Annotated in this window: 50 protein-coding genes and 3 pseudogenes (1 of these 53 running past the window's edge); 27 read left to right on the top strand and 26 right to left on the bottom strand. The window is 41.7% G+C overall.

The genetic code is table 11. The features are described from left to right. Positions 1–501, top strand: partial view of an ATP-binding protein gene (locus tag H6G32_RS17925; RefSeq protein ID WP_190460710.1) — the end only. The gene continues 2,904 nt to the left of window position 1, outside the view; the window shows 501 of its 3,405 coding nt (coding positions 2,905–3,405); its start codon lies beyond the left edge, outside the window; it ends in the stop codon at positions 499–501. Here the strand turns inward: H6G32_RS17925 and H6G32_RS17920 are convergent. Beyond that, positions 452–2,395: an ArnT family glycosyltransferase gene (locus H6G32_RS17920; protein WP_190460709.1), complete on the bottom strand. Its 1,944-nt coding sequence runs from the start codon at positions 2,393–2,395 to the stop codon at positions 452–454. The two genes, H6G32_RS17925 and H6G32_RS17920, sit on opposite strands and share 50 nt — an antisense overlap. A gap of 183 nt (positions 2,396–2,578) precedes the next feature. Beyond that, a complete protein-coding gene (locus H6G32_RS17915; protein ID WP_190460708.1) occupies positions 2,579–3,199 on the bottom strand; it encodes a hypothetical protein in 621 nt (206 codons plus the stop codon). Positions 3,200–3,798: 599 nt separating this feature from the next. Between H6G32_RS17915 and H6G32_RS17910 the strand changes: the two genes are divergently transcribed. Genes H6G32_RS17910 through H6G32_RS17895 form a run of 4 tightly spaced genes read left to right on the top strand, consistent with a single transcriptional unit; the run spans position 3,799 to position 9,285 of the window. Further along, a complete protein-coding gene (locus tag H6G32_RS17910) occupies positions 3,799–4,131 on the top strand; it encodes a DUF565 domain-containing protein (RefSeq protein WP_190460707.1) in 333 nt (110 codons plus the stop codon). Positions 4,132–4,181: 50 nt separating this feature from the next. Then, entirely contained in the window at positions 4,182–5,213 is a 1,032-nt protein-coding gene (locus H6G32_RS17905; RefSeq protein WP_190460706.1) for a glycerate kinase, read from the top strand. A 53-nt stretch (positions 5,214–5,266) separates the two neighbouring features. Next, positions 5,267–8,269: a response regulator gene (locus H6G32_RS17900; RefSeq protein WP_190460705.1), complete on the top strand. Its 3,003-nt coding sequence runs from the start codon at positions 5,267–5,269 to the stop codon at positions 8,267–8,269. A gap of 2 nt (positions 8,270–8,271) precedes the next feature. Then, the gene (locus H6G32_RS17895) at positions 8,272–9,285 is read left to right on the top strand and encodes a diguanylate cyclase domain-containing protein (protein ID WP_190460704.1); all 1,014 of its coding nucleotides are present in this window, start codon (positions 8,272–8,274) and stop codon (positions 9,283–9,285) included. 82 nt (positions 9,286–9,367) lie between these two features. On the opposite strand, the gene H6G32_RS17890 is transcribed toward H6G32_RS17895, so the two are convergent. Then, positions 9,368–10,828, bottom strand: coding sequence for a protein adenylyltransferase SelO (locus H6G32_RS17890; protein ID WP_190460703.1), 1,461 nt, complete (start codon positions 10,826–10,828; stop codon positions 9,368–9,370). 215 nt (positions 10,829–11,043) lie between these two features. On the opposite strand from H6G32_RS17890, the gene H6G32_RS17885 reads away from it, so the two are divergent. After that, the gene (locus H6G32_RS17885; RefSeq protein ID WP_190460702.1) at positions 11,044–11,715 is read left to right on the top strand and encodes an SMI1/KNR4 family protein; all 672 of its coding nucleotides are present in this window, start codon (positions 11,044–11,046) and stop codon (positions 11,713–11,715) included. An 11-nt stretch (positions 11,716–11,726) separates the two neighbouring features. Here the strand turns inward: H6G32_RS17885 and H6G32_RS17880 are convergent, their stop codons facing one another. Continuing rightward, entirely contained in the window at positions 11,727–12,302 is a 576-nt protein-coding gene (locus H6G32_RS17880; protein ID WP_190460701.1) for a GNAT family N-acetyltransferase, read from the bottom strand. Positions 12,303–12,746: 444 nt separating this feature from the next. Here H6G32_RS17880 and bioB point away from each other — a divergent pair, with 444 nt between their 5' ends. Next, on the top strand, positions 12,747–13,754 hold the full coding sequence (bioB, locus tag H6G32_RS17875; protein ID WP_190460700.1) for a biotin synthase BioB: 1,008 nt from the start codon (positions 12,747–12,749) through the stop codon (positions 13,752–13,754). Between the two features lie 107 nt (positions 13,755–13,861). Here bioB and petL read toward each other — a convergent pair whose 3' ends face one another. Continuing rightward, on the bottom strand, positions 13,862–13,957 hold the full coding sequence (petL, locus tag H6G32_RS17870) for a cytochrome b6-f complex subunit PetL (RefSeq protein ID WP_190460699.1): 96 nt from the start codon (positions 13,955–13,957) through the stop codon (positions 13,862–13,864). 158 nt (positions 13,958–14,115) lie between these two features. On the opposite strand from petL, the gene aroB reads away from it, so the two are divergent. Together aroB and H6G32_RS17860 are read left to right on the top strand one after the other, a co-directional pair. Then, positions 14,116–15,210: a 3-dehydroquinate synthase gene (aroB, locus tag H6G32_RS17865; protein WP_190460698.1), complete on the top strand. Its 1,095-nt coding sequence runs from the start codon at positions 14,116–14,118 to the stop codon at positions 15,208–15,210. Between the two features lie 100 nt (positions 15,211–15,310). Next, entirely contained in the window at positions 15,311–15,895 is a 585-nt protein-coding gene (locus tag H6G32_RS17860) for a Uma2 family endonuclease (RefSeq protein WP_190460697.1), read from the top strand. Between the two features lie 608 nt (positions 15,896–16,503). On the opposite strand, the gene H6G32_RS17855 is transcribed toward H6G32_RS17860, so the two are convergent. Further along, on the bottom strand, positions 16,504–17,115 hold the full coding sequence (locus H6G32_RS17855; protein WP_190460696.1) for a PAP/fibrillin family protein: 612 nt from the start codon (positions 17,113–17,115) through the stop codon (positions 16,504–16,506). An 859-nt stretch (positions 17,116–17,974) separates the two neighbouring features. Here H6G32_RS17855 and H6G32_RS17850 point away from each other — a divergent pair. From H6G32_RS17850 to H6G32_RS17840, 3 genes are all read left to right on the top strand, one after another. Continuing rightward, positions 17,975–18,886: an RNA polymerase sigma factor gene (locus tag H6G32_RS17850; protein WP_190460695.1), complete on the top strand. Its 912-nt coding sequence runs from the start codon at positions 17,975–17,977 to the stop codon at positions 18,884–18,886. Further along, positions 18,826–20,445 (top strand): tetratricopeptide repeat protein, encoded by a 1,620-nt coding sequence (locus H6G32_RS17845; RefSeq protein WP_242046637.1) that lies wholly within the window; start codon positions 18,826–18,828, stop codon positions 20,443–20,445. Before H6G32_RS17850 ends, H6G32_RS17845 begins: the two co-directional genes overlap by 61 nt. Positions 20,446–21,270: 825 nt before the next feature. Beyond that, positions 21,271–22,191, top strand: a complete 921-nt coding sequence (locus tag H6G32_RS17840; protein ID WP_190460693.1) for a hypothetical protein — start codon at positions 21,271–21,273, stop codon at positions 22,189–22,191. A gap of 315 nt (positions 22,192–22,506) precedes the next feature. Here H6G32_RS17840 and H6G32_RS17835 read toward each other — a convergent pair whose 3' ends face one another. Further along, positions 22,507–22,809 (bottom strand): type II toxin-antitoxin system VapC family toxin, encoded by a 303-nt coding sequence (locus H6G32_RS17835; protein WP_375539804.1) that lies wholly within the window; start codon positions 22,807–22,809, stop codon positions 22,507–22,509. A gap of 82 nt (positions 22,810–22,891) precedes the next feature. Next, entirely contained in the window at positions 22,892–23,158 is a 267-nt protein-coding gene (locus tag H6G32_RS17830) for a hypothetical protein (protein ID WP_190460691.1), read from the bottom strand. A 328-nt stretch (positions 23,159–23,486) separates the two neighbouring features. On the opposite strand from H6G32_RS17830, the gene H6G32_RS17825 reads away from it, so the two are divergent. Then, complete coding sequence (locus H6G32_RS17825; protein WP_190460689.1) at positions 23,487–23,876, top strand: hypothetical protein; 390 nt, start codon at positions 23,487–23,489, stop codon at positions 23,874–23,876. Between the two features lie 361 nt (positions 23,877–24,237). Beyond that, positions 24,238–24,795: a hypothetical protein gene (locus H6G32_RS17820; RefSeq protein ID WP_190460687.1), complete on the top strand. Its 558-nt coding sequence runs from the start codon at positions 24,238–24,240 to the stop codon at positions 24,793–24,795. Between the two features lie 519 nt (positions 24,796–25,314). On the opposite strand, the gene H6G32_RS17815 is transcribed toward H6G32_RS17820, so the two are convergent. The 4 genes from H6G32_RS17815 to H6G32_RS17800 form a co-directional block, all read right to left on the bottom strand. Continuing rightward, entirely contained in the window at positions 25,315–25,920 is a 606-nt protein-coding gene (locus H6G32_RS17815) for an exopolysaccharide biosynthesis protein (RefSeq protein WP_190460685.1), read from the bottom strand. Positions 25,921–26,004: 84 nt separating this feature from the next. Beyond that, positions 26,005–26,880: a lipid kinase gene (locus H6G32_RS17810; protein WP_190460726.1), complete on the bottom strand. Its 876-nt coding sequence runs from the start codon at positions 26,878–26,880 to the stop codon at positions 26,005–26,007. 829 nt (positions 26,881–27,709) lie between these two features. After that, positions 27,710–30,583, bottom strand: a complete 2,874-nt coding sequence (locus H6G32_RS17805) for a glycerol-3-phosphate acyltransferase (protein ID WP_190460684.1) — start codon at positions 30,581–30,583, stop codon at positions 27,710–27,712. Positions 30,584–30,756: 173 nt separating this feature from the next. Beyond that, entirely contained in the window at positions 30,757–30,897 is a 141-nt protein-coding gene (locus H6G32_RS17800) for a hypothetical protein (protein WP_015206245.1), read from the bottom strand. A 260-nt stretch (positions 30,898–31,157) separates the two neighbouring features. Between H6G32_RS17800 and H6G32_RS17795 the strand changes: the two genes are divergently transcribed. From H6G32_RS17795 to H6G32_RS17780, 4 genes are all read left to right on the top strand, one after another. Beyond that, on the top strand, positions 31,158–32,105 hold the full coding sequence (locus tag H6G32_RS17795; RefSeq protein WP_375539803.1) for an SGNH/GDSL hydrolase family protein: 948 nt from the start codon (positions 31,158–31,160) through the stop codon (positions 32,103–32,105). A 7-nt stretch (positions 32,106–32,112) separates the two neighbouring features. Next, the gene (locus H6G32_RS17790; protein ID WP_199328150.1) at positions 32,113–32,520 is read left to right on the top strand and encodes a hypothetical protein; all 408 of its coding nucleotides are present in this window, start codon (positions 32,113–32,115) and stop codon (positions 32,518–32,520) included. 37 nt (positions 32,521–32,557) lie between these two features. Next, entirely contained in the window at positions 32,558–33,322 is a 765-nt protein-coding gene (locus tag H6G32_RS17785) for a pentapeptide repeat-containing protein (protein ID WP_190460682.1), read from the top strand. 303 nt (positions 33,323–33,625) lie between these two features. Then, the gene (locus tag H6G32_RS17780; RefSeq protein WP_190460679.1) at positions 33,626–34,174 is read left to right on the top strand and encodes a pentapeptide repeat-containing protein; all 549 of its coding nucleotides are present in this window, start codon (positions 33,626–33,628) and stop codon (positions 34,172–34,174) included. Between the two features lie 82 nt (positions 34,175–34,256). Here H6G32_RS17780 and H6G32_RS17775 read toward each other — a convergent pair whose 3' ends face one another. From H6G32_RS17775 to cobG, 5 genes are all read right to left on the bottom strand, one after another. Then, entirely contained in the window at positions 34,257–34,607 is a 351-nt protein-coding gene (locus H6G32_RS17775; protein ID WP_190460677.1) for a hypothetical protein, read from the bottom strand. Positions 34,608–36,362: 1,755 nt separating this feature from the next. Then, positions 36,363–38,141, bottom strand: coding sequence for a precorrin-3B C(17)-methyltransferase (gene cobJ / locus H6G32_RS17770; RefSeq protein ID WP_190460675.1), 1,779 nt, complete (start codon positions 38,139–38,141; stop codon positions 36,363–36,365). Beyond that, a complete protein-coding gene (locus H6G32_RS17765; protein ID WP_190460672.1) occupies positions 38,138–38,845 on the bottom strand; it encodes a precorrin-2 C(20)-methyltransferase in 708 nt (235 codons plus the stop codon). The genes cobJ and H6G32_RS17765 overlap by 4 nt, the downstream gene beginning before the upstream one ends. Further along, positions 38,845–39,471 carry a precorrin-8X methylmutase gene (locus tag H6G32_RS17760; protein WP_190460670.1) on the bottom strand — a complete coding sequence of 209 codons (627 nt, stop codon included), beginning with the start codon at positions 39,469–39,471 and terminating at the stop codon, positions 38,845–38,847. Before H6G32_RS17760 ends, H6G32_RS17765 begins: the two co-directional genes overlap by 1 nt. Positions 39,472–39,521: 50 nt before the next feature. Next, complete coding sequence (cobG, locus tag H6G32_RS17755) at positions 39,522–41,090, bottom strand: precorrin-3B synthase (RefSeq protein ID WP_190460668.1); 1,569 nt, start codon at positions 41,088–41,090, stop codon at positions 39,522–39,524. A 377-nt stretch (positions 41,091–41,467) separates the two neighbouring features. Here cobG and H6G32_RS17750 point away from each other — a divergent pair. Next, a pseudogene (locus H6G32_RS17750) lies at positions 41,468–41,581 on the top strand (TOBE domain-containing protein); the annotation flags it as partial. A 136-nt stretch (positions 41,582–41,717) separates the two neighbouring features. Here H6G32_RS17750 and H6G32_RS27435 read toward each other — a convergent pair. Further along, positions 41,718–41,783, bottom strand: coding sequence for a hypothetical protein (locus tag H6G32_RS27435; RefSeq protein ID WP_190460722.1), 66 nt, complete (start codon positions 41,781–41,783; stop codon positions 41,718–41,720). A gap of 6 nt (positions 41,784–41,789) precedes the next feature. After that, the gene (locus H6G32_RS17740) at positions 41,790–42,008 is read right to left on the bottom strand and encodes a hypothetical protein (protein ID WP_190460666.1); all 219 of its coding nucleotides are present in this window, start codon (positions 42,006–42,008) and stop codon (positions 41,790–41,792) included. Here H6G32_RS17740 and H6G32_RS17735 point away from each other — a divergent pair. Both H6G32_RS17735 and H6G32_RS17730 read left to right on the top strand, forming a co-directional pair. Then, positions 41,994–42,803 (top strand): annotated as a pseudogene (locus H6G32_RS17735) (substrate-binding domain-containing protein); the annotation flags it as partial. The gene H6G32_RS17740 and the pseudogene H6G32_RS17735 sit on opposite strands and share 15 nt — an antisense overlap. A gap of 466 nt (positions 42,804–43,269) precedes the next feature. Beyond that, a pseudogene (locus H6G32_RS17730) lies at positions 43,270–43,728 on the top strand (AAA family ATPase); the annotation flags it as partial. Positions 43,729–44,203: 475 nt separating this feature from the next. On the opposite strand, the gene uvrA reads toward H6G32_RS17730, so the two are convergent. Continuing rightward, on the bottom strand, positions 44,204–47,149 hold the full coding sequence (gene uvrA, locus H6G32_RS17725) for an excinuclease ABC subunit UvrA (protein ID WP_190460665.1): 2,946 nt from the start codon (positions 47,147–47,149) through the stop codon (positions 44,204–44,206). Positions 47,150–47,437: 288 nt separating this feature from the next. Between uvrA and H6G32_RS17720 the strand changes: the two genes are divergently transcribed. Then, positions 47,438–48,115, top strand: a complete 678-nt coding sequence (locus tag H6G32_RS17720; RefSeq protein WP_190460663.1) for a cadmium resistance transporter — start codon at positions 47,438–47,440, stop codon at positions 48,113–48,115. A 4-nt stretch (positions 48,116–48,119) separates the two neighbouring features. Here the strand turns inward: H6G32_RS17720 and H6G32_RS17715 are convergent, their stop codons facing one another. Beyond that, on the bottom strand, positions 48,120–49,055 hold the full coding sequence (locus H6G32_RS17715) for a LysR substrate-binding domain-containing protein (protein WP_190460662.1): 936 nt from the start codon (positions 49,053–49,055) through the stop codon (positions 48,120–48,122). 391 nt (positions 49,056–49,446) lie between these two features. Here H6G32_RS17715 and H6G32_RS17710 point away from each other — a divergent pair, with 391 nt between their 5' ends. From H6G32_RS17710 to H6G32_RS17700, 3 genes are all read left to right on the top strand, one after another. After that, positions 49,447–50,199: a cadmium resistance transporter gene (locus tag H6G32_RS17710; RefSeq protein ID WP_190460660.1), complete on the top strand. Its 753-nt coding sequence runs from the start codon at positions 49,447–49,449 to the stop codon at positions 50,197–50,199. Positions 50,200–50,316: 117 nt separating this feature from the next. Then, positions 50,317–50,910 (top strand): hypothetical protein, encoded by a 594-nt coding sequence (locus tag H6G32_RS17705; RefSeq protein ID WP_242046636.1) that lies wholly within the window; start codon positions 50,317–50,319, stop codon positions 50,908–50,910. Positions 50,911–51,344: 434 nt separating this feature from the next. Then, positions 51,345–51,770: a YidH family protein gene (locus H6G32_RS17700; protein WP_190460656.1), complete on the top strand. Its 426-nt coding sequence runs from the start codon at positions 51,345–51,347 to the stop codon at positions 51,768–51,770. Between the two features lie 15 nt (positions 51,771–51,785). Here H6G32_RS17700 and H6G32_RS17695 read toward each other — a convergent pair whose 3' ends face one another. From H6G32_RS17695 to H6G32_RS17685, 3 genes are read right to left on the bottom strand one after another with little or no spacing between them, the layout of a single operon-like run. After that, entirely contained in the window at positions 51,786–51,968 is a 183-nt protein-coding gene (locus H6G32_RS17695; protein WP_190460654.1) for a hypothetical protein, read from the bottom strand. 15 nt (positions 51,969–51,983) lie between these two features. After that, on the bottom strand, positions 51,984–52,610 hold the full coding sequence (locus H6G32_RS17690; protein ID WP_190460652.1) for an NIL domain-containing protein: 627 nt from the start codon (positions 52,608–52,610) through the stop codon (positions 51,984–51,986). 28 nt (positions 52,611–52,638) lie between these two features. Then, positions 52,639–52,905: an NIL domain-containing protein gene (locus H6G32_RS17685; protein WP_190460650.1), complete on the bottom strand. Its 267-nt coding sequence runs from the start codon at positions 52,903–52,905 to the stop codon at positions 52,639–52,641. Between the two features lie 777 nt (positions 52,906–53,682). On the opposite strand from H6G32_RS17685, the gene H6G32_RS17680 reads away from it, so the two are divergent. Together H6G32_RS17680 and H6G32_RS17675 are read left to right on the top strand one after the other, a co-directional pair. Then, positions 53,683–54,192: a pentapeptide repeat-containing protein gene (locus tag H6G32_RS17680; protein ID WP_190460648.1), complete on the top strand. Its 510-nt coding sequence runs from the start codon at positions 53,683–53,685 to the stop codon at positions 54,190–54,192. An 843-nt stretch (positions 54,193–55,035) separates the two neighbouring features. Next, positions 55,036–55,710, top strand: coding sequence for a cadmium resistance transporter (locus H6G32_RS17675; RefSeq protein WP_190460646.1), 675 nt, complete (start codon positions 55,036–55,038; stop codon positions 55,708–55,710). Between the two features lie 27 nt (positions 55,711–55,737). Here H6G32_RS17675 and H6G32_RS17670 read toward each other — a convergent pair whose 3' ends face one another. Both H6G32_RS17670 and H6G32_RS17665 read right to left on the bottom strand, forming a co-directional pair. Continuing rightward, the gene (locus tag H6G32_RS17670; protein ID WP_190460645.1) at positions 55,738–56,529 is read right to left on the bottom strand and encodes a sulfite exporter TauE/SafE family protein; all 792 of its coding nucleotides are present in this window, start codon (positions 56,527–56,529) and stop codon (positions 55,738–55,740) included. 816 nt (positions 56,530–57,345) lie between these two features. Next, the gene (locus tag H6G32_RS17665) at positions 57,346–57,546 is read right to left on the bottom strand and encodes a hypothetical protein (RefSeq protein ID WP_190460643.1); all 201 of its coding nucleotides are present in this window, start codon (positions 57,544–57,546) and stop codon (positions 57,346–57,348) included. Positions 57,547–57,671 lie beyond the last annotated feature (125 nt).

The following is a 57,671-nucleotide window of genomic DNA, read 5'->3' as shown; positions in this document are numbered from 1 at the left end:
CCACAGGTGAGACAGGTGCGGGGCGATGGGGCAGAAAAAAATTACTCTGAACGGGGATCTGAGTGGTTCCAAGCTTTAGTTCAGTATTTACAAACTGCTGGCTTCAAGGCGGCTATGGGTCGCTGCTGGGCAGAAGTGCTGCAACAGATTCGCCACCAAAGCGTTGACTTACTGCTGATTTATTTGGGAGAATCTGCCATTCCCAAAGAGGTAAAAAAAGCACTGAAAGCATTGGGAGATTTACCTTTCAATTTGCCACCAATTTTGGTACTCGACCAGCGATTAAATCAGGTTGCTCATCCGGAAATAGATTTGTCTAGAAAGAATGGGTTTGAGTCTATAGAAACTGCTGTGGGTGCGTTGGCGGAGCTTACCGGGGGTATCGCTACCCAGATATTACCCCGTTCTATATCAATGGAAGAGCTACTACACCATATTAGTCAAGCTTTAGCTATGAATGTTCAACTTGACTCTCCCCAGGAATCAAAGCGAGGGGATTGATGAACGAACTTGAGGAAGATATATCCATTTTTTCAGTCTTGGCTTTCTTCAAGGGAACGCGAATCAGCTGATAAGCGCCCTTGGTGCTTAAACTCTTGTAATCATCTGGAGGCAAGTCCATTTGTAGCAATCTTTTTTGCTCAGTCAAAATCAGCAGCGATGGCGGTTGTACTTTCTGAGCAGCCTGTTGTTGAATATGGGCTACTGCATCTCTAGAAAATTTCATGTAATTTACTTGACTACCTGTGTAAAAAACCACGCTAGGCTTTTTGAAACCAACCATGACCAATTCTTCATGGGGTTGTTTTGCAAGGGAGGCGATCGCAGATAATTCTTTTAAAGGTATCTGACGCTCCCGATCCATCAAAAAGACAGCAGGCATCAAAACAATCACCAAAAACGCCACAAACCCCAGCAAATTAATAGTGATGATCGGACGCCAGCGATGGTTCAGTAGAAAAACCGCAACCATGATGGCACATAGTAGCCAAATTCCACTGCCATAAGTTGTTAAACCCGACTGTTGAATCAGTTGCTCTAAGTTGGGTATGGCTGGATCACTGCCTAATATCTGGGGTAGGTGAAATAGTGCCACTGAGAGAACTGATAAAAAAGCTATATTTACCCAGCCAGTTACTCGGAAGAAGGATGGGGGGCTAGGGCGTTGGGGCAATGGGGCGTTGGGGGGGAAAGAATGATCCCCGTGTCTATGTGTTTCCCTGTCTGGGAAAAGGTCACTCCACAACAGCGCCACCAGAATAGCTGCGGCTGGCATTAAAGGCAACATATAGCTGGGGAGTTTGGTGACAGCAATGCTGAAAAAGCCAAACACAACGACAAACCAGAACCAGGCAAATAAACCTAATTGTTGAGAGCGTTCTTGGGTGCGCCAGTGCGATCGCTGCCAAAATTTTAGCCTCACCATTGCTGCTGGTAAGTAAACCGAATAGGGTGCAAAGCCCAGCAGTACCACCAAGAAGTAAAAATACCAGGGGCCTTTGTGACCATTAACGACTTCTGTAAAACGTTCCAGGTTGTGATAACCAAAAAAGGCATTAATATAATTCCAGCCATTGCGCCAGATCACTAATGCGTACCAGGGCAGTGATATGCCTAAAATAATCAGCATCCCCATCAGCAGGCGCATTTCCCGCAAGACTTCTCGCACCTTGCCCAAGTACACCAAAAACCCTGCAATAATTAGTCCAGGCAAGACGATTCCCACCGGGCCTTTGCTCAAAATTGCCCCAGCAGTTAGTACATAACTGGCTAAATACCATTGATTAGGGAATTTTGAATTTTGAATTTTGAATTTTGAATTATTTGCGTATCCCAGAAAGAAGCATAACAAAGCTGATGCCATGCATCCGTTGAGTAGCATATCTGAGACACCGGCTCTTCCCCAAATAATCATTTCGGGACTGAATGCCATCACAGCAGCTGTAACTAAAGCTGTTAAGTAGCGACGAGTTAGATTTGTAACTTGCTCTAATTCATCTTTTTGTGCCAAATGCCAGTATACAGTGTAAAAAGCAAAGCTAATCAGACCCATCGCCGTCAACGCTGAGGGGAGACGCACTGCCCATTCATTTACCCCAATCATTTTATAGGCGATCGCCTGACACCAGTAAATTAAAGCAGGTTTGTCGAAACGAGTTTCACCATTGAAATACGGGGTGATCCAATCACCCGTGACAAACATTTGCCGGGAAGCTTCAGCAAACAACGGCTCTGTTTCATCAATCAAGCTAATGCGGCCCAAATTCCACCCAAAAGCTACCCAGCTAATCAGCAGCAAGCACAGAATCGACACAGTCACAGCAAGGGCTGGACGCTTTCCTAAATTGTTGAACCACTGGTCAACAGCACGGAGAACACTCAATTTCAGCCTCATGAATCGATACTTAGAGACACGATTGATCGCGCCCTTCTCACAATAGTCAACAATCAACAGTCACTAGTCAATAGTCGTTTGTTCGCTCTATTTTGTTCTCAGGCTTTACCCACAGCTGGGTAATGGGTGATGGGTAAAAAATTAATTCTTTTCCGCTGCACCTTCCCTGGCGCTCAGTCCTAACTATGGATTCAGTACCAGTTGCCATTCATCGTTTTGGGGGTTCCTTGTTGGTGATGGAGTTTCCCCGACAACATAAGGCCCCCAATAGCGACGCGTTCCATCCTGAGCAAAGGCAACTAAAATATCTCCCTTTTCCAGCTTTAAATTACCTTGTGGTAATGAAAGAATCAGCCCCTTTTGACTGCCTTCTTGGGGAGCAAAATCCCAATGGGCTGGGACATCATAATGAGTTTTTTGAGAGGAGCGACCCTTGACTGTTGACTGTCGGGCCAATAGTGCCAGCCGCACAGGCTGATTTGTCTGATTGCTCATTCGCAAGGTTCCTCGTCCCTTGGTTTTATCAGTTGAGTCGAAACGATATGCCAACAAGGGAGGAGAATTATCTCTACTACTGGGTTCTACTTGGTTGGTGGGGGTGGATAGGTCAACTATTGCTTTTGCCGATGTAACAGATGAGTCGGTTTTATTCGGCAATTTGTGTGAGTCTGTAGGTATTGGTAAAGATTCATCTGGGTTGGTGGTCTCAAAGGATATGCTCATGCCTAAACATCCTGCAAGTAGTCCCAGCAGCCCCAATGAACAAGCGGTAACAGCAAAGTTACGAAACATGGAAGATTTCATAAGGTATAGATTTTAGAAATAATTATTTGTTTAGGCTTGACAAAATCCTGTCCTATTCTCCCAAAATGGTACGCAAAGAAAGTTCCCCATTTCAGACTCTCTGAAAATCAGTCGCAAAAATGTATCATAAATATCATTTTGAGGAGAAAAAAAATGTGGGAAATTATTTTCTTAATACTTGACTAAACAAAACAATAGACGCCTGTTTATTTTTTTTCTTAACCGTAGATTAAGACGAAAAAATAACAAGGCAATACTGAGGCGAAAAATTCATTTGTAGAATCACAACCAGGAATTTTGGTCAGCCAGGTATTACCGTCAACAAAGCACCCTTTTAGCAACCCCAAGTTAATCTACAAAACACAGTTAATCCTTAATGCTTTACCCTTCATCTTTAAGATAACTCTGCTACGCCCTGAGATACCACCCTAGGGAAGGAAATCTTTTGGGGATCTGTACTGACTTCAAGACGATATGTTGTATAAATTTTGATAACTACAGAAGATTTATCACATCGTCCAATAAGCTGATGCTAAAACCGATATCCTGAGTATGGGAATATTTCAACATATCTTGACTTTTTCCCAGAAGTCCCCAAAATGCAAAATACTCGTCTTAACAACCTGTTTGACACCATTGCTAGGCGATTGGGGCAATGGTTTATCAATCCTTGGCGGCGGTTCTCTCTGCTGTTAATTAGTTTTTTATTTGGTTTTTTTCTAGGAACAGCAGTGTCGACTATAGCTGGACAAAAAGGACAAGTGGATATTGTAGTAGCCGGGTTTTTAGTGCTACTCACGGAGGTTACTAGCAGGATATTTTATAGTCGCAGCTTTTTGGCTAGACGATCGCTTTGGGTCGAATCATTAAACTGGCTGAAAGTTGGTTTCATCTACAGCCTGTTTGTCGAAGCCTTTAAGCTAGGTTCGTGATTTCTCACCCTTGGGAAAAACCTGTCCAAAAATTGAAGACTCAAAATCATATGATTAACTTGACAACGGATGTAACAGATGAATCTTGGCAGATGTGGGCACGAGAGGCAGCACTGGGGGATACTTTCAGGGCCCAAGCTTTTGGCATAACACCGGAAAATGTGGCTGAGGTGATCGAAAAGCGATCGCACTTACTCGGCTTAGTTCTACCAGCATTTAGCCAATTTTGTGAAACTACCCTCAAGGTGGAACCCCAGGCATTGTTACAGCTGTTGTGGGATTTGTGGTTACCGTTGGGGATCAAACTAGCAACCCAGCGCCAAGATTTAGGCAGACCGCTAATTCAGGGGATTTTGGGCGGACAAGGTACCGGCAAAACCACCATGTCCCAGGTTCTCGGTTTAATTCTCTCAGCGTTGGGATACCGCAGTCTGAGTTTGTCTTTGGATGATTTATACAAAACTTATCGCGATCGCCTAATTTTAAAAGAGCAAGATCCCCGCTTGATTTGGCGTGGCCCACCAGGTACCCACGATATCGGCTTAGGCTTAAATGTGCTAGATGACATTCGACGGGGTGAGAATTCTGTGACTGTGCCTCGGTTTGATAAATCTGCATACTCAGGTACAGGCGATCGCACAACTCCCGAAATCATCACAGATATTGATATTGTCCTCTTTGAAGGTTGGTTTGTCGGTGTGCGACCAATTACACCAGAGGCATTTGCTACCGCACTGGCGCCCATTATCACCCCAGAGGATCGGCAATTTGCCAGGGACATGAATCATCAACTCAGGGATTATCTGCCCCTGTGGGAGCGCTTAGACAGCTTAATTTTACTTTACCCAACAGATTACCGCTGTTCTTTAGAGTGGCGCAAACAGGCTGAACGGCAGATGATTGCTGCTGGTAAATCGGGAATGACTGAATCGGAAGTAGAAGAATTTGTCTATTATTTTTGGCGATCGCTACACCCAGAACTATTCATCAACCCTTTAGCCAAATCTTCGACATTCGTTGATTTAGTCATTGAGATTCATCCTGATCATAGCTTTGGTGCAGTTTATAGCCATCACATCTGATAAATAGAAGAGTAGAATTAAACATAAAATTAAAAATCCCAAAATACTTCAATATGGAAAAGACAGAATTTACTATATCAGACCAAATTGATATTAGTAACTGTGACCAAGAGCCAATCCATATTCCTGGTCATATCCAGCCACATGGTGTACTCCTGATTTTACAGGAACCCCATCTCAAAATTTTGCAAGTTAGTGAAAACACCAATCATTTTTTGGGAATTCCCGCAAAGATTTTAATTGGTCAAGAGTTAAACTGCCTATTATCTGACGCAGAAATAGAGTTAATAACTGATGCCTTGACACAAAATAACTTGGCATTCGTCCACTTATTTAAAATAAAAACTGAGCCTGGTAAAAGCCATCATTTTTTTCTAGGGATGATTCATCGATCTAATGATGTTTTAATTCTGGAACTAGAACCTCAGTCAACCAGACAAATAGGTCTATCCCTGAGACATTATCATCTTTTAGAAGCAGCAATTTCTCACATAAACAATGCATCTAATTTGTCTGATATATCGCAAATTATCGCCCAACAAATTAGAAAAATAACCCAGTTTGATCGAGTGATGGTCTACAGGTTTGAAGCAGACTATAGTGGAGTCGTTATTGCTGAAGATCATCAAAATCATTTAGAAAGTTATTTAGGACTACATTATCCTGCCGCTGACATTCCGACTCAAGCCAGAAAATTTTACTATGAAAATTGGCTGCGACTTATTCCAGATGTTAATTATCAACCAGTAAAAATAATTCCCACAAACAATCCTCTAACAGATAAACCGATTGACTTAAGTAGTGCGGTATTGAGAAGTATATCACCATTGCATGTAGAGTACTTGCAGAACATGGGCGTTGCTGCTTCAATGTCCATTTCACTAATTAATGAAAATCGCCTTTGGGGTTTGATTGCTTGCCACCATTACACTCCCAAGTATATTGATTATGAGATTCGTAAAACTTGTGAGTTAATCGGTAAGTTTGCATCTCTTGAATTACTTCAGCAGCAGGAACGCTTGTTGAATTTTTATCGCCAACAAGTCAAAGCAATTCAGGAGCAGCTAAGTCAAAATTTAGGTAATAAATTAGACTACATTGGCAATGTATTCCAGCGTAATGAGTCCAGCGTCTTGAATTTAGTTCGATCTACTGGTGCTGCCATCTTATTAGAAGGACAACTAATCTTGATTGGTAATACACCTTCTGAAACCGATATTCAGGAGCTAGTAACCTGGCTACAAAACCAAAATCAACAAAAGATTTTTTACACAGATTGTCTTCCTCAACTTTACCCAAACGCCAGAAAAATCCAAGATATAGCCAGCGGCATTTTAGCAATTTCAATTATTCTCAATCAGCGGTCTTATCATATTATCTGGTTCCGACCAGAGCAAATTCAAATTGTTTATTGGGCAGGTAATCCCAATAAGTCGATATCTGTCACCTCAGACAATAGCCTGCGTCTATCTCCACGTAAATCATTTGAAATGTGGAAAGAGACTGTTCAAGAGAAATCATTTCCCTGGCAACCATTTGAGATTGAAGTTGCACAAGAAATGAGAAATAATCTCATGCTGGCAGCACTAGAGTTTTCTCAAATGGCACTACAGGAGGCAGCAGAACAGGCAGAAATTGCCAACCGCGCCAAAAGCAATTTTCTTGCCAAGATGAGTCATGAATTAAGAACTCCCCTGAATGCTATCTTGGGTTTCACTCAGCTTATAACCAGAAATGGCGCTTTATCTCCAGAAGACCAAGACAATTTAGACATCATTAATCGTAGTGGTGAGCATTTGCTGATTTTAATTAGTGATGTTTTGGAAATGTCCAAAATTGAGGCTGGTCAACTAACCCTAAATAAAAGCTATTTTGACTTGCACCGTCTAATTTATTCCATTCAGGAAATGTTAGCACTCAAAGCTTCAGATAAAGGACTGAGTTTAGTGACTGAAATTGGTGAAAATGTGAGCCAGTTTGTTTATGGTGATGAGGGCAAGTTACGACAAATACTCATTAATCTGATTGGGAATGCCGTCAAATTTACCGTTGTTGGTTATATAGCTCTCCGAGTATCTTATCCCAGTAATTCTGTATTTTTCGTACCTGACCAAACCAAGATAGTTGTCGAATTTGAAGTTGAAGATACCGGGCCTGGGATTGCTATTGAAGATTTGGGGTTAATTTTTGAAGCATTTGTACAGGCTAAAAGTGGCCGACAGTTTATGCAGGGTACAGGTCTTGGGCTAGCTATTAGCCGCCAATTTGCCAGACTCATGGGGGGTGACGTTACAGTTCGGAGTACTTTAGGTCATGGTTCAACCTTTACTTGTCAAGTTCAACTCACCCAAGTTGACACAGTTGATGTTCTTCATCCCACACAACCCACAAGACGAGTCATTGGGTTGGAACCTGGACAACCTAACTACCGAATTTTGGTTGTTGAGGATGTCCCAGAAAATCGGCAGTTAATCGTCAAATTGCTAAAGTCGGTTGGGTTTGAGGTGGGTGCTGCGGAAAATGGTTTAGAAGCAATTGATATTTGCCAAGAGTGGGAACCGCACCTCATTTGGATGGATATACAAATGCCCGTAATGGATGGACGTAATGCAACTAAGCGAATTCGAGCCATTACCCAAGGAAAAAACCTAACAATTATTGCTCTGACTGCAAGTGCTTTTCAGGAAGACCGAAAAGCTATCTTAGAAATCGGTTGTGATGATTTCGTTGCTAAACCTTTTGAAGAAGATGTTCTGTTTGACAAGATGGCGCAGTATCTAGGTTTGCGCTACATCTATGCAGAAAATAATCAACAAAACATACCTGAACCTAAAATTCAATATCAGCAATTGACTGTATCTGATTTGCAGGTTATGCCTCCTGCTTGGATTTCTCAAGTCCATGAAGCAGCGCTTATAATTGATGATATAAGACTCTACGAATTATTTAATCAAATCCCTGAACATGAGCATCAACTTGCTAAGTCTTTAAAAAATCTAGTTGATGATTTTCACATTGAAACAATTATTAACCTGACTGCTCCTCTGCAAAATTAAATATGTCTATACCAACATCCTGTAATAATGCTGGTATTGTCATGATTGTTGATGATACCCCAGATAATCTACGCTTGCTATCCAAGATATTAGAGTCACAAGGATTTAAAGTTAGAAAAACTGTTTCTGGAAAAATGGCAATCCAGGCGGCAAAGATAGAACCTCCTGACTTGATTTTGCTCGATATTAATATGCCTGATATCAATGGCTATGAAGTTTGTCGGCAACTGAAATCTCAAAAAGAGACAGTCAACATTCCCATAATTTTTATTAGTGCTCTAGATAAAACTACAGATAAAGTTATGGCATTTGAGATTGGTGGAGTAGACTATATCACAAAACCTTTTCAAGACTCAGAAGTATTGGCACGGGTGAAGAATCAATTCATTATTCGCCAGCAACAACAGCAACTCATCGTCCAAAACCAGCAGTTAAAGCAAGAAATAGGGGAACGCAAACGCGCTGAAGCAGCTTTAGTTTTAGCGAATCGCCAACTAAACCTCTTTGCTCATTTAGATGGATTGACAGGAGTCGCCAATCGGCGCAAATTTGACGAATATTTAAGTCTTGAATGGCAGCGACTTTTCCGGGAGCAATTACCCCTATCTTTATTATTATGCGATGTAGATTTTTTTAAAAAATATAACGATACCTATGGTCATGTAGCAGGAGATCATTGTTTACAGCAGGTTGCTAAAACAATTAGATTCTCGGTTAAGCGTCCGGCTGATTTAGTGGCTCGTTATGGGGGAGAAGAATTTGCGGTGATTCTCTCAAATACAAATTTTGGAGGGGCGATGTATGTAGGGGAGGTAATCAGAAAAGAAGTACATAACCTCAAGATTGTCCATGCTCAATCTAAGGTTGATGAATCTGTGACATTGAGCATAGGAGTTACAACTATTGTCCCCAATCTGGAGTTTAGCCCAGATACCTTAATTGCGATGGCTGACAAGGCGCTCTATGCTGCCAAAGCTCAAGGGAGAAACCGGATTGTAGCTGAAAACCTCAAGTGATTAGGTAGCCGATGGTATCTGCTATTGAATAACAAATTATTTCTTGTCTAGCAATAATTTGTTATTCAACTATTGATTTTGACTAGTGTTTTAACTGAAATTTCTCAACCAAATCATAGAAAGGTTGCCAATTATCTGATTCAGCAATTGATTCCCAAGTTGATTCAATTACAGGTCTTAATAATGCCGTTTTTGGATTATAGACAGCCAGAGTTTTGGCAATGTTTTCCATGTCGTCCGGGTCAAAATAATTCAAAATTTTATGATAGAGTACACACCAGTTATCAAAAATAGCTGCTGCTGCTCCTAATGCAGGGACAATATCTGAATCATTCATCACAGAAGCTGGTTCATCTCGCCATTTGTGGGAAAAAGTGCGAGCCATCTCGTAAAAGAATTGATGATAACCAACTTGGCTTTTTTGCAAAAAGGCGATCGCCAGATGTAAAAGCTCATCAGCTTCTGGATATGGCAACTGCTCAAATCCCAACTTTTTCAACATCAAACCCCGGTATTCAGCCTGATAATACTCCCCAAAGCTAGCTAATCCAGCATCTAAATCCCTCTGCTCAATCACCGCTTTTAATGGTTCTTGGAGCATTTCTAAGTTCAATTGGCAAATACTTGGTTGCTGGCTGTAACAATAGCGTCTATAATAGTCGAAATATGCAGCAGTAAAGTAGGGATCATAAGTAGGGATAAAAGCATAAGGCCCATAGTCAAAACTTTCCCCCGTAATTGACATATTGTCAGTATTGAGGACTGCATGACAAAAGCCAGCTGCCATCCATTGCGCTACTAGTTCCGCTACTCGTTTGACTAATTCTGCATAAAACAGGGCATATTTATCTTTCTCAGCAACTAAGTGTCGGTAATACTGCTCAATTACATGGTCTAACAGCTTTTTGGTTAAATCTGGACGCTGGAAAAAGTGCAGTCGCTCAAAAGTACCAAAGCGAATGTGGGAACTGCCCATCCGTACCATCACAGATGAACGGGTAGGTGAAGGTTCATCGCCTCGCCAGAGAGATAAACCTGTTTCAATCATCGTCAAACAACGGGAGGTACGCACCCCCAGGTAGTGCAGCGCTTCTGCTGCGAGAACTTCCCGCACTCCGCCTTTAAGTGTGAGCATACCGTCGCCACCACGGGAGTAAGGGGTTCTACCAGAACCTTTCGTGCCAAAGTCGTACAATTGTCCGTCACTGGCGCGTACTTGCCCATAAAGAAAGCCTCTCCCATCGCCCAACTGCGAGTTATATTCACCAAATTGATAGCCGTGGTAACGCAGTGCTAACAAGGGTTTGCGCCCCTGAAATTTACCAAAAGCTGTAATGAAATCTTCGTCTTTGACTATTTGGGGATTTAGTCCCAAACGGGGTAGCAGTGCATCATTGCGCCAACGTAAGATGTGTTGAGGAAATTCCGCCGCTGCAACTTCGTCATAGTAGTCATGGCCTAGAGATTCTAAGGCACTTTCGTAGTTGAGGGTGAGAAAAGGATTGCTAGAATTCGTGTTATTTGCAGTTTCAGCCAGAGTCATTACGAGCAAAGCTTAATTCATCATTTCCTTAATAGTAAACTGTTCCACATTTAATTTGCAGATATTCAGGGGATAGGAGACTCGTCAATACTGGTTTTTTCGATTTTGAATTTTGAATTTTAAATTGCTTACCTCTGGTATCAGCCTCAGCATAGACAAACAAAGCTTCCCCTAACTGGGAATAGCTGTGCTACTTTAAAATTGGAAGCGGGATCATGAAGAAAGTTTTGCAATTAAAGAAGAAGTTAACTCAATTAGCCATCTTAGATGCTACTTTTGAGGTTTTTGGCTCAGAATCACATCAATATCACCTCAACCCTTGTTTGCAAGACGCAGATATTCAAGTTTTTGAAGAAAAGCATCATATCAACCTCCCCAGTGAATATCGTCAATTTTTGTTAGAAGTTGGTAATGGTGGGGCTGGGCCAGGATACGGACTATACAGTATCCCTGGATTTGCATCTACCAATGAAATTGTCGCTACACCATATCAACTAAAGTACGACATTATTTCTCAACCATTTCTGCTGACAGAGGCGTGGAATGATTTGGATTTGCTCATAAAAAATACAGCAGGAATGGTAATTAATAATGATGCTTACTTAGATAATAAATTTATTCAGGGAACTCTCACTATGGCCAATTATGGCTGTGGAATGTATGCTTTGTTAGTGATTGCTGGAGAACAGCAGGGAAAAATTTGGATAGATGATCGTACCAATGATAGTGGTATATATCCTGCTTCTGGGAATTTTTGTCATTATTTCCATGACGCCGATCATGAGGAATTTCAGCCAGATAGCGACGAGGAGCAGCCTTTGAGTTTTTATGATTGGTATGAAGACTGGCTCAATCGCAGCTTATATCAAATTCGTCAGCCTGTTTAAACTTACTCTTGTTAAGATTTATTTGGTTGCCAGTGAGGATTGGTGAGACTTGTGAGGACATGATCTTCCCATTTTCCATTAATCATCAAATAGTCTCTAGCATATCCTTCAACCACAAAACCGAGCCTTTTGAGGACGTTACCACTGCGGCGATTGTGGGGCATATAATTTGCCATAATGCGGTGAAAATTTAATTCTTGAAATACATACTGAGTTGCTACCCCTAGTGCTTCTGTCATATAGCCTTGCTTTTGTGCAGATGAAGCCAAACCATATCCCACAGAGCAAAAATGGGCAGATCCTCGGATAAAGTTGCTAAAATTGATGGTGCCAATAATTTCTATGGGCTGGTTTTTGAGATAAATAAATAGCTTTAATGATTGGTCATTGACAAATTCGAGAAAATTGCTTTCTACTTGATATTCCCAATACTCTGCGGTGAAAAAAGCATCAGCCCACAGGGGGTAAAATGGGGTGAGATAGGTTTTGTTATCAATAAAGTATTTGAGAATTTGGGGTATATCTTCTGCGATCGCCACTCTTAATAACAGGCGATCGCTTGTAATTAGTGGCAGTTCTGATTTCATCGGAATATCTTTTTGACAAGTTCTGAGTATTTGCTCAATTATCTCATACCTGGGATACTGGGCTTAAATCTTTCTTTAGTGGTCGGTAACTTAATAAGTTTCTGCCGCTGTGTATGTATTGGTTTGGTGAAATTTATTAGCTAATATGTGCCACAGTTTACAGAAATATGGTGAGCATTGCCTACACTTGATCAATTGTCTACCAGTCCTTCTGATTAGATTACCATGCTGTCTTCAGAAATCACAGATGTATGAACATGAGATTATGCCAAAAACACGAGTTAAGGTGATGATTTTTGCTGCGAATCTGCCACTTAACCAAAATCTTGATAAGCTGATTTTTAATATCTACAGCGGCAGGGATCAAAGCCGGACGGTATAATTTATTTGCCTAAACGCTGTACTTGTTAGCTCTTATAAATCCAGTTTACAAGAAGGATAGTAATGTCGGGAATACGCTACGATTGGCAGGAATCAGAGATTCGGGCGATATATAATACTCCCTTGCTAGAGCTTATTTATCAAGCTGCTAGCGTGCATCGCCAATATCATGACGCCACAAAAATACAAGTCTGTAAGCTCATCTCTATTAAAACAGGAGGTTGCCCAGAAGATTGTAGCTACTGTGCCCAATCTTCTCGCTATAAAACAGAGGTAAAGGCGGAAGCACTCCTAGAAAAAGAAACGGTGGTTAGCATCGCCCAAAAAGCTAAAGCAACGGGTATTAGTCGCATCTGTATGGGTGCTGCTTGGCGTGAGGTGCGGGATAACTCCCAATTTGAGGATGTCCTGGACATGGTTAAGGACGTAACCGCGATGGGTTTAGAAGTATGTTGCACTTTGGGCATGCTAACAGCAGGACAGGCCCAGCGATTGGAAGATGCGGGACTGTACGCCTATAACCATAATTTGGATACCTCACGGGATTACTACAGCACTATCATTACTAGCAGGACTTACGACGATCGCTTAAATACCATTGAAAATGTGCGCCAAACTAATGTGACAGTATGTTCTGGCGGTATTCTGGGCTTGGGCGAAAGCGTCGATGATCGTGTGGGGATGTTGTACACTTTGGCAAACCTCAGCCCCCATCCAGAGTCTGTGCCGATTAATATTCTCTCCCAAGTACCGGGCACACCTTTGGCAGATCAACCCGATGTCCCGATTTGGGATGTGGTGCGGATGATTGCCACTGCGCGGATTTTAATGCCAGGTTCTGACGTGCGTCTGAGTGCAGGTAGGGCGAAACTTTCCCAAGTGGAACAAGCTTTTTGCTTTATGGCTGGGGCAAATTCTATTTTTTCCAGCGATGACAATAAGATGTTAACGGTGACAACTCCTTGTCCTGATTATGACACTGACCGGGAAATGCTGAATTTGCTAGGTTTATCGATGCGTCCAGCCCACCAAAAACAGCAGACAGTACCAACTCCGGCTGTTGTGGGTTAAAAATCTCTGATTGATCCCCCCTAGCTTAGGGGGGTTTTGCCTGTTGCTAACTGAGGGAGAGGCAAGATGCCTATCCCACAAAAGTTTTAGGCGGAATTATCTCTCGATTAAATGATCTTGGCAGCACGGAGACCGAACAGCAAACCGACAGCTAGACCCAAGAACACACCCAAGTAGACGACATAAGCGATCGCAGCAAACATTTATCTTTCTCCAAGTTACTCACTAAATCTATTGAATCATTAGTCATTAGTCATTAGTCAAACAGGTCATTGATCTGTCCAACTTCCCATCTCCCCATCTCCCCATTTTGTCAGATTGCGGTAGAATACGCGCACTGGTGCTTGTTTGGGGTTGGGTTATGACTTCTATTATCAATGTCAATCTAGGGGAAAAGTCTTATGAGATTGCGATCGCATCTGCTAGCTTAGATCAACTGGGTCAACAGATGAGCCAGTTGCAGCTGGGCAAGAAGGTGTTGCTAGTTTCTAACCCGATGATCTTTAAGCATTATGGAGAAAGAGCGATCGCATCCCTGAAAAATGCCGGCTTTGAAGTAGCTAGCTGCAACTTACCACCAGGGGAACGCTACAAAACCCTCAACTCCATCCAGAAACTCTATGATATCGCCCTAGAAAACCGCCTAGAACGTTCCTCCACCATGGTAGCCTTGGGGGGAGGCGTTGTTGGTGATATGACAGGCTTTGCTGCCGCCACATGGCTGCGGGGGATTAATGTTGTCCAAGTGCCTACCACACTCTTAGCAATGGTAGATTCAGCAATTGGCGGTAAAACTGGCGTCAATCATCCCCACGGCAAAAACTTAATTGGGGCATTCCATCAGCCGCGACGAGTATTAATTGACCCAGAAGTATTAAAAACACTACCGACGCGAGAATTTCGGGCAGGAATGGCAGAGGTGATCAAGTACGGCATCATTTGGGACGCCGATTTGTTTGCTCAGTTGGAAGCGAGTAAACATCTCGACCAACTCCGCTACGTAAAGACCGACCTGATAAACAACATATTAACCCATTCTTGTCAAGCCAAAGCCGATGTAGTGGGCAAAGATGAAAAAGAATCGGGATTACGGGCAATTCTCAACTATGGTCACACCATCGGCCATGCAGTAGAAAGCTTAACAGGTTATCGCCTACTCAAACACGGCGAAGCAGTAGGTATTGGCATGGTAGCAGCCGGACAAATTTCCCTAGAACTGGGACTTTGGCAAAAACAAGACACAGAAAGGCAAAATGCCCTAATTGAAAAAACAGGTTTACCAACTAAGCTACCTGCTGGGGTAGAAATTGAAGCAATTATTGATGCATTGCAACTAGATAAAAAAGTCAAATCCGGTCAAGTCAGGTTTGTTTTACCAACAAAAATTGGTGAAGTCACAATTACCGACCAAGTACCAACAGATACCATTCGCCAAGTATTGCAGGGAATGCAGTAATCTCACCTTGAACACCAGAATGTAGAGACATTGCATAGAACGTCTCTACAATTTTTTTTTAACTTTAGCTATGCTGGAAATTAATCAGCTAATCTAAATTATGGTACTTCAAACAGATAATCAACTGACCTTGCAAGAGTTCTTAACTCTTCCCGAAGGAGAGGGAGATATCACCTATGAACTAATTGATGGTCAAGCAATTCCTAAAATGCCACCAAAAAAATACCACTCAAAACTTACCCGCGCCCTCATAAATTTGATTGAAGAATTATGTGAGGGGAAAGGAGAAGTTTACCCAGAATTAGCTGTTGCATTAACCCGTCGAGGACGAGATTGGGCACCAACACCAGATTTGTTGTATATTTCCTATCAACGTTTACCTGCCGACTGGGAAGAAGAAGGAGCCTGTTCTGTTCCTCCTGATTTGGTAATTGAGATTATTTCACCAGGGCAAACATTTGGACAAATGGCAGCTAAAGCACAAGATTATTTAGCAGCTAAAGTGTTGCGGGTGTGGGTGGTAGATAGTCAAGCCAGAAGCATTAGTGTGTTTTATCCAGATGCACCACCACAAACTTATATGGGAGACGAATTAATCAAAGATTCTCTATTTCCAGAATTAGAATTTACCGTTGAGCAAGTTTTTCAAAAAGCGAAAATTCCCTTACAGAACTTTTCAAGTTAATGAACAACAGATTACCGTAGGTACACAGCAATGCTGAGTCCTGGAGCTTGTGGTCTAATTATTGAGGACTTACGCACTGTACAAATTTACCCTCTTTTCAAGCTTTTTCGATGGGTCTCTTTACACATCCTACACGTAGTGTGCGTTTCCTAACGCACAATTTATAGGAGTTTCAATGAATAAAATCGATGACCATATTCACCATTGTTTGTCAATGCGTAAGTTCTATTATTATAAAACCGCTCTAAATTAAAGATGCATTATTTTTAATCTCGTTTTATCTCGTTAAGAGTCTCCAACTGGGAATGCAATCAGTGCGGCTCTGCCGCTTATACGGAATGGGGTAAGAATTCCTAGCCAGAGGCTATTAACGAAATTAGGACTTAACGGACAGAAAATAGCAAATATGGGGTATGGTTTGTGTCGTTAAAAATCATGATTCGTGCTGGGCAGCACCCTACAGGTAGGATGGGTAAAGAGACCCATCAAAAAAACCTGAAAACATGGTAAATTTGTAAAGGAAAGTAAGTCCTAGAGATTTTAAAGTTGACTTAATTTAATGAGGAAAATAATCCCCTTGGGCGATTTGGGGGGATCTTTTTGTGATATTACTCATCTCGCAGCAGCACATATAAATTTTGCTGATTACCACGCATCAGGCGGAAATTTTCATCCAAATAGGTAATATCTGACCAGCCACTAAATGAGAGTGTCGCTTCCAGAGGTGAATCATTATCTACTCCTAAAGCCTCACGAAAAGCGGCATCACTCAAATCATTATTTGCACTTTTAACAGAAGTTTCCACAAACTCAATATTCAAGCGTTTCTCATCTTCTACAGTGTAGCGTCCCCTAACTAAACCAACACCTTGAACACCAGAAACTCCGGTAAATTCAATCAGGTTAATGTACTGCTGACCATCAAGATAAATTTCTTGAAATATTCCAGTTACATTAACTTTGACATCCGGCAGTTTACCAAAAGAAAGACGTTGCAGAGTGGTTTCTTGTTCTAAGTTAAATGTACTGTACAAAAGCCGCCATCTTCCTTGAATCAATTCGATATGATTCGTCGGTTCAGCGGTGGGATTTAGGGGTTCAAGAGATGCGGCTAATGTTTCGATTTGCTCCTTAGTTGCGGGAGTGATGTTAAAGCCAAGATTGGTAGATTGGGAAATAGAAATTAGTTCTTGTTTGAGGTTTGCTAATTCGGTAATCATGGTTTTTGGTTAAATGATTTATTTTGGTTTTGATAATTTTTTATTATATCAATATAGCAGTCCTAAATCATTTGTGAACACAAAGATACCCGACTTCTTAGAGAAGTCGGGTATCTGACTCACTTTATGTTCACAAATCAAATAGGATTGCTATAGTTGCTAGCTTCTATTACTTCTTGCTGATGCCAAGCTTTATAAAATTCTGGTTAAGTCATATTTTCACCGCTGTATAGCGTTTCCTAGTCTGCTGAGGTACAAATCTCTGCGTACCTCTGCGCTTTACTTTGCGTCCCTTTGCGTTTCAAAATATTATCTGTACCTCACGTAACTCTTAATCGCTATATCGCACAATTTGCCAGCAATAGTTCCTTACGAACTAGTCTTTTGAGATATTATATTCTGGTTTTATCAAAAAATATTTTAACTTCTCAACGATAACTACACATAAATTCCCTTTAAGAATTTTTTTCAATTAAAAAATAGCGATTAGAAATCGCGGCTACACAAACCTTCGCGTAGCGTCCCCTAGGGATAGTCCACCTTTCCTTCCAAACGCTACGCGAAGGTGGACTAAGGAAAAAGTATCTGTTTGAAACCCACGCAGGTGGGTTTTGTCTGTGTAGTTGCGGTTTCTAACCGCTTTCTGAGCTATAAGTATTAATTGTTACATACTCCTAGGTTATTGAATACCTGAATTTAACTGAATTTAACTGAATTTAACTCAATTGGCTGATTTTTAAAGTCCTAAATTTAACTGAACTATTGAATTGACAAGCTAGGTATCATTCAAAACAGATATTACATATATCCGCAATCTTCCAGTCTTTTGTACAGTGCATCATCCCTCATGTTTTAAATAATGAACAGGAATTCACATATACAAGTGAACCCAGAACAAGAACTCTTGTTCTGCTTATCAGGGCTGGAAATCAGGAATATCTTGCCAGAGCAAATCCAATTCAGAGCTTTATCTCAAAATAATTGTCAGGATTTTTGGCAATTATGGGAATCATCTCAAGATGATTTTTACAAATGTTGCCTACAGTGGATGGGAGGTAATTCTCATGATGCCGAAGATGCACTAAATCAGGCAATGCTCAAAGCTTGGAATGAATGGACAAAATCTGCAAATAAAATTATATATCCTAAAGCGTGGTTAGCTCGAATCATCCATAACTTCTGCATGGATGTGCATCGAAAACGCAAACAAGAAGCCACAATAATTGAAAACATTGACGATATTAAATTTGCCGAGCATCCAGCATTTGCTTCTAACGTAGGATTTCCTGAAGCCAATATTTTGAATTGGGAGATGCGAGCATATCTCCACCATAGAATTGAATCTTTACCTGACAGACTGCGTCATCCTTTTATTTTACGGTGCTGCCAAGAAAAATCCTATCAAGATGTCGCCAAACAACTGGCCCTCTCTGAAGAGAATATTCGCAAATGCATTCAAGAAGCGCGAAAGATTCTGCAAAAGCAGTTAAAGAAGTATCTTGCAGGGGAAGATAACACTTGTCTAGATTCTCTCTCACCATCCTTAAAAAAGGTAATTCCGATGGTGGAAGAGGTTCAATCTGATGAAACACTTCCCTCCGGGACGCTACGCGAACGACAAGCTCAGTGCGGTGCAGTGCTGTGTAATTGGGAATCGCCAATAACAACAAAAAGCCAGCACGAAGAAATTAACTATAAAGTAACCGTAATATGTCTGCAAACATTGCCACATCATTGGTACAGTTCACCCAATTCTCTGGGCTGGAGATGAATGCTCACTTGGTTGTAGAAGAAAAGCCAGCTAGACAACAGCAGAAACTCATCACCTTAAGTAAGTATGTCCAAAAATATCCCCAAGGATGGAAAAAAAGATTAGAACTGGCTGATTTGCATTACGAAATGGGCAACTGGCAACAAGCAGTTGCAGAATATCGTCAAGTGATTTCACGACAACCTCAATTAATTGATGTGCAGCTGCAACTGGCAAAAATCTTGCACCTGATGGGATTAGAAAAAGAGGCTCTAGAAATATATCAAAAATCCTTATTGTTATCTGAAAATGAAGGGACTCAGAATCATATAAATGGATTGATTGCAGTTTGCAGAGGTGAGAGTCAGAAGGCAATCATTGCATTTAATTTAGCAGCAGCTTTAGAACCTGACAAAGTAGTTCACTGGATGGCTTTGGCACAGGTGCATCAGTCGAGAGAAAATCCTCTTGGTAGTCTCAGCGCCTTGGAGCAGGTTTTGTCAATCAACCCAGATGATGTTGTGGCCTTGATTTACAGCTATGATGCGCTGATGGCGGTGGGGGATATTCAAACAGCTAGAGAGCGGTTGAGCAGGGTTATAGCCTTAGCTGGAGATGATTTCCGGGTACTGCAACGACAAATTGACCAGCGTTGCACCGCACTGAGCTTGCCGAAGTGTCAGATGAGATTGGTATCTGGTCAGGAGGGGAAGCTGACTAAAAAAATGATTATCTCTGCACTGCAACAGGCTCCTCATGGGGTTGAGGCTCACAATTCCCTGGCATATTATCACATTCTCCGTGGGGATTGGGCGCAAGGTGTGGAGGTGTTAGCAGAGTTTACCGCAGAACATCCCCAGCATCCTTATGGCTGGTATTACTACGGACGGTGCTTATTCCACACAGGGGAATATCAGAAAGCGGCACAGATGATGGGGAAAGCTTATCATCTATATCCCCATGATTGTGAAATCTTTCGGGCGTTGTGTGAAATTTTACCGCTGGCGACAAGGTTGGAGGAATTGCGTCCTTTGGTAGAGGAGATGTTGAAGCAGTTTCCTGAACGCTGGAGTATTTTTGCAACTGCGGGGCGGGTGTTGGTAGAACATTTTGAAGAGTTTGAACGAGGCTGTAGTGTTTCGGAACAGGGAACACAACTACAGCCCCAGTTAGCTGATGCTTGGTTGCGTCACGGGCGGGTGTTGGCTTTGGCTCTTAAACATCAGGAAGCAATAGAAGCTTTACAGAAAGGATGGGAGCTTTTACCACCAGGAGCTTATCTGCAATCTGTACCAGCTGCGGTGTGGCTAGGAGAAAACTACCAAGTGATAAAGGATGCCAAGGCTAGTAAGCGCTGGTGGGAAGCAGCTTGTGAAGGAAGTCAGAAATTAAAGGCGTTTAACCCAGCTACAGCTAATTACTGGTTAGGGAGAGCCTTACTAGGGTTAGGGGATAAGTCAGGAGCGATACAGGCTTATGAAACAGCTTTAAGTCAGCAGTTGTTGTATCCGGCTCGTGGGGAGGTTGAGAAGAATTTGCAACAGATGAAAAGTAAGCGGGGTAAGAGTTATAGAGGTTGAGAGTGATTTTTTGGGGAGAAAATTTGCTCGTAACTCGAAAAATTCACAAATGGGGGTGGGGAAACGTTTAAAAGATGTGGGAAAAAAAAACCACAATTCCGTCAGAGCAAAATTAGATGATTTCACCTGTGAGATATCTAGTTAAGCCTCAGTAAAACACAAAATAAACAGACACAAAAATTGAGGAACAAAATGAAGAACGTAATACGTGCAATGGTATGCTGCATTTTAGCCGTCACTGTAACATTATTTGGATTTGGTGGTATGAATAATGTTGCACACGCGCAAGGCTCTAGGCCAGTTTGTGGCCAACCTGGTAGTGTGATAGAAATCCAACCGAATTATCCATTATGGCTTTGTGCCAATGTTGAATACAGATTTAAGGGTACGGATCTACCAACCTCTATTGAATTTACAAACCAAAGTCAGGATTACAAGGCTAACATATTCTTTGCATGGCAGAATCTTTCCAAGGTAGTACAAGTACCAGCAAACACAGAAAGACAATACTTGGACGAAACGTTTGGTAGTACTAGGGTGGTAGTAAGAAACCGAAGTGAGAATGCACCAATAATTGCCAAATTTACAAGGGCTTAAGGCTAAGATGTTTTGACTATTTCCATATCTTAACCTCATAATTTAGTAGTTTGATAACCTATTTTTGTGGGCGTGTTACTTAGTTAACGCGCCTGTTTACTGCTGACAATATAATTCACTCAAATCAAGGAAATCAATGAATCGCTTATAATGAATCGCTTATTTCGTTTTTTAGCGTCTTGCATACTTTCAGTAATAGTTGCCTTGTGTAGTAATGAATCGCTTATAATGAATCGCTTATTTCGTTTTTTAGCGTCTTGCATACTTTCAGTAATAGTTGCCTTGTGTAGTATAGTAAGTCCTGCTTTAGCTCAATTACCAAAGCAGGTGCAGATGGTCAAAAATCTCCCTGCAATTCTTTCCAAGGATTACACATATTACATTGACCAAACCTCTGAAGGTCCAACTATTGTACAGTTTCAGAATCAGAGCGATGACTTTGAGGCAAAAGTCGCTTTTCTATTATCTAAAAAAGACGGCAACCAAAGCAAAGAAATTGTGATGCTACCTCCTAATTATATTAAAGGAGTAGAAAGGAATTATTCTGGTGGTGATAGAGCCACAGTACAAAATATTAGCGACTCAGATCCAAAAGTTACATTTTTAATTGTCTCTCAAGGCTTCTCAAACAGTCCGACAGCCGTAGGTGATAACTTTAACGTTGCTACTGATGCCAATACACCTGTAAACAAAATATTAGACCAATTAAAATACTCACAAAAATTTGTTATTCAGGTAGTAAATAAAACTCCGTATACTCTTTTCCGCGTAGGTGCTTACAATTACTGGGCAAACTGGCCTATTGACGGAATTGAGCCATTTAGCATAGCTGGTCGGCAATTTTCAGAAGGTGCCAAATTTCCTGGAAGTGGAATTATACAAAAGGAAGGTCTATTTTCCTTTGCTTCTAACTATGAAATTGGAAAGACTGGAAAATTTGTACAATTTTCAGCTTCATGGCCTCCTGGGGAAAGAAAGATTGATATCGGAGTAATAAGTCAATCTGGTCCTAATCCTGCAAAAAAAGCTTGGGACAAGATGTCTAACCATGATGATAAATTTGCCAAAAATGAGCCTTTTAGTGTTAGAGCTTTTATGGAACAATCTGGTAGCTCAATCATTTGGTCTTATGAATTGACGATGAATTGAAATCATAATGTAAATTAATTCAGATAGACATCATCGTTTGATGATAATTAAGTTTATACAATAGCTAGTGGGGGTAATCGTTCACGGGGGTAGAATATTCCTCTAAATGCCTAAAGTGCTTGTATAGCAAGGATTAGAAGTGATTTATGCTATGAGCTAATCGTGACCAAAATGCCAAAAAAACCATTTCACAGATCAGTATAGCAATTTTGCTTATTCAAAATAACTTTTAAAAAATCAAATCTCTACTGGTTATTGTATTGATTTCGTTGAATTTCATATATAGCAACTTTTTGCTCACCCCCTGAACGGTTACTACTTACTCCAATCTTGAATTTCTAAGTTTTCTATTTTTCCAAAATCTCTGATATTATTTGTGACAATAATCAAATCGTTGGCTATGGCAATTCCTGCTATCAGAATATCAATATCATCAATTGGCGTTCCTTTATTTCTTAAATTGGCATAAATATCAGCAGAAATTGTGGCAGAGCTTGTAGTTAGAGGTAAAACCGTATTGTATGAAACAAATTCTAAAAAAGATATAAGTTGTTTTTGCGCGTCACGATGTTTTAATCCACTGACAATTTCATAATAAGTGATGATGCTAATGTTAATTTTGTCATGCTCTTTCAGATAGGTCTGAAAACGCTCAACAACTAAACTATGATTTCGGAAGAAAAAGGATTAAATGTTTGTGTCAATCAAGGCTGGCTTCATCACTTCTTCTTCTTCCTAAAAATGCTTGCTGGCGGCGTGTGATTATTTCTTCATTGAAATTCGCAAATCCTTCATCTGACATATCATTCCAACAGCCAGCAAACTGCATATTTTTGTTAAGTGAAGGTTGAGATACTTCTATACCTAATCGAAAATAATGAATAAAGTTATATAATTCTTCTAATTTATCTGGTGGGACAAGATTTATTTCTGTAATAACTTTTTTGCGTAGGTTTAAAGAATCCATAGCAAGTTAATATAGACTGATTCAGTGACAAATTCATTATATCTCACATTCCATTTATTTACAGGATTGCGACGGTGAAATGACCGCTTTATAGCGATCGCCTTTTTTGTAGGGAGAAGGGCGATCAGCTATTGTATCCGGTTCGTGGAGAAGTCTATAAGAGTTTGCAGAGCCTGAAAGGTATGGTGAGGAAGGGTTATGGGTGTTGAGGGTGAATTTTTGGGGAGAAAATTTGCCTGTAACTCGAAAAATTCACAAATGGGGGTTGGGAAACGTTTAAAAAGTGTGGGAAGAAAAACCACTAAAAACTCATTAAGGATTTTTGAACATGAAACGTGCAATTAGCTTTTTGGCGACACTAATGTTGACCTTTGTTGTAGCTTTTGGTTTTGTAGTAAATACTGCGAGTGCAGAAATTTTCACCTGTAGGCTTTCTCAGACTCAGCCTTGTATACAAGTTCTTGACGCCCATGACGAATTAGACTTGTTTTTTAACTCTCTGTCGAATCTTGATGTTACTTTTCAGAGCCAGACCGCTAGACAAACAGTGCAGGTTACACCAACAATTGGATCTCAAGTACAACCACCGGTAAACATACAGCCCGGTGGAATTACTGCTCGGAATTATCCAACTATTGGCTCTACTGCCGCAGTTTTCGTCAATAATAGTGCTGTAACACCTTCTCCAGTAAGGTTAAGCATAGTTGGATCAATTTAGATACTATTTACGTTGAAGATGCTTAATTCAAGGTCACAAATGTTATTAGGCATCTACAAGAAATAAAATGCCCAGCCTGTGCTTTCGACCTTCGCGCGAAAGCGCCAAAATACTATGGTAATGCCAACAATATCATTGAAACGGCTGGGCATTTTATTTGGTTGGGTCTTCTTTAGCTCATCGCTAATTTGTTTTCAAAAGTGCAGAGGATTTTATTTTTCCAATCCTTTGAACGTATCGCGGATGCTAAAAATACGCTAGAGAATGTAGAAACCTCTAGCTGACTTCCCCTGAACTAGAGGTAGTTCATTAAGTCTGCGATGAGCATTTGTTAATTTAATCAAAATCAGAGTTGTTGAAGATGAAACGTGCAATTAGCTTTTTGACAACACTAATGTTTGCCTTTGTAGTGGCTTTTGGTTTTGTAGTAAATACTGCGAGTGCAAATATTTTAACCTGTCATCTTTCTGCGGTTGAGGATTGTGTAAAAATTCTTGAAGCCCATGACGAATTAGACTTGTTTTTTAAACCTCTGTCGAATCTTAATGTTACTTTTCAGAACATAACCGCTAGACAAACAGCGCAAGTTGCGGTCACAATTGGATCTCAAGTACAACAACCAGCAGAAGTAAACCTACAGCCTGGTGAAATTACTGAGCAGATTTATGAAACTATTGGCGCTACTGCCGCAGTTTTGAGAAATGATTCTGTTACGAGACCTTCTTCAGTAAAGGTAACCGTAACCTTATCATCTATTACTACTCCTCCAGACGAACCAGCAGTCGAACTACCAGTTCCTCCAGACGAACCAGCAGTCGAACTACCAGTTCCTCCAGACGAACCAGCAGTCGAACTACCAGTTCATCCAGACGAACCAGCAGTCGAACCACCAGTTCATCCAGACGAACCATGCAAGTAAATTACAATGGAATTTGGTGCAGATAGGTAAGGGTCTAAAATTAGGCGATCGCTTTTGATTTATTTACAGGAGTGCGATCGCTGTTTATTTATAGGAAGTTGATTTATTTACAGAAGTGCGATCTCTTGGGGTAGATTGGGGAGAGCGATGGCGAAACGCCCGCTGTAGGCGATCGCTTTTTTTTACCACACAAAATCAACTTTAGATTATCTTTTATGAGTTAAGTAGAGCAACGTAAATAATTAAAGGTTTGTAGTAAGCGGCTCTGTGCCCTACTTTGTAAAGCCCTTTCCTACGGAACGCTCCGCGAACTGGCATTGCTGCGCTTACCGCGTAGCGTCTCGTTGGCCTAGCGTCGACCACAGGAGATAGAGCTAATTTCAGTATTTGTTACTTTACTTAATATAGCTTGATTTCTTTTTGCATACTTACTTAATAACTGTAACGCTCTTTAATAAAGTTTTGATGGTTGACTATCCCAGAAAATAAAAGTATGTGTATCTAACAGTATTTTGTTGATCATTTAAATATAGATGGTAACAAACCGGGGGCTAACCATAGTCCATAGGTAATAAAGCCAAATAGGATAGTAATTAAGGCGGTGATGACGTAGCCGATGCACATTAACAAACCGTCAGATTCAATAGTGGCAACTGTTAAAAGTAAAATACCTACGGTAGGGAAGGGGTTGGTTAAGGGAATTGGTGATATTAGCAATATTGTTAACCAAGAAATACAAAGCCCATTGAGTCGCCAAATCCAAGGATGATTGGCTATTTTGCCCCATCGGTGACGGGCTATTTTTTCTAATACTTTGGTGATTCGGCGCAAGTTTTGTAAAATTACTTGAGCAAAGGGGCGTGGGAATTTGTAGTTGGCGATTTTTTGAGGTAGCCAAGGCGATCGCCTTCCCAACAGCATCTGCACTGACAACAGCAAGCAAGCGGCACCAAAAGGCCCAGTAAAGCCCGGTGGCATCGGAAATAAAAACGGCAAAACTAATAACGCAATGACCAGGCTAAAACCCCGTTCAGAAGTTTCTGCTAGAATAGCACCGAGAGTCAGGGGCTGTTCGGCTAGGCGTTCTAGCAGGGACTTAATATCTTGAGAAAAGCGCAGATGCATCTGGTATAGTTGATAGGAGTTGCCACAATACCCAGCATTACACAGCTATAACAAATGCACTCAAAGATTAACAATAACGATCTATTATTGTGGCGGCACTAAAACAGATATAGCCATAGGAATAACACGGAATATGGCTGGGGTGTAAGTTGTAATTTCACCATCTGTATTGATAGGACGTGGTTTATGGGTATAAACCTCTATTTCCTTACCCTGAAGGGCGCGGACTTTCCGTGAATGTATGTGTCTTCCTTGTCGCATTGCGGGCAATAATAAGATCATTTGCCACCAATGTTCAATTTCCAAGCTATAAAGGTCTAGCCTTTGGTCGTCTATTGTGGCATCGTGAACCACTGCCATGCCACCGCCATAATACCGTCCATTGCCAACAGCGATTTGCACAGTTTTAACACGTATCGAGGTGTCTTTGATGCGAATCTCTGCACTAAAGGGGCGAGATTCCCAAATTACTTGCAATGCGGTGGCAGCATAAGCAAATATTCCCCAACGGCGCTTAACTTCTTTGGTTAATCGCTCGGTAATTTTCACACTCAGTCCCATACTGGCAACATTAAAAAAATGCTTACCATTCACCCACCCTAAATCAATGCGTTTTAACTGTCCGTTGGCAATAATTTCGCAAGCTTCGGAGAGGGAATTGGGAATTCCTAAAGTTCTGGCTAAGTCGTTAGCAGTTCCTAAAGGCAAAATGCCCAAGGGCAGTTGGGTATCAACTAAAGCATCGACTACAGCGTTGAGAGTGCCATCACCACCGCCAACGATTACCAAGTCAATTTCATGCTGGTAGCGCCGGACTAGATCACAGAAGTGTTTGGCTTCTGCTGTGGATTCCTCAATCACATCAAAGCCGAGTGTTTTCAGATAATGTATGGCTTCAAACAGATACTTTTGTCCTTGACGGGCGTGACGATTTACTAATAGCAGTGCGCGGGGACTAATGGGTAGTACCCTGTGTTGTTCAGATGTTGAATTATCCACGTCTATATACTCTGCTTGAATTTGACTATTAAACTGTGGTGGGATGTCATGGAAGTTACTAATGATTTAAGTTGTCAATGTTAATTGTCTCCTGATTGTTTGGTTTTATCTAGTTTAGCTTTAATGGATATCGATGGTTTTATTCCTAGAGAATGGTTTACTTATTTAAAAGTAACAGGTATCAGTAACAGGGTGTAAATAATTAAAGGTTTGTAGTGATAACTTCAGCCATCAACAATCCCTTTGCCATGGCGAACAGCAGGTTAAAATTAGTCAAATAGCGGTGATGGAAATTACAAATAGGGCGGCTGGTTCATTTTGGGGTAGCCAAGCCAAGGTGCTATAGTCCACAGTAGTTGAAAGATGGGGTCTAATAACTAATTATTGATGGTGATGATGATTTTTCTCAGAGGATTTAGATTGTAGGGTGCGTCAGATATCGAAAATTTGTTGATTGTTACCGAATTATCAATTCTGACGCACCTACAAAGCCATGCCAGTTGCGTAAGTCCTAACTAATTATTGATGGTGATGATGATTTTTGTCAGAGGATTTAGTAGCTTCAAATTCCCAGGTATAGAGAAATATTGATATTAACTATTGGATTAATTTGGTTAAAACTCATTCTCAGGTTATACCTGAGAACGAGAAGTATGGATGATTAGGCTGATTTTTCCACCCGCTTTCCTTTAGTAAGTAAGAACCAATTCCGTTGGGCCAGTATTGACAATTTCGTGAGCTTCTCCCAGTTCTACCGCCTTACCAATATTCTTTGTAACCAATCTGTTGTCTAGTCGTTAGAGAGTTCCACAATACCCCTAGATCCATCTAACCGGACTTTTTGACCATCTTGCAGAATAGATGTAGCTCCTCGCACATCCATCACAGCGGGAATACCGTACTCACGAGCGACGATCGCACCGTGAGAAAGTTTTCCTCCGACTTCAGAAATTAATCCTCCCGCCCTGACTAAGATTGGTGCCCAGCCGGAGTCGGTGTAAGGGACTACCAGAATGGTTTGCCGGTCAATATTAGCGTCCCCTAGGTCTTGTAAATTTCGCAACACTTTCACCCGTCCTTGGGCTTGGCCATGACTGGCGGGAATGCCTTGTAAAATTTGGCTAGAGTAGTGGACGCCAGGGTCTGAGGGATGGGGCGGTGTATTGCCGTAGACCAACTGGGGAATGTCTCTGATTTGGCTATCTTGGAGAAATTGCGATCGCCTCAATTGCACTAACTCCGACAACTTATTTCGCAAAACTAAATCCGCACCCGTAGCCAGACGCCGCACTTCATCCAACTCTAAAAAGAAAATATCCCCTACAGACCTCAGCAAGCCGGAGTTTAACCAAGCCTTCTCTAAAGCGACAAAACTCCAACGTAATTCCGCTAACAGCCGAGAATAAACTTCAGTAACTCGTCCTTTGAGATCCACCCGCCCTTGGACAAATTTTCCCATGCGCTGGGAACCAAGAAGCTGATTTTTTGGTGGTTCACTCCCCTGGATCAACTGGATAAACAACTGCTTGACTGGCTGGGGTTGTTCTCGCCAAGTAGGAACGGCAATATCAGTGCCCACTTCACTTAAATAACCATAATCTTCAAGTAATTCGGCAAAGTCTTGTAAAACCTTCTTTCCCTCTGGGGTTTGATCCAACTGCTGAAACACCTGTTCAGGATCAATCTCTGGCAAGATTTGTTTGGCATCTGCGGCTAAAAGCATGAGCGATCGCAATGAAGCCACCTCTGGGGCGACACTATGATCAATTTGTTCATCTTTCACCCGCCCTACAGCCTGGCGGAGTGCAGCACTTAAGGGCGCTAAAATGCTGTAATAGGTTGCCCGGCGCAGCAACTCTAGAATCATGTCAATTCTAGTTAACATCTGGGGCGGTGGCAATTCATCAGGCAATTCATTTCCTAACTGCGTCAACCCAGGAATAAACCGCTGGCGATAATCTCGCTTAAAGTCCTTTTCTAAACTCAGTTCCCGCTGAAGCAACTTAAAAAGTCCCGGCAAATTCTGCCAAGTGGAATCCAAAGGAGGGGTACTCATTTTCGCCCCTCTGGTTAAAAATTCCAGACTTTCTGGTGGTAACCCCATCCCCAGAAAAATCTCCCAGAGGAGAGAGGCATTGAAATAAGCTCTAGAATAGTGCAGCGTCGCAGTTTCTGTAAAATCTAACCCACGGGTGCGATTGTCTAATACTAAAGTAAAAAGTTCTCCCCAAACTCCACAGGTTAGTGGTTGATTAATTGACCAAGTTAAGGGGTGAATCACTCCTGGAATAACTTCAGCAGCGATTTTGCGTGTCCAGATGGGTAGCAGGGTGGTGATGGGACGAGATTGCAATACCCAGAGGGTTTGTCCGTCATAACTCCACTCAATATCTTGGGGAATGCGGTGATAACGTTTTTCTAGTCGGCGGGCTAGATATGCAACTTGCTTGATTAATGAAGGTGGAACTTGCCCTGAACCCTCTAATTTGACACAGGAGAAATTTTCTTCTGTTTCGACGACAACAGCCCGATATTGTTCTGGTGTCACTTGTCCAGAAACAATTTGCTCCGGGCTACCTGGTAAAGCTTCAATCACCACAGCATCACCTTGCTGGGCAATGGGATCACGGCTGAAAGCCACCCCAGAAAACACACTCTGGACTTGTTGTTGAATCAGCACCGCCATGGCCGCCGCAATTGAGCCGCGATCATGGCGATATTGCACAGCGGATGGATGATTGTATGAAGCTTGCACTTCGGCGATCGCTTCGTACAGCTTTTGTTTACTGGTAACGTTCAAAATTGTTGTGTACTGTCCAGCGGCAGAAGCTTTTTCTGAGTCTTCCCCAATAGCAGAGGAACGCACCACCAGAGGGGATAATTCCGATGGTTGGAGAAATTCAATCAGCTCTTGGGGATCATCAACCGGAGCAATTACCCACCCCTTGGGTACTGGATAGCCCCAACGTTTAACTTGAGATAATGTAGCAGCCTTTGCTCCGACTATCGCCGCATCCAATTCTTCATCAAGAGAAGCTAGCACTTGTTCCCCCTGTAAATATTCCATCATCGTCTGGGACTCCCTTTGCGCCTGTTGGGACGGGAGTTTCATATCATCAGGTATTTGGGTGTAAATCCAAGCCATTAACCCAGCCAGGGCAATAGCCGCGATGATTCTAGGGTAATCATCAGCGTGTAGGATTGACACAATTATGGGAAATAGAACCAAAACCCCAAATTTGACTGCTTGTCTAGAGCGCAGAATGATCAAGCTGATGGCTGCTAAAAAAGCCACAAATCCTGCGACTAAGGGATCATGTACCAAAAACCCCCAGGAGACGTTTGTTGTCCCCGCCCCTCTACCCAGAGAATATCTACCGATTACCAAGGCAATAAGGGCAATCAATTCCCAAAATGATTGCTGTGGGAAAAAAGCACGGGCCAGTAAGACTGCCGCCATTCCTTTTAAAGCTTCTGACAAAACTGCCAGAATTCCCACCATTGTGCCACCGTGATAAAAAGCGGCTGAAACACTAATGTTTCCTGTACCAATCTGAGCTAATCGCCTTCCCTTAAAGGCGTAGGTAATCCAGGCAATCAGCGGCAGTGCCCCTAAGACTGGACAGGCAATTACAATAACTAAAATGCCCCAAAGTTCAAACATCGTGGATTTCGGATTTTAGAAATATCTTCCATCTAAAATCGCCAATCGCAAATTTAAATTTGAGAGGAAATTTTTTTTTCTGGTTCTCAAAATACTTTTATTAGTTCCGTGATGGACACTTGACAGCAACGGAGACCGTTTTTGCCAGTGTCCTTCTCGGCTACTAAGAGATTCTAGTTGAGGGCATAGGCAGCTTGTAGCGCCCAAAGGACAAGAGCAGCTATCGACCCCAAAAGCAACACAGTAGAGATAGTGACTGCTTTTGGCGAATCAGCGCCCTTAAATTTCATAATGCCGCGATTTAAGTCGGACATAGCTTTGTATGCCTCCTTGATTACTGTGTTAATTCGTCAGTTTCGATTGTAGTCTTTCTGTTAGCAGATGATGTTAAATTCCTATTATGATTTGGTTTTAGCTTGGGAAAATTTACCACAGGCGTAGCTCTTACTGAGCAACGAGTGCTGAGTAAAAACATGAATGAGGCTGGGAAAACCCTTAAATAAGTCCTTCAAAATTCTCTTTTTGTTAGTATAGTTTAATACTATTTTGCAAGAAAATCTTGGGGTGTTTTTAGGTGAAAGTGGCACTGTTCGGATTGTTGGCGGTGGCTGGGGGTTTGTTTGTGGCCATGGAGTTGGGATTGCGATCGCTTTTTGGCTTTGGTAATCCCCTGATTTACATTCGGGATGAGGATATTGGTTACTTGTTAGCACCCAACCAACGCACCCGGCGCTTTGGTAATCGCATTGAGATTAATGAGTATTCAATGCGGAGTGGGCCAATCAATCAAACACCTGCACCCTCAAGGCTGCGGGTGCTGCTTTTAGGTGACTCTATTGCTAATGGTGGCTGGTGGACAGATCAGACCCAGACGATTTCTAGCCTGCTGATGAATTCTTTAGCTGTGGCTAAAGCTGGTAATTACCAGGAAGTGGAAGTGCTAAATGCTTCTACTAACTCTTGGGGGCCACGCAATGAATTAGCCTATTTACAGAAGTTTGGCAATTTCAACGCTCAGGCGTTGGTGTTATTAATTAATACAGATGATTTGTTTGCCACTGCACCTACATCTTTAGTTGTTGGATGCGATCGCAATTATCCAGATAGCAAACCGCCCTTGGCAATAATAGAAGTGTTGCAGCGGTATGTTTTCTCTTCAAAGCCAATACCGGAAATGCAAAGGTTGAATAATGAAGATGGCGATCGCGTAGGGGTTAATCTAGAGGCGATGAGTAAAATTCTGGCACTGACTCAGCAAAGCAACAGCAAATTCCTGCTAGTGATGACTCCCTTACTCCGAGAAATTGGTTCCCCAGGTAGCCGCGATTATGAAATTACCGCACGTCAGCGCCTCCGTGATTTTACCGAAAGTCAGCAAATTACCTATATAGATTTTTTGCCAATATTCCAAGAAACCACCAAAGAGCAAGATTTATATCAAGACCACATTCACCTGAACTCCCAAGGAAATCTGCTTGTGAGTCAAGTGATAGAGCGATCGCTTTTGGAAATATTAATCTAAAATCTGTATGAAGTCGTCTAAGCAAAAGCCCCTATCATCACCAATGCCTGTAGAAGAATCGCCTTTGGCAAATACGCGATGGGGGAAAAGTGCCAAAACACTGGTGATGAACGTTTCCGAATTTGTCGATCAGTTACTTTATGGATTAATGGGGGACTTGGGGAGAACAGTGTATGCTTCAATTCAGGATGCGATCGCCCTGGGTATTCTCCTGAAAGTTCCCGGCTTAATCGGCCAAATTATTCTTGGTAAAGATTTCTCTAGTTTTGATATTTGTTTGACAGAAAATGCCTGGGGTTCAGCCCGTTACGCCTGTTTCATCATCGTTGCATCTGATTTTTTGCTGTGGATTGTGCTTGCAGGACGCATAATTGCCCGTTTTTGGGTAGATATAAAAAAAATGAGGAAACCATAGCAGCCTCAGCATTCCTAATCCAAAATCCAAAATTCTTATGATCTCAACTAGTCGCCAGCAAATTAGTCTTTGTCAAGAAACTAAAGCCGGATTGAATTCTTTAGTTAAGCAAACGGCTCAAGTTGGTGTGGGTTTTTTCATCATGTTGCTGCTGACTGGTGGTAAACCATCAGCCTATGCTGTAGCCTTAAGCTGTATTGCGGGGGTTGGCTTTGTTGCTTGGAGTGAAGAAAAGCGACTAACTCAGCAGCGAGTGACAGAAGAACAGAGGAAAATTCAACAGCAGGTGAAGCAACTTCGGCAAGCAAAGACTGATAACTTTTGTGAGTTAGTTAAAAGTGGTGGACTAAATCCGGCCGAAGATTTTGCTGGAGCTAATTTAGCAGGTGTCAACGGGGTTGCTTGTAACCTCAGTGGCTTCAACCTCAGCAACACTGATTTGAATGCAGCCGACTTGAGCCGCGCTGACTTGAGTAATGCTAACTTGAGGGGTGCCAACTTGCGGTCTGCTCAACTCAACCGTGCTGATCTCGAGGGTGCTAACTTGAGTAATGCCTTGCTGATAGATGCCGACCTTAGTCATGCTGACCTCAGGGGGGCTAATCTCAACAGTGCTGACTTGATTAATACTGATCTTACTGGTGCCGATTTGTGCGGTGCTAACTTGATTCAGGCAAATTTTAGCAGTGCGATCGTAGAAAAAGCCGAATTTGGTTTTAATACCGGACTTTCTGATGATGCTAAATCTGACCTAGAAAACCGAGGCGCAATCTTTCCAGAGGAGGAACTGGTGACAGTCTGATAAAAAAGGCGGTTTGAAACCGCAACTACACAGGCAAAAGCCGTAGCGGTTTCCCTCACCTCGTACCTCGTTAAGAGTCTCCGACTGGGAATGCCTATTTGGAGGCTCCACCTCCCTTACCACGTTCATAAATATATTTCCATTAAGCAAATGTTCAAAATGCTAAAACCTCTAGCACAATAGGATTACAAGTTTTAGCTAAGATTCTGTTGGCCGGCAACTCAACAAATTGTCTTTGGTGTGGTTTGGGGTGTGTAATTCACAACTAGACTTGATTACCTTTAGGCATTGCGAGGTGAATCTATGGATGCTAACAAGCTGCTGAATCTATATACAGCAGGAGAGCGGAATTTTAATCGAGCAAATCTGCATCAAGCCAATCTCAGCGAAGCTGACTTAAGAGGTATCAATTTAGCTGAAGCTGACTTGAGTGGTGCTAACTTCAGTCAAGCTAACTTGAGTGGATGTAACCTCAGTCGAGCAAATTTGACCGATGCTGACTTGAATGGAGCCAATTTGAAAGGTGCTAACTTAAGCGAGGTCAACTTAATCGGTGCTGACTTGATTAAAGCCAACTTAGAACAAACCAACCTAACTCGCGCAGATTTGCGGAGTGCAAATTTTATTTTGGCCAATCTACTGGATGCAAACCTCAGCGAGGCGGAAATGAGTGGGGCTGATTTAAGTGGTGCTAACCTCAGAAACGCTAATTTGATTGGTAGCAATATAAATGAGGCGGAAATCCAGGACGCAGATTTAATTGAAGCAATCATCACTGAACTAGAGAGTACAGGCGAAATCTTGCATATAGGTTTATCTCATAAATGGATAACTTGGGCAGGCAGTTACTGATTCTCTAGAAAGATGATCTACTGTAGGGGCACAACAATGAGAATGTTGTGCCCCTACAAAACTGTATTTGCAATCTCAAATTCTAATATACTAAGGGTGTTGCACCGCGCATTTTACGTAAAGTATTGATGCAGGCTGGACAATCACAGCCAAATAAGGTAGCAGCCATATCGCTTTCTTCAACGTTGAATTCTAGCATGGGAACATTATCCTCAGAAGGCTGGGCTTCTGGTTGGTAGGCAGGAATTTGAGCCAATACGGAAGCCCTAGCGCACACCAAACCAATTTTATGTTTACTCCGTATGCAGGATAGGCTATCTGTGTTTTTGGCTACTGGTTCCTGAGCTTGTGCTTGATTTAGCATAACTCCCATAGAAAGAATAGAGCTAATCAGCACGGGAGAAGAAAGCAAGCTTAGTAAAAATTTGTTCATTGGTTTCCTTTGTAAATCATCACGACTGCTCAGAATATCCGATTAAATCTTACAATTCAAGTGAGCATCCGTCAGGAATACCAATGCATTATGGAGCAGTCCTAGTTAATTCATTAATTTACTTGTAAATATAGGCGATAGGCAACCAGGAGACAGAGGGTTAGAGGTAAAGCTCCCGGTATACGGTTTTTTTTTAATCAAACAGGAATCCTATATATAAGTAGAGCAACGTAAATAATTAAAGGTTTGTAGTGAGGGCTGAAGCCCTCACTACGAGCTAATTTCAATATTCCTTACTTTACAAAACATAGGTTGATTTTTTTGCCTACTACTTAGTAGCTATTTGATTTAATAAATAAATAAAGTCCGCGAGAGCGGACTTAGAATGAGGGTTTATTACTACCAATGTAGGCAATAATTACGTCAGATGCCTTTTATATTATTGATGCTCAAGCTTTTGATTGCAAGTTTAATATATAAAATATTAGGACATAATTTCGATATTTATGTCTTTTTATTTTGGACTGCAAAAGCTTTAAATAGGGAATTGTCATCAAAGTTAAAAATCTAAATTGGCATCATCTGGCTGTGAATCGCTAAAAACAAACAGATTTATTAAGCAATACAGTTTAGGTGGATACCAAAATACAAACCTTCTTAACTTAACGGTATAACCCCATAAAGGACTCTCAGCTACCACTGAGGCAATTAGTTTTTGGTCATAATTCAGCTATTTGTGTCTAGGAATATTCTGCGTTATACCATTTTGTATTTGAGACTTCTTCGTGAACGGTCACCGAAGGCGCTACAACGACCGGCTCAGTACAAGTCAAACCTTCGCGGAGCGTGGCGTTAGCCAAGGATTTTTGATTGTGAAATAGCCCTGACATGAGCTTTTCATAAATCTAACCCAATTGTCGCGATCATTTTTCAAATTGGGATTAACAGTAGTTCTAAATGCTTATATAGCGATTAAAAGTTACGTGAGGTACAGATAATATTTTGAAACGCAAAGGGACGCAAAGTAAAGCGCAGAGGTACGCAGAGATTTGTACCTCAGCAGACTAGGAAACGCTATAACTGCGATAGTTTGTTTAAATATAAAATTCCAAAATCTCATTAATGCTATGGGTATATATAAATAAAATGCCCGCTAGTGCGGACATTTATAAGGGCTTCTGTCACTTTTGTTGGCTACAATCATGTATGAAACATGCTGCTTTTATTGTTGATGAGCCGCTATTAAAAATCAAGTGCTTTCAATTTATCTACTAGACTTAATTACTGGGATTATATCCTTTTAGTTAAATATTATTAAATCCAATACGCTTGGTGTTAAGGCTTAACTCTTTGTCAAAGTCAATTTTTTAACGTAGACGCGTAGCGGTGAGCCAGGGGGCAGAACAGGGGGTTTCCACGCCACGCACTTAATGATGCTTTTAAAACATCCTCTGAGATATTGCTGAAAAGGAGCGTCTAATAAATATCTCTAATTGTAAAAAACAATTAAACTGCCACATAAAGATAACAAAAATTATTGGCTCCGAAAAATATTTTCAGGACACAATTCCTATATTTATGTCTTTCAGATTTAAAAAGTCACCTTATTTTTAAATTAAAAAGGTAAAAGTGGTCAGGTATAGCAGTTCCAGGAACAAATTTCCAGTCCTGGGGCTGTATTTCTGATTGGGGATTGATTGAATTGGTCTCGACCTTGTCTCCTGCCATTCCCTCTTCCCCAATCGCCAATACCGCCTATGCACCAGTGTAGCGGCGTGGAGTATAAACCCATACATTGTTATTGCTGCACTGGATCTTTCGGGTTTGGGTCGAACCAACGAGAATAATGGTTCGCATATCGGCATCTTTGGGTTCTAACTGGTCAAGGGCGATCGCTATGACTCTTTGTCCTGGCCTGCCGAGATTTCGCGCTAGCACTACCGGAGTATCGGCAGTTCTATACTGCAACAAAATATTTTTGGCTTCTGTTAGTTGCCAGGTGCGCTCTTTGGAAACAGGATTATAGAAGGCAATGGCAAAATCAGCTTGGGCTGCGGCTGTAATGCGTTGTTTGATAATTTCCCAGGGCTTCAAGATGTCAGAGAGGGAAATGGCGCAGAAGTCATGCCCTAATGGTGCGCCAATCGCCGCTGCTGCTGCTTGCATGGCGGAGATACCTGGGGCAACGTGAATGTCGATGGTTTGCCATTCTAGTCGGGGATAGCGATCTAGTACCTCGAAAATTGCTGCGGCCATTGCATAGATCCCAGGATCGCCGGAGGAGACTACTGCTACATATCGCCCCTCTGCTGCCAAATCCAGTGCCATCATGGCCCGCGATTCTTCTTGCCGGTTGTCAGACTCATGGCGTCGCTTGCCATTACCCAGAGAACCGACTAAATCTAAATAAGTTTTATAACCCACTAGGTCGGTTGCTGACTGAAGTATTTCTTTTACTTCTGGTGACATCCACTCTCGACTACCAGGGCCCGTGCCAATAATCGCTAATCGCCCTCGTGGTTGACCTTTGGTGCTGGGGTCGATAATTTGGGGAGCGATGGCGATCGCTAAAGGAGAATATGGGGAGTTGGGAAATGGCAAAATTGAGGTTGAGGGAGGGGGGAAAATTAGTTTCCCGGATGGGCCTGTGGCAGCGAGGGCTGCGGCTTGGGCGGGGCTATAACCTTGTGATAATAACTCTGCTAACTGAGTTTTATTAAAGAAACGGGTAGGTACTTTTAAGGCATTAGCGACGGCGTGGATTGCTGGTTCAGCAGATATGGTGAGGGGTGCAAATATACCTGCTACTGATGTGGGGGAAAGTTGAGCATCGGTCAGTAGCTGCCGTACTAACGCCACTGTTTCTTTTTCCCGCCCAAAAACACCACTAATAGCGATCGCCACTGTTTGGGGATGATAAACAAGACAATTGGTGGTGATAGGGAGCGATCGTTCCGTAATCTGGATGGTCAAATCTCCACTGGGGTGAATCGGCAATAGACTATCACTCAACCAGGATGCTGTACCTTCTAGCTTGACTTTCGCCCCAGCCAGCAAATCCGCGATAAACTTTTTAGCATCTTCAGGGTTGGCTAAATGGTATCCAGGGGGAGGAGAAAACAGCGCGGTGCGAAAGCGCAAATCCCCTGTGGTCGTGATTGCTGCTTCCACATCCAGGGCGTCGGCAATCCGGCGTGCTAAATCATTCACCCCGTTGAGTCCACCCAGAAGGGGAACAACAGCGCTACCATCCTCAGCTACAGCTAAGACTGGGGGTTCAAGTCCTTTATCAATCAGCATCGGCGCCAGTGTTCTAATGAGAATACCTGCGGCACATAAGCCAATCAACGGTGTTCCGGCGGCGAACAATGCCCGTAGGGTCTCGCCAAAATTCGTAAAGCTGATATCAACGCCAGAGGTGCGACCGGCTAAACCGTAGAGAGTCGCCCCTGGTAGGACGCTGATTATTTGCCGCCCTAGTGCCACACTATTCTCACCCAACACGATGACGGCGGGTGCAACCCTTGTTCTCATAATTTATTCTTAGTCGGTACAACTATCATCGAGAAATAGGGCACTTCATCAGGATTAACTTCATCTAAAGGTAAGATTCGCTGCTGCGCCATCGTTGCCCGCTCAATATATCTTGCCCGCGATGCCAGACCTAACTGATGCAGAATATCCCGCACTTTGGTAAAGTGGCGACCCAGCTTCATAATTGCGGCGGCATCGGTTGCTAATAGTTGTGTAATTAGCACATCGGCGGGGAGTGGGGCGGGTAGAACTGTGAGGATATCGGTGTAGTAGGTGAAGGGTACGCCCAAGGCTACAGGACTTGCCATCAAGGAAGAAATACCGGGGACTACTTCTGTTTCATACTGGTCAGATAACCGGGTGAACAGGTACATAAATGAGCCGTAGAAAAACGGATCGCCCTCGCACAGTACGACCACATCTCGACCGGCTGCTAGATGGGCGGCGATTGGTTCAACTGCTTGGTCGTAAATGGATTTAGCTTTTTCTGGTTCTAAGGCGCGGGGGAGATGATACAGCACCTCAATTTGATTACCAGTGAGATATTCTGCCACGATTCCCCTAGCAATACTCTGCCGGTCTACTGCCGATTGATAGGCGACTACGGGGGCTGCACGTAATAGCCGCAGTGCTTTGAGGGTTAATAGTTCTGGATCTCCTGGCCCCACACCAATTCCATAGAGACGACCGCCGCTTTTGTTCATTATTCTTCCTCCGTTGCCAAGGCGTTAACTGCTGCTGCTGCGATCGCACTCCCACCGCGTCTGCCATGTAAAGTTAAAAATGGTACATTTCGGCTGTCTGCTGCCAATGCTGCCTTTGATTCTGCCGCACCTACAAAGCCCACGGGGAAGCCTAAAATCAATTCTGGTCGTCCCACCCCTTCATCTAGCATTTCCAATAGCCGGAATAGTGCTGTGGGGGCATTGCCGATGGCTACGATTGACCCCTGAAGATGCGATCGCCATATTTCCAAGGCAGCGGCTGACCGAGTAGTTGCCTTACGCTGGGCGATTTCTGGTACTTGTGGCTCGTTAAGGGTACAGATAACTTGATTATTTGCTGGCAGTCTTCGCCGTGTCACCCCGTCGGCAACCATCCGGCAATCACACAAAATCGGCGCCCCTGAAGCCAAGGCTGCCCTTCCCGCTTCCACAGCCGTTGGTGAATATCCCAAGTCATTAACTATATCTGTCATTCCACAGGCATGGATGAGGCGTACAGCAACTTTTGCTACATCTGACGGTAATCCATCTAGGTTGGCTTCTGATCGGATGATGGCAAAGGAATTACGGTATATTTCGTTAGCGTCTCTGATATAGTCGGACATTTCGATTTTAGATTTGGGATTTTGGATTAACCTGGTAATACACACAGCCATCAGTGTGCATTTGTGGTGAAAATTTCCACCAGATGTTTATTGAATAACTGCTTTAATTGGATGGTAGGATAGCGATCGCTAAAGTTTCCAAAGGACTCATCACAACTCAAACGTTGAAGTTGATATACGAATAGCATCCGCTCAATGAGTGCAGGCAATTCAGAAAAAGTCACATATTGATAAAGTAGCCGACCAAATTTCTGATTACTGTCACCATCACCAACAAAAATGTGATAAGCTTCAACATTTTTATTTTCTCCCTCAATGCTGACACCAAGCAAAGCAATATCACTTTTGCTATGCTGGGCGCAGGATTTAACACAGCCGCTAAAGTGGATATTAACTGGTCGGTCTAGGGTGAGGCGAGTTTCTAGATATTCGGCCAATATTAAGGCATGACCTTTGGTGTCAGTTGCAGAAGCGGCACAACCCCGGCTACCAGAACAGGCAACTAATGCACTTTTGATGTTGGTGGCGGCGAAATCTAATTTTAAGCTCTTAATTTTATTTTTGACATCAGCAACTTGGTGTTCTTGTATGTCGGTAAGCAGCAAATTTTGCCAAGGAGTCAGCCTGAGAGTACCATATTTTTCTACTAATTCAGCTAAACCCCGCATCTGCCAACTCTTCAGACGACCAAGGGGTAACACCACACCAATATAAAATAAATTTGGCTGAACCTGGGGATGGATGCCGATATGTTGATACTGAAAATCTGATCTCTCCTTCAACTCCTCTTGGAAACGGACAGGTAGGGAAGGGAGTTGGGGCGTTAGGGTTTCTCCGGCGAAATTTAGACGCTGCAAAACCAACTGAAGATAATTTTCCCAACCTAAAGTATTGATAATTTCTCGCAAACGTGGTTTACGGGAACTATTAAAATCGATATGATTGAGGTAGACATCAGCTAAAGCTGCCAAAACTGGCAAACATTGCTCTGGTGTTAACAAAATTTCCATATCTCTAGATGGTTCTCCCTTGGCGCCTACACTCAGATAGAGACGGAAGTAGACATTAGAGTCAACTAAGACAGCAGCTAAGGTGATATCATTCAGGCGATCGCCCACCGAAACAGCACCACCTCCATCAAAGCAAACGCTGAATTTGGCTGATAGTCCCGATAAATGCGGATTTTCTAAAATATACTGATTCCATCCTTGGACAAAAGGACGGGTATCAATTAATTCCTGAGAATCAATCCCCGCAGTTGGGCTGGTCATAATATTGCGAATATGATCTACAACGGGATTGGGCGAACCTAAGCCAATATCCTGTAGACGCTGGAGAACTTCAGCATTGATTCCTTTGTCGATTTCCCGAATTTGCAGGTTAGCGCGGTTAGTCACATCAACATAACCACCGCCAAACTCATCTGCTATATCTGCGATCGCATAACATTGTTGACTATCAAGAATTCCCCCTGGTATTCTGATGCGAGACAATATACCATCTTGAGCGGGTGTGGCGTAAAACAAGCCAGGACATTTAGTAAAACCGGACAGCAAAGTTGGAACTCCTTCCCCGTGCGACGCAGAGACAGAACTTGATAAACCCCTTAGAGTTGGCATTCTGACTTACTCAATTTTGGATTTTGGAGCCACTGCGTTGCGGAGGTTCCCGACCTTGTAGCAAGTGGCGTGATTTTGGATTTTGGATTATTTTCTTACCCGTCTTTTTCCGAGTCTTGGGTTTTTAGTCAACCCCCAACAATCTAAAATCGTCCATCTAAAATCTAAAATTGGTTTACAGCTGCGGCACAGTCCCGGAATTTAACCGAAGTTTCCCAACTCTAAGATTTAGCATTTTAGCACGAGAAAGCATTTATCGGTTTGAATATTGCAAAAAGTAATTTTTCACCTCTCTAATAGCCGCACTTTAGTTAACAGTGGTTCTCTCATGCACAGCCCCCTTGAGTTCTTTAAATAACACCCTACATCCGTAAGTAGTAGAAGTAACTGCGGTCATTACCAAAGCATCAGCAGAAAATCTGCAACTTACTGAAGGCAAGCAAGTGTACGCAATAGTTAAATCCTCTGATGTCATGATTGCCGTAGGCTAATTTAGTTGTTGTAAATCTATAAAAAAGGGGTGGTGAAACTGCCCCTTTTTTCATATCTAATTAATTACTTTTTTAGGCGATAACCTAAGAGGATTTAGCAGAGAATTTACATACAGCAGAAGGCAAAGAAGTTTATTTAACGATGGATGTGGCTGATGTGATAATTTTCCTGGAATAGGTTACGAAATAATTTCCAGTTAATCTCATATCAGGTGCTAGGCAAGTCCCCTTCAGGCAAGATTTCATCTATGTTGATTATCCATGGAATACCTTTGTCAACTGGATAACTCACACTAATTCTAGCTTTATTCGCAAAGCGTTGTAACTTTTTAGCTAAATGTGGAATAGTGATCATGATATTGTGATAACTTTCCATATCATGACAAATCATGATTAAGGTCAAAATACCACTGATGCCTTTCGCCAAGATATGATTTCCGCTGATGGTGAGGGTGAGAAGCAGACTAACACAGACAAACTTCGTGTCCGGCTCCTCGACGATAATATGGACACACTTTACAACACAGTCGTCATCGCTGGTTGTTCCCCTGTGATTTCTCTCTGGGCCAGAGCTACCGAACCCTGGCATCCCCAACTGCGAGTTCAATATAACTTTGCCAATAGCATGGCTGCATTACACCTGCTATGCAGAGGTGAGGCGCACATTGCGGGAATGCACCTATACGATCCCGTTTCAGGGGAGTACAATATTCCCTTTGTCCGTGAAGTCCTAGCTGGGAGAGAAGCCGTTTTGATTACTCTTGGAGTCTGGGAAGAGGGACTGATGGTGCAGTCTGGGAATCCGAAAGGAATCAGAACTTTAAGCGACTTAGTAGAAATGGGAGCAACCATTGTTAACCGAGAAGTAGGTTCTGGCAGTCGTTTGCTTTTAGAACAAACCTTAGAAAAGGAACAAATGCCATTCCATGATCTTCAAGGCTTTGATCGGATTATCACCAGTCATCAAGATGTTGCTCAAGCCATAGCTTCCGGAGTTGCAGATGCAGGTATCAGTACAGCATCTGTAGCGGCAGCCTTTGGGCTGGGATTTATCCCCCTGCGTCAATCACGATATGACTTAGTAATTCTGAAAAAATATCTAGAAGAAGCGCCAGTACAGCAATTGCTAAGTACCTTAGGACATCAGCTAGTTCACTCACAATTAGAAATTCTCGGCGGCTATGACATTAGCAAAATTGGGGAAGTTGTAGCAACCGTTTAAACTTTTCCTAGGATTTTGGTTGTGTGCTTCAGAGAAAAACTCTGCATAAATTTCTATTTCTTCTGTAGCCATTTTTCGATTTTTGTCAGGACGGGTTAACCCCCATCAATATAGTTAAACTCGTCCTTACATTATTTGTTACTCCTTTCCCGTCAAAAGAGTACTTAATTTTCCTCCTTTTCTTCCTTTGCGTCCTTTGCGTCCTTTGCGGTTCGTTAAAAAAATTTAGATACTCTAACGGTGGTATAGGAGTAGTCATTAGTCATTCGTGGGGATAAAAAACACCGACTAATGAGCAACAGAAACTGAGCAAAACACTGAATATGTCCGGGATTTTTACCCTTTTTGCGGTAGAACGCGCACCTCCTGCGAAGTTCTATATGCGTCGCTTTCTTTTACCCTACAGTGCGAACTCCTCATCATCGCAGACTCACCGAAGCTAACAAATTCTAGGAGATAGAAAATCATGTCCGACGAAAAAATTAGACAAATTGCTTTCTACGGTAAAGGCGGTATCGGTAAATCTACCACCTCGCAAAATACCCTAGCTGCAATGGCAGAAGTAGGTAAACGCATCTTGATTGTAGGATGCGACCCCAAAGCCGACTCCACCCGATTGATATTGCACTGTAAAGCCCAAACCACCGTGTTGCACCTCGCAGCAGAACGGGGTGCTGTAGAAGATATCGAACTTGAAGAAGTGGTAATCACTGGCTTCCGGGATATCAGATGCGTAGAATCTGGCGGGCCTGAACCCGGTGTAGGTTGCGCCGGTCGAGGTATTATCACCGCCATCAACTTTCTAGAAGAAAACGGTGCATACCAAGATGTAGATTTCGTATCCTACGACGTGTTGGGTGACGTTGTGTGTGGTGGTTTCGCCATGCCAATTCGTGAGGGTAAAGCGCAAGAAATCTATATGATCATCCTGTACATCTTTAAATCCTAAAAATCCTGATTCAGACATCTTCGGAGGGTGTAGGTCAGAGTGCAATATTCCCTTTTTAATCATTTTACACTAATTTTTTACATCCCCAGCCTGGAGACTGGGAACGAGATGAAAAATCATTAAATCATGTACATCTTTAAATCCTAAAAATCCTGATTCAGACATCTTCGGAGGGTGTAGGTCAGAGTGCAATATTCCCTTTTTAATCATTTTACACTAATTTTTTACATCCCCAGCCTGGAGACTGGGAACGAGATGAAAAATCATTAAATCATGTACATCTTTAAATCCTAAAAATCCTGATTCAGACATCTTCGGAGGGTGTAGGTCAGAGTGCAATATTCCCTTTTTAATCATTTTACACTAATTTTTTACATCCCCAGCCTGGAGACTGGGAACGAGATGAAAAATCATTAAATCCTGAAAATCCTTAAATCCTAAAAATCCTGATTCAGACAGTTGCCGGATATTGCTTTAACACCTGCCTTAAATACTCCCCAGTATAAGACCGGGAATTTTTCGCCACATCTTCTGGTGTTCCTGCCACAATTATTTCTCCGCCTTTATCGCCACCTTCTGGTCCCAAATCTATCACCCAGTCAGAACAACGAATCACATCTAAATTGTGTTCAATTACCAAAATCGAATTTCCCTTATCTACCAATCTTTGCAAAACATCCAATAATTTGTGGACATCATAAAAGGATAATCCTGTTGTTGGTTCATCAATTAAATAAAGGGTTTTACCTGTAGCGCGTCGAGATAGTTCTGTTGCTAATTTCACTCGTTGCGCTTCTCCACCAGATAATGTTGTTGCTGGTTGTCCCAATTGGACGTAACCTAAACCGACATCAAATAATGTTTGTAAGCGAGTAACGGCTTTGGGAATATTTTGGAAAAATTCTAAACTTTCCTCAACTGTCATGTTGAGAACGTCAGAAATTGACTTGTCTTTATATTTCACCTGCAATGTGTCGCGGTTATATCTTGCACCTTTACAAACTTCGCATTGCACGTAAACATCAGGGAGAAAGTTCATTTCGATAACGTTTACACCCTGTCCACTACAAGCTTCGCAACGTCCACCTTTAACGTTGAATGAAAATTGTCCGGGTTTGTAACCTCTGGCTTTGGCTTCTACTGTTTGGGAAAAGACATCGCGAATTACATCGAAAACGCCGGTGTAAGTTGCGGGATTGGAACGTGGTGTCCTTCCAATGGGTGATTGGTCAATAACGATCGCCTTATCAACGGCATTCAATCCTTTGATTTCTCCCAAATGCTTGGGTAAAGGAACTTTTTTTAGCAGGTGGTGCTGTAATGCTGGATAGAGTAATTCGTTAATTAGGGTAGATTTGCCTGAACCGGAAACACCGGTAACAGCAACGAGTTTACCTAAGGGGATTTCGACATCGATGTTTTTTAAGTTGTTGCGATGGGCATCTTTGATGACTAAATTTCGCCCATTACCTTCGCGGCGTTTTCCTGGGGTGGAAATTACTCGTCTTCCCGACAGGTAAGCACCGGTTAAGGAATCTTCGGCTGCGAGTAATGTTTCTATATCACCTTGGGCGATGATATTGCCGCCGTGAATTCCTGCACCAGGGCCAATATCAACTATATGATTAGCGGCGCGAATGGTTTCTTCGTCATGCTCTACGACAATTAATGTATTACCTAAATCGCGCAATCTAGTTAAAGTTTTCAGCAAGCGTCCGTTATCTCGTTGATGTAAGCCAATACTTGGTTCGTCTAAAACGTAGAGAACTCCTGTTAATCCAGAACCGATTTGTGTTGCTAGGCGAATGCGTTGGGCTTCACCACCGGAAAGGGTCATGGCTGGACGGTCAAGGGTGAGGTAATCTAAGCCGACATCTAACAAAAATTGCAATCTGGCTTTGATTTCTCGCAAAACTAAATCTGCAATTTGTGTTTGGCGATCGCTTAATTTTAACTGCTCAGTCCTCTCCAGACATTCCTGAATCGACACCCCGGTGAAATCTAAAATCCCATATTGCCCCAACTTGACCGCTAGAGCTTCTGGTTTTAACCGCTTGCCGCCACAAACTTCGCATGGTTGATCAATTAAATAATCTTCCAATTTTTGCTTAATTAGTTCCGAACCCCCTTCATATTGCCTTTGCAGTATGGGAATTACCCCTTTAAAATTCTGGGTTTTCTGCTCCTTCGTGGTTCCTTCTTCTCCATACAAAATAATTTGGATCTGTTCGTAGCTCAACTTGCTCCAGTTCGTCTGCAACTCAAAGCCGTGGGCTTGTCCCAAACTATACAGCAATTCTAAGTAGTAGGAATTTTCCTTTTCTGACCAAGGGGCAATTGCTGCATACACTGGCGCTTCTGGGTCAGGGACGATCAAATCCGGCGCAAATCTTTTTAAAGTCCCGATACCGTGACAGTGGGAACAAGCACCATAAGGGGAATTAAAGGAAAACAAGCGCGGTGATAATTCTTCCATGACCGCACCATGTTCTGGACAAGCAAAATTCTCAGAAAATACTAATTCTGAAGGTAATTCTTGTGAGGAAATACCATTATCTTTTGGATCTGTTACTATATACTTACTATCAGACCGCTCCAGCGCTGACTGAGTCGATGTCTCTTTTAATACCTCAATTGTGGCAATTCCGTTAGATTGCTTAAGACAGGTAGATAGAGAATCAACTAGACGCTCCTGAATTCCTGGCTTTTTAACCAAGCGGTCAATTACCAATTCAATGGTATGTGTGATATTTTTATCTAACTCAATAGAATCAGATAGCTCTCGCACCTCCCCATTCACCCTAACTCTGGTAAAACCTTGGGACGATAAACCGGATAAAAGTTTGCGGTGAGTGCCTTTTTTGCCGCGAACGACGGGGGCAAGGATTTGAAAGCGGGTGCGGTCGGGGAATTCCATGATGCGATCGCACATTTCATCGATGGTTTGGGGAGAAATACAGCGATCGCAGATCGGACAATGGGGTTCACCTGCCCGACCAAACAACAGCCGCAGATAATCATAAATCTCTGTCACCGTCCCCACAGTGGAACGGGGATTATGGGAAGTTGATTTTTGGTCAATGGAAATTGCCGGACTTAAGCCTTCTATCGCCTCCACATCCGGTTTATCCAACTGTCCCAAAAATTGCCGGGCGTAGGCGCTGAGAGATTCCACATAGCGCCGTTGTCCCTCAGCAAAAATCGTATCGAATGCCAAGGAAGACTTACCGGAACCAGAAACGCCAGTAAACACAATCAGGCGATCGCGTGGCAATTCCAAATCAATATTTTTCAGATTATGCTGCCTAGCACCCCGAATCCGAATGGTATTCTGGCTGTTGTGGCTCTTGTGCGGAAGATGTCCGTTTAAGGATGCTGCTAGCTGTTGGTCTGACATATTGACAGGCTGAAAGAATGTTGCGCCGTGAAACAGTCCTTAATAATACTATCTTTATCGCCTTTATAATAGAACGAGTGTACTGTTTTTCTCAGTCCCCAGGTATATTATGTGATCTGCTAGTTTGAAAGTATGATGATTAAACTAAAAATCTTGCTAAAGATAGAGGTATGGTTTGGCAAATTCAAGTAAAAACCAAGCCAGAAATGATTTATCCAGATACTAAAGGACAACCAGTGTATAAAACGTTAAAGCCCAGAGACCTGAATCCTGAAATTATCAGCTGAAATGGGTGAGTTAATTACCACACTATTAGTTGCTATCTCAGCCTTCATTGTCACTAACATTGATGATCTCGTTATTTTATTACTGCTGTTTTCTCAAATAAATTCTAGCTTCAGGTGTCGGCACATTATTGCTGGTCAATATTTAGGCTTTGCAGTGCTAGTGATTGCCAGTCTTCCTGGATTATTTAGTGCATTCATCATACCACCCCACTGGATTGGATTGCTAGGATTAATCCCCATGGCAATGGGTATCAGCAGTTTGATAAATCGAGAAGCAGATGTATCTCAAGAGGTTGCAATTGTAACAGCAGAGGCTCTAGATTTAAACACCGCCAGTCTTTTTAATGCACATACCTACAGCGTTGCAGCTATAACTATCGCTAATGGAAGTGATAACATTAGCTTTTATGTGCCGTTATTTGCTAGTAGTGATTTAGTAAACTTTATGATGATTATGGGAGTATTTTTTATATTAATAGCACTTTGGTGTTATCTAGCTTATAAATTTAGTTATCAAGCAAAACTGGTAGATATTTTAAGTCAATATAGTAGTTATATTTTACCTTTAATTTTGATGATATTGGGCGGGTTTATTGTTTTAAAAACTGAAGCTTTAAGCCTGATGAAGTTAGCAGCAAGTTGTGTTTGTTTAATGATTTTACTAAAAAAAAGCAGTTGATAAATTAAGCAACTTGCATTTTATCTTCTATCAGAATATTTTCAAAAGCTACCATCACCCGTGTATGAAACCTTTGGCGGTGTTTTAGTTTCCAAACAGGCTGGACAATTTCCAATCTCTTTCCAGATTTTTTTCGCACATCGATAATTCGCACAGCTTGTAATGTGCCTAGTTGCAATTCTTTTTTTACCATAGATTCTGGAATAGCTGCCGCACCAACGCCACTTTCTACAACTGCTTTTACCATTTCGCTAGTGTTTAAGTGAAGTACAACATCTAGAGTGCTGGGTTCAATGCCCCAACTTTGCAAAGCTTGGTGAAATATTTGCTGTGCGCCAGAACCAGACTCACGCATCACCCAACTTGTGCTGAGTAATTCATCTAGATAAATCTCGCTACGCTGAAACCAAGGGTGAGATTTGCTGACAACAATTTGCAGGCGATCGCTTCCTACTTCGTCTTTCTCTAAACAATGCTGCAATGATGGTTTGATCTCCCCTGTCACCAAACCCAAATCATACATACCCACAGCAGTTCCTTCACAAATTTCTTCAGCATTTCCCAACTTACAGTTAATAAAAATGCCGGGATATAACTGCTTAAACTGGCTAATTTTTTGGGGTAACCAATAATTGCCAACCGTGAGACTCGCACCTATCTTTAACTCTCCCCGTTGCAGATTGTTTAATTCCTTCAAGCCACGTTCTGTTAACTCTACATGATCAAGAATTTTCTGAGCTTCACCTTGCAATAATTTACCAGCATCGGTAATTTCAATATGACGGCCAATACGATGAAATAATCTAACACCATATTCTGTTTCTAAGGTTTGGATGGCAGCACTGACAGCTGGTTGAGTAATATAAAGTGATTCAGCAGCACGAGTAAAGTGCAACACCTCTGCTACGGCTAAAAAAATTCGCAACTGTTCCAGCGTCATTTTGGCTATGTATAAGCTTGTAGAATAGTAATTTTGAACACCACGAAATCATTATACGGCAAATTTAGCGGAAAACTGTAGATAAAATTATGACATGGCTGCTGTCATATCTGCACATCAATAAGTTCCGTCTATGGATTTGACAAAAAAGACTGTTTGCTTTTATTGATGAGGAGCCATAGAGTGAAACCATGCATTTAGCGCAGTAAGGAAAATCACCAGTTTAATTCAACTGTACTCGGATATCCTTAGACTGGAAAATTTGCTGATGACAACAGAATTGAAGCATCAACAATGCTAAAACGCGAAACCTCTAGATCAGCAAACATTCCAGCTAGCGACCGATACAGATGGTTAAAAGTCACCACCATTGAGGAGAAATGACACACAGATGAGCGGATTATTAACTGCTATTCCTACAGGACTCACTGCTTTCGTTGCCACCAATCTCGATGATATTTTTGTTCTATCGCTGTTTTTCTCACAAATAAATGCTTGCTTTCGCCGTCGTCACATTATTATTGGTCAATACTTAGGTTTTAGTGCCCTAGTAGTTGCCAGCTTACCCAGCTTCTTTGGCAAGTTCATCCTACCAGAATCCTGGATTGGTTTACTCGGTATTATTCCTATCATTATTGGTATCAGTCGTTTACTAAATCAAGAAACTGACGATGGAGAAAATACAAACAACCCCGAATCTTCCTCATCTTGGTGGTGCAACTTCCTTTCTCCCCAAACCTATGGTGTAGCAGCAGTCACAATCGCCAATGGTGGGGACAACATCAGTATCTATATGCCGATGTTTGCTACCAATACATGGGATAGCTTACTGGTCATTTTGGCAGTGTTCTTCGTGATGGTAAGTGTGTGGTGTTATGTAGCCTACTGTCTAACTCAGATAACTGCGATCGCATCGGCAATTACTCGCTACGGTAATTCCCTTGTTCCCTTTATTTTAATAGGATTGGGTGTTTCTATTTTGATGCAAAGCCACACTTTAGAAACTCCCATCTTGGTTATCATCACTTGCGTAAGCCTAGGTTCTCATCTGTTAATTTTAGGCAGGAATACGTGGCGAGAAAATTACGGTTTTTCTTTGGGATCACCCGAAGCTGAAGTTTTATCTAGAGTTGAACAAAAATGAATTTTTATAGTATACAAGAGACATCAACACATTTTAAATTAGATAGTTAGTACCTGTAGAAAAGTTTGTACCCATAAGGAAAAACACATGAAACTCTTCAGAAATAGTCTTGTCAAAATGACTCTAGTTTTCTTGGTACTGCTAGTAAACTTGATGATTATTCAGCCATCTTGGGCAGAGAGAAAATATACTGCTGATCCAGACTATATAGAACTCACTCAAAAGCTGGAATCCGCTTTACAGCAACAACAGACTGAAACTTCTACACCAGAACTTCAGCAAAAAATATCTGATTTAAAATTCCAAAAGTATATCCTTGAAACAAGTAAAAATTCTTCTGGTGTTTGTCGCAATCAAACAGAGAAAACACTGTTAATTTATGGTCAAAAATCCAAAAAATCTAGCTCGACCTATGATAATGAATTATATCTGCTACCCAGTGGTGCAGAAACTGATGACGAGTGGGATTGTCAAGGAGTTTATATCCCTGGTGAAGCCGCTACAGAAGGAAAAGAAGCTACCCCTGCTAGAGCCTTTAAAATTGTTCATGGAACTATTTTAGTTGCTACAAGCAACCCCCAAACTGGAGAAACTGAATTCAATGTCCCACCTGCAAACGTTTTCAAATCTGGTGAAGCTAACTGGTTGATTCCTGATAATTTACAAGTGGTACTTGAGTCTGGAATCACCACTGCAAAAATCAATGATTAAGCAGGGCTATTTCGTTCTAGACTGATCCAATATGTCAATTGCGCGCAGCCAGACCAATTCTGGCTTTTTTATTGGGAATGTATAGTACGTAGGACTTACTTCCTTTGGAAATTCATCCTAATTTTGGGCTTTTTTAATGCTGTTTTGATGCGTCTCTTTACCCATCCTACCCGTAGCGTGCGTTAGGGAACGCACGGATTAAGATTTTCAATTTTTGTTATTATTGCCTAAGTCATAGTATGTTGAAATTCAACCTATTAGTAAACAAGCAATCTATCGATTCTGGTATTTTAATAAATACAATTTATTAAAAAAACTAGATTAGCCAGTAGCCATAATTATTTATTATAAAGCTATGGTATTTATGTGTTTATATGAGAAGATATTAATCAATGATTAAATATTTTCATCAGTTAATTAAAGACATAAATCCTATGAAGATAGAAGCAGAAAGATTAGAAGTGAAGAAGTTAGAAAAAAAGAAGTACAGGTCTGATCGAATTCGGGATCATTTGGCAAATGAACGTACTTATCTAGCATGGATGCGGAGTGGTATTGCATTCATGGGTTTTGGTGTTTTGATTGTGCGTTTGCGTCTTATCAGTCCTCCGCTGGCACCACAACCTCCTGGTAATGGTTGGAAGTTAGGTTTAGCATTTACTTTGGTAGGTTTGTTAACAGTGGTACTTTCAACTCAACATTATTTTGCTGTTCGCCGAGACATTGACGAGGATACTTATCAACCGCCAGACCGTTGGATACTTCTTGCGAGTCTAGCTGTAATACTTCTTGGTATGGGAGTACTCTACTATGTCTTCACGGTTCCCCTAGATTATTTGCAGACTTTTTTGCTCGAATGATATACAACTCCGCAGTTATAAGTCAAAATATTCTGGTTCATGAGTATTTTTGTCTAGCACTGCCTCAGTAATATTGAGTGCCAAGTTATAATCAGAGACCATCCGCAAAATAATTTGTTCTTGCAAGTAATATTGAAGAATATCTAACCGCCAAGCCAGTCGAGTGATGCTGCTGCTTTCACCAACCAATGGAACCATAGAAATATCTTCAATTTAGATGAAATTTGTCGGCAAAAAAGATGCGTCTAACCAAAGTGGTAACTCTAGTGTTTTTAAGTAATTAAAACTAGAAAAAAGTTGTTGTGGTCTACCCCAAAGATCCAGAACGAACCAACCATCGTCCTGTTGATTGGCTGGAAGTAATGCCGTAATAATATTGACTGTGATCCCATAGCGAGAAACTAAGTCAAAGATCACTGGTGTTTGGTAATAATCTTTCAAGATCCAAATTTGCAAGCGCAGTCGGTAAGATTGACCACTGTAGCCTTGGGAGGCTGGAATCTCCGTAGCTGTTGGTAAAGGGGCAACTTCCTGGCATGAATGGGGAAATGGTTGAGAGTCAACATTATGCTGCACATTTTCGGCACTCCCCAGATGCATTAAATCTACTCCCAGGTTCTGTAAGTACAGCAGTCCATTAGAGATATGTTCTGAATTACCTTGGAGTTGCAAGTCAAACCAACCATAGTTTTCTCTTTCTTTCAGCATCGCAGCTGTGATATTGACAGTAACACCATAGCGCGATACCAAACGCGAAATCACAGGTTGCCATTGGTAATGCTGGGGTATGCGAATGCGGCTATAAACTGGAGTAGGTGAAGGCGATTTCTTTTGTGGCATAGCAATAAGGAATGGGAAGAACAGTTAATTACCAACTACTTGTGCTGTTTTCATCCCAGATTTCTAGTTCTATCTCCTGAAGGTAATTGATAGCATCATCTATCTTTGCTACTGTACCTTGTAGATCAAGCTCAAACCAACCGTCACCAACAGCATTTGCACCCAAAATGGCAGCTGTAATATTTATCGTTAGACCATAGTCTGAGACTAAGCGAGAAATGATCGGTTCTTGATGAAAATTTCTGGGAATTCGCAGGCGAATTCGTTTGTGGATGATCTGATTGTCAGTAACCATATCCAAATTACTTATTTGTCAGAAATGAAAGTAGATACACTCCTAGGACTTACGCACACTCTACGAATTCTTGGCGGTTAGATAAATTAAGCTTTTTGGCGATTTTTGCGTAAGTCGTGACTCCACCATACAAGAGGGCAGAATCAGTAGTAGGGTGCGTTCCCTAACGCACGAATCACGATTTTTAACGACACAAACCATACCCCATATTTGCTATTTTCTGTCCGTTAAGTCCTAAAATTAAGCTTTTTGGCGATTTTTGCGTAAGTCGTGACTCCATACAAGAGAGCAGAATCATTGGAATAAACCAAAGTAGCTGCAATATTTCCTGTCCTTTAATTACGGTAAGTTTATCGACATACAGTATGATGTAACCCATTGTTAGACTATCCCACAGGTAGTCAGGTAAAGCAATACCTTTACAAAAATAAATACGGTTAGTCTATTAACTTACAGTAGTTTGGTTTCTGACGAATTTCATCTATGCTAGTTAATTTCGAGACATCGCCCTGACCCACCCTGAGGTGCGATGCCTGCGGCGTCTGCGGTGCGATCGCCAAATAACCCAACTTGGCAAAGCTTAAACAATTAAGTCTGGATTCCCGTTTGCAGAAGCTAATTTCCCGCAAAAGTTTTAAATCACTTGAAGTTATCAATTTGAACAAAAATAATAGTTGCTTTTATCAGTTAAGTTATTTACAGTAACTATCAAGTAGTTGATTGATTACTTTTATAAAAGTAAAACCAACATAGCAAGTTACCATAGAGAAAAACTCAATGAATAAACCAATTTCCCAGAAATTTACTAATTGGATAGTTACTGCCGTATTTATGGCACTTATAGTCGGATTTTCTCTACTTGAGCAGCCCAGCGCTAAAGCTCAATCAATAACACCAGATATCAGCGCCCAATCTACACCTGCCCCCATAAAATCTGTAGCAGAAAACGTTAGGCATTTACTAGAAACCAACGAATGTTTCGGGTGCAACTTAATTGGAGCAAACCTCAAAGATAGAAATCTGCAAGCTGCAAATTTAGAGAACGCGAACTTGCAAGGTGCTGACTTAGAAAGAGCCAACTTACAAGGAACTAACCTACAAGGTGCGAATCTCCTAGGTGCAGATTTGGGTAAGGCAAACATCATCGGAGCAAACCTAGAGAAAGCAAACCTATTTGATGCGGACTTAGAGAAAGCGAATCTAACAGACGCAAATACAATTGGGGCAAACTTCCAAGGGGCTGATTTGGAAAATGCCATCATACCACTTGGATTCACCACTCCATGATTAAAAGTGCATAGCTATGGCACGAAAAAAACCTAAGTAAATATCTCTGATTGACCCCTGTTGCCCCTTGCTATTGGGGGTTTTTTGATTTCCTAGCTGATGTATCCAATCAAGTAAGTAGGCGAAAAGAAATCAAACTATGTTAAGCAAAGTAAAAACTATTGAAATTTGCTCGTAGTGAGGGCTTCAGCCCTGACTACCAACCTTGAATTATTTACGCCAACCTACTTATATTGTTTTTGGATATCTCTAGAGTTTTCAAACGCTTTGAGTCATATTGGTTCTGTGGAACGAATTGTTTTTTGCTTTGATATCGTAGCCATTAAAATAGAGCACCTGGATTACGGTTGAGAAATACTAGCGATCGCAACTGCGATATAGATAAAGAAGCGGCACTATAAAAAAAGCATATCCCCTCGGATCAACTCCATAACTAAAAGAATTGTATCCATATATAAATATATATGAGGTAGGCTAAAAACCTGCGCTCCCTGCTTCCTGCCTTATTCCCATGACAAATATTTACGCCGACCTACTTATTTGAATTAACTTCAATATCAACAGGGCATAGTTAGGTTATTCATCACTTTTATTTATCATTTTAAAAAGAAAGAATATTTGCTTTTATCAAGCTGAAAGGAATAATATTGATTTCAGGCAAAGCCAAGTATCTTACCAAAAAAAGAATCATCAGTTCATTTAATAGCGATAGCTTCCAAGATTTCCAAAAATCATCTGTCTGCTGATTCGAGGTAAAACAGTCTAACAAGATCCTAACTTGCCTCACTTTCAAAAGGAGAGAGGAGTTAGGAAAATAGAATTTAATTATTGTGAGCAACAAATATGAGTGGGTTAATTAGTACCATAGTTATCGGAATTTCTGTTGCTATTGCAACTACCTTTGATGATAATTTGTACTTGACTGCTTTCTTCGGTAAAGTCAATCGAACCTTTCGTCCTCAGCATATTATTCTCGGTGAATTTCTGGGATTCACTGCACTAGTATTGGCTAGTCTTCCTGGTTTCTTCGGTGGTCTCATCATTCCACATACTTGGATTGGATTACTAGGTTTTCTTCCAGTCGCTATTGGTATTAGTCATCTAATGAGCCGAGAAAATGAGGAAGAAGAAGTGCAAGCTGTGTCAGTTAACTTCAATTCTGGTCTTCAACCTCAGCGCCACAATAAATCGCTATTCGCCATTCTACGCGACCCGCAAACCTACCGTGTTTCTGCTGTTACCATTGCCAATGGAGGAAACAATATTGGGATTTATGTGCCGTTGTTTGCCAGTAGCAATCTTCCAAGTTTAGGGGTAATTTTGTCTGTTTGCTATTTTGCTGTTGGGGTGTGGTGTTTTTTATCTTACAACCTGACTCGTAATCCTCTTATGGCTCCCGTACTAACTCGCTATAGTCGGAAAATCTTTCCCTTCATATTAATCTACTTGGGATTTTCTATCCTGATGAAAAGTGAAACGTATCGACTCTTACCTAGTATTGCAATGTTTTCTAATTAGGTCTAAGATGAACACGATAAATCTTGTCTAATTAACTAACTTTAAGCTCACTATCATTAATATAAAGTAAATAATAAATCGCAATGGTTTTTGCGGCGCAATTTGGCAAATTTTAGCCCCCAGTAACACTCCTGGCACTGAGCCAAGCCATATCGGTAATACTAAATTCCAATCAACTGTTCCTAAAGTGAGGTGTCCAAAAGCAGTAAATAGTAATAAAATTGCTGCCTGGGAAATATCTGTACCAACTAACTTCCGTGTATCCAAGCGGAAAAATCCAATCAGCACCAAGGCAAACATTGAACCAGAAGCAACGCTTGTTAGACCTACAATCCAGCCTAAAAATGCTCCTACACTCACAGTCTGCAAGCGTCCTAGTTGAGTTTTTAAGTCAAATTTGGGTAGTTCAGGTAATTGTAACTTTGGGAAGAAGGTCAACAACACCATTTGCACCAATGCTAAAACCGTGACTAACAGAATAATCACACCCAGCAAGTGAAGGGTGATGTTGTTTAGGTCATATTCTCCATTCCGTTTAATCAGGTGCAATATCCCTACCCCAAACAGAGAACCAGGAACACTTCCCAAAGCGAGCCATTTCACCACCTCCCCATCAAGGGTTTGTTGTTGCCAGTGCTTGATGCTACCAACAACTTTCATCAGCGTAGCGGCAACGACATCAGAACTTACTGCTACCGCAGGTGGCACTTGAAAAACAAAAATCAACATCGGGGTGATGAGGGAAGCGCCACCAATACCTGTCAGACCAACAACAATACCAACTAGAAAGCTAAAGAGAGGTAACAATAACAAGTCCATACTCCTGTCCTTGAGCGGGGTTTTCTGAATGAGGCTTTGTTTAGCTGAAACGAGAAAACTAGTTGTAACGCTGTTGTGCAGAACGTTTCGCGCAATTGCAAGTTTTGACTTTCTACAAAGTACTAAATGTCGATCAACTAACCGTATTTTAAGGCTAAAAATAGTAAAAGTCTATATTTGTGTGAGGCAATACAAATTGTTAGTATTGATTTACACAATAGCTAAAGTCAATTCTTTGGCAAACCAAGTTTCAGCCTATATCTACACTTCAGTAGTAGACGTATAATAGTCTTTTAAACAACTACATCAATTCCAGCGTAATACTGTATTTGATATGGCAGAGTTATCCCTCTTTTATCACTGTCAGATAAATTAACGAATTTGTGTCATTTCAGCCAACAGAGATTCAAAATCAAAATTTTAGCCCACCTTAATAGAATCTCCAGAAAGAATACGGGTGTACTGCTCACTGCAATTTCGATTACAATGAATGTGGCAAGTGGCGAAACAAAACGCAGGGGAAGTATCACCTAGACGTAGGCATTACATTCGGTTTGCAAGACCGAGAAGTACCCGGTCATTAGACAAGGAAGTGCGATCGTAAACTTCTGGACATGCAGGGAGCTATAGTCCTGCCTTGCCCCCATTCTCAGTTATTGTCAATAAACAAACTCCCCAGGCGAAGCTGTGAAAAGTGCGATCGCATCGAGGACGCCAATGACTGAAAGTACTGATTTATATAGCTTTAAAAATTCACCCCCGAACTTTTACCAAGAGTTCGGGGGTGAATTTGTGAAAACTTATTGATACTAAATATCAACTGTGCCTAAGTTCTTTGAGTGATTTAATCTCAGCATCCTGTAAGGCATTCGCTGCTAGCACTTCATGGCGTAGCAGCCTGATATCGCCGCGAATTTCTTGCAGCGTACTGCCAGCTGTAAATCCGCCGCTTGAAACGAACATAAAGAAGCTTGCAATTAAAGCTGCTCCAGAAATTATTAATCCGAGTTTTTGCATTGCTAAGTTTGCGCGATCGCATCAATTTTGTCTTCGATTCGTGCTAAGTCAATTTCTGTAGTCGAGGTGTCATCGCCATCGTACTGATAAATATCTATGCTCACATCCACAAACCAGGGTGGCGG

This window comes from Cylindrospermum sp. FACHB-282 (assembly GCF_014697195.1).
In the GTDB taxonomy this organism is placed as follows: domain Bacteria; phylum Cyanobacteriota; class Cyanobacteriia; order Cyanobacteriales; family Nostocaceae; genus Cylindrospermum.
The sequence above is the reverse complement of the archived record's forward strand: the minus strand, read 5'-3'. Positions and strand labels throughout refer to the sequence as shown.

Bases quoted from the DNA above. Each gene is read 5' to 3' on its own strand.
- aroB (WP_190460698.1), top strand. From the start codon at position 14,116: ATGACTTCTATTATCAATGTCAATCTAGGGGAAAAGTCTTATGAGATT.
- H6G32_RS17670 (WP_190460645.1), bottom strand. From the start codon at position 56,529: ATGGACTTGTTATTGTTACCTCTCTTTAGCTTTCTAGTTGGTATTGTT.
- H6G32_RS17785 (WP_190460682.1), top strand. From the start codon at position 32,558: ATGATCTCAACTAGTCGCCAGCAAATTAGTCTTTGTCAAGAAACTAAA.
- H6G32_RS17800 (WP_015206245.1), bottom strand. From the start codon at position 30,897: ATGTCCGACTTAAATCGCGGCATTATGAAATTTAAGGGCGCTGATTCG.
- H6G32_RS17830 (WP_190460691.1), bottom strand. From the start codon at position 23,158: ATGGATTCTTTAAACCTACGCAAAAAAGTTATTACAGAAATAAATCTT.
- H6G32_RS17805 (WP_190460684.1), bottom strand. From the start codon at position 30,583: ATGTTTGAACTTTGGGGCATTTTAGTTATTGTAATTGCCTGTCCAGTC.
- H6G32_RS17845 (WP_242046637.1), top strand. From the start codon at position 18,826: ATGTCTGCAAACATTGCCACATCATTGGTACAGTTCACCCAATTCTCT.
- H6G32_RS17760 (WP_190460670.1), bottom strand. From the start codon at position 39,471: ATGTCCGACTATATCAGAGACGCTAACGAAATATACCGTAATTCCTTT.
- H6G32_RS17720 (WP_190460663.1), top strand. From the start codon at position 47,438: ATGGGTGAGTTAATTACCACACTATTAGTTGCTATCTCAGCCTTCATT.
- H6G32_RS17765 (WP_190460672.1), bottom strand. From the start codon at position 38,845: ATGAACAAAAGCGGCGGTCGTCTCTATGGAATTGGTGTGGGGCCAGGA.
- H6G32_RS17850 (WP_190460695.1), top strand. From the start codon at position 17,975: ATGAACAGGAATTCACATATACAAGTGAACCCAGAACAAGAACTCTTG.
- H6G32_RS17710 (WP_190460660.1), top strand. From the start codon at position 49,447: ATGAGCGGATTATTAACTGCTATTCCTACAGGACTCACTGCTTTCGTT.
- H6G32_RS17790 (WP_199328150.1), top strand. From the start codon at position 32,113: ATGAAGTCGTCTAAGCAAAAGCCCCTATCATCACCAATGCCTGTAGAA.
- H6G32_RS17910 (WP_190460707.1), top strand. From the start codon at position 3,799: ATGCAAAATACTCGTCTTAACAACCTGTTTGACACCATTGCTAGGCGA.
- H6G32_RS17920 (WP_190460709.1), bottom strand. From the start codon at position 2,395: ATGAGGCTGAAATTGAGTGTTCTCCGTGCTGTTGACCAGTGGTTCAAC.
- H6G32_RS17690 (WP_190460652.1), bottom strand. From the start codon at position 52,610: ATGCCACAAAAGAAATCGCCTTCACCTACTCCAGTTTATAGCCGCATT.
- H6G32_RS17780 (WP_190460679.1), top strand. From the start codon at position 33,626: ATGGATGCTAACAAGCTGCTGAATCTATATACAGCAGGAGAGCGGAAT.
- H6G32_RS17685 (WP_190460650.1), bottom strand. From the start codon at position 52,905: ATGGTTACTGACAATCAGATCATCCACAAACGAATTCGCCTGCGAATT.
- H6G32_RS17815 (WP_190460685.1), bottom strand. From the start codon at position 25,920: ATGCATCTGCGCTTTTCTCAAGATATTAAGTCCCTGCTAGAACGCCTA.
- H6G32_RS17855 (WP_190460696.1), bottom strand. From the start codon at position 17,115: ATGATTACCGAATTAGCAAACCTCAAACAAGAACTAATTTCTATTTCC.
- H6G32_RS17880 (WP_190460701.1), bottom strand. From the start codon at position 12,302: ATGAAATCAGAACTGCCACTAATTACAAGCGATCGCCTGTTATTAAGA.
- H6G32_RS17715 (WP_190460662.1), bottom strand. From the start codon at position 49,055: ATGACGCTGGAACAGTTGCGAATTTTTTTAGCCGTAGCAGAGGTGTTG.
- H6G32_RS17695 (WP_190460654.1), bottom strand. From the start codon at position 51,968: ATGGTTCCATTGGTTGGTGAAAGCAGCAGCATCACTCGACTGGCTTGG.
- H6G32_RS17900 (WP_190460705.1), top strand. From the start codon at position 5,267: ATGGAAAAGACAGAATTTACTATATCAGACCAAATTGATATTAGTAAC.
- bioB (WP_190460700.1), top strand. From the start codon at position 12,747: ATGTCGGGAATACGCTACGATTGGCAGGAATCAGAGATTCGGGCGATA.
- H6G32_RS17700 (WP_190460656.1), top strand. From the start codon at position 51,345: ATGAAGATAGAAGCAGAAAGATTAGAAGTGAAGAAGTTAGAAAAAAAG.
- petL (WP_190460699.1), bottom strand. From the start codon at position 13,957: ATGTTTGCTGCGATCGCTTATGTCGTCTACTTGGGTGTGTTCTTGGGT.
- H6G32_RS17665 (WP_190460643.1), bottom strand. From the start codon at position 57,546: ATGCAAAAACTCGGATTAATAATTTCTGGAGCAGCTTTAATTGCAAGC.
- H6G32_RS17820 (WP_190460687.1), top strand. From the start codon at position 24,238: ATGAAACGTGCAATTAGCTTTTTGACAACACTAATGTTTGCCTTTGTA.
- uvrA (WP_190460665.1), bottom strand. From the start codon at position 47,149: ATGTCAGACCAACAGCTAGCAGCATCCTTAAACGGACATCTTCCGCAC.
- H6G32_RS17885 (WP_190460702.1), top strand. From the start codon at position 11,044: ATGAAGAAAGTTTTGCAATTAAAGAAGAAGTTAACTCAATTAGCCATC.
- H6G32_RS17905 (WP_190460706.1), top strand. From the start codon at position 4,182: ATGATTAACTTGACAACGGATGTAACAGATGAATCTTGGCAGATGTGG.
- H6G32_RS17680 (WP_190460648.1), top strand. From the start codon at position 53,683: ATGAATAAACCAATTTCCCAGAAATTTACTAATTGGATAGTTACTGCC.
- H6G32_RS17705 (WP_242046636.1), top strand. From the start codon at position 50,317: ATGACTCTAGTTTTCTTGGTACTGCTAGTAAACTTGATGATTATTCAG.
- H6G32_RS17895 (WP_190460704.1), top strand. From the start codon at position 8,272: ATGTCTATACCAACATCCTGTAATAATGCTGGTATTGTCATGATTGTT.
- H6G32_RS17675 (WP_190460646.1), top strand. From the start codon at position 55,036: ATGAGTGGGTTAATTAGTACCATAGTTATCGGAATTTCTGTTGCTATT.
- cobG (WP_190460668.1), bottom strand. From the start codon at position 41,090: ATGCCAACTCTAAGGGGTTTATCAAGTTCTGTCTCTGCGTCGCACGGG.
- H6G32_RS17890 (WP_190460703.1), bottom strand. From the start codon at position 10,828: ATGACTCTGGCTGAAACTGCAAATAACACGAATTCTAGCAATCCTTTT.
- cobJ (WP_190460675.1), bottom strand. From the start codon at position 38,141: ATGAGAACAAGGGTTGCACCCGCCGTCATCGTGTTGGGTGAGAATAGT.
- H6G32_RS17915 (WP_190460708.1), bottom strand. From the start codon at position 3,199: ATGAAATCTTCCATGTTTCGTAACTTTGCTGTTACCGCTTGTTCATTG.
- H6G32_RS17825 (WP_190460689.1), top strand. From the start codon at position 23,487: ATGAAACGTGCAATTAGCTTTTTGGCGACACTAATGTTGACCTTTGTT.
- H6G32_RS17775 (WP_190460677.1), bottom strand. From the start codon at position 34,607: ATGAACAAATTTTTACTAAGCTTGCTTTCTTCTCCCGTGCTGATTAGC.
- H6G32_RS17860 (WP_190460697.1), top strand. From the start codon at position 15,311: ATGGTACTTCAAACAGATAATCAACTGACCTTGCAAGAGTTCTTAACT.
- H6G32_RS17840 (WP_190460693.1), top strand. From the start codon at position 21,271: ATGAATCGCTTATTTCGTTTTTTAGCGTCTTGCATACTTTCAGTAATA.